Annotated in this window: 49 protein-coding genes, 1 tRNA gene and 2 riboswitches (1 of these 52 running past the window's edge); of the genes, 28 read left to right on the top strand and 22 right to left on the bottom strand. The window is 39.3% G+C overall.

What is annotated here, in order from left to right:
* Together BTO28_RS07565 and BTO28_RS07560 are read left to right on the top strand one after the other, a co-directional pair.
* Positions 1 to 30, top strand: partial view of an ABC transporter permease gene (locus tag BTO28_RS07565; protein WP_076764935.1) — the final stretch only. The gene continues 951 nt to the left of window position 1, outside the view; the window shows 30 of its 981 coding nt (coding positions 952-981); the start codon falls outside the window, past its left edge; the stop codon is at positions 28 to 30.
* A gap of 410 nt (positions 31 to 440) precedes the next feature.
* The gene (locus BTO28_RS07560; protein ID WP_076764934.1) at positions 441 to 1,085 is read left to right on the top strand and encodes a methanogen output domain 1-containing protein; all 645 of its coding nucleotides are present in this window, start codon (positions 441 to 443) and stop codon (positions 1,083 to 1,085) included.
* Positions 1,086 to 1,218: 133 nt separating this feature from the next.
* Here the strand turns inward: BTO28_RS07560 and qoxD are convergent, their stop codons facing one another.
* The 6 genes from qoxD to BTO28_RS07530 form a co-directional block, all read right to left on the bottom strand.
* Complete coding sequence (gene qoxD / locus BTO28_RS07555; RefSeq protein ID WP_076764933.1) at positions 1,219 to 1,500, bottom strand: cytochrome aa3 quinol oxidase subunit IV; 282 nt, start codon at positions 1,498 to 1,500, stop codon at positions 1,219 to 1,221.
* A gap of 1 nt (position 1,501) precedes the next feature.
* Positions 1,502 to 2,098 (bottom strand): cytochrome aa3 quinol oxidase subunit III, encoded by a 597-nt coding sequence (qoxC, locus tag BTO28_RS07550; RefSeq protein ID WP_076764932.1) that lies wholly within the window; start codon positions 2,096 to 2,098, stop codon positions 1,502 to 1,504.
* Positions 2,095 to 4,041: a cytochrome aa3 quinol oxidase subunit I gene (qoxB, locus tag BTO28_RS07545; protein ID WP_076764931.1), complete on the bottom strand. Its 1,947-nt coding sequence runs from the start codon at positions 4,039 to 4,041 to the stop codon at positions 2,095 to 2,097. The genes qoxC and qoxB overlap by 4 nt, the downstream gene beginning before the upstream one ends.
* A 68-nt stretch (positions 4,042 to 4,109) precedes the next feature.
* Entirely contained in the window at positions 4,110 to 5,021 is a 912-nt protein-coding gene (gene qoxA, locus BTO28_RS07540; protein WP_076764930.1) for a cytochrome aa3 quinol oxidase subunit II, read from the bottom strand.
* Positions 5,022 to 5,580: 559 nt separating this feature from the next.
* Positions 5,581 to 7,146, bottom strand: a complete 1,566-nt coding sequence (locus BTO28_RS07535; RefSeq protein ID WP_076764929.1) for an alkaline phosphatase family protein — start codon at positions 7,144 to 7,146, stop codon at positions 5,581 to 5,583.
* 163 nt (positions 7,147 to 7,309) lie between these two features.
* Positions 7,310 to 7,588: a hypothetical protein gene (locus BTO28_RS07530; RefSeq protein ID WP_083711380.1), complete on the bottom strand. Its 279-nt coding sequence runs from the start codon at positions 7,586 to 7,588 to the stop codon at positions 7,310 to 7,312.
* A gap of 695 nt (positions 7,589 to 8,283) precedes the next feature.
* Here BTO28_RS07530 and BTO28_RS07520 point away from each other — a divergent pair.
* The 3 genes from BTO28_RS07520 (at position 8,284) to BTO28_RS07510 (ending at position 10,238) form a co-directional block, all read left to right on the top strand.
* A complete protein-coding gene (locus tag BTO28_RS07520) occupies positions 8,284 to 8,490 on the top strand; it encodes a DUF1657 domain-containing protein (RefSeq protein WP_076764927.1) in 207 nt (68 codons plus the stop codon).
* 81 nt (positions 8,491 to 8,571) lie between these two features.
* Positions 8,572 to 9,150, top strand: a complete 579-nt coding sequence (locus tag BTO28_RS07515) for a class I SAM-dependent methyltransferase (protein WP_076764926.1) — start codon at positions 8,572 to 8,574, stop codon at positions 9,148 to 9,150.
* Between the two features lie 230 nt (positions 9,151 to 9,380).
* Positions 9,381 to 10,238, top strand: a complete 858-nt coding sequence (locus BTO28_RS07510; protein WP_076764925.1) for a metallophosphoesterase — start codon at positions 9,381 to 9,383, stop codon at positions 10,236 to 10,238.
* Positions 10,239 to 10,568: 330 nt separating this feature from the next.
* Here the strand turns inward: BTO28_RS07510 and BTO28_RS07505 are convergent, their stop codons facing one another.
* On the bottom strand, positions 10,569 to 11,099 hold the full coding sequence (locus BTO28_RS07505; RefSeq protein ID WP_076764924.1) for a chromate transporter: 531 nt from the start codon (positions 11,097 to 11,099) through the stop codon (positions 10,569 to 10,571).
* A complete protein-coding gene (locus BTO28_RS07500; RefSeq protein ID WP_076764923.1) occupies positions 11,096 to 11,668 on the bottom strand; it encodes a chromate transporter in 573 nt (190 codons plus the stop codon). The genes BTO28_RS07505 and BTO28_RS07500 overlap by 4 nt, the downstream gene beginning before the upstream one ends.
* A 235-nt stretch (positions 11,669 to 11,903) precedes the next feature.
* Here BTO28_RS07500 and BTO28_RS07495 point away from each other — a divergent pair, with 235 nt between their 5' ends.
* Complete coding sequence (locus BTO28_RS07495; protein WP_076764922.1) at positions 11,904 to 13,142, top strand: MFS transporter; 1,239 nt, start codon at positions 11,904 to 11,906, stop codon at positions 13,140 to 13,142.
* A complete protein-coding gene (ggt, locus tag BTO28_RS07490; protein ID WP_076764921.1) occupies positions 13,139 to 14,719 on the top strand; it encodes a gamma-glutamyltransferase in 1,581 nt (526 codons plus the stop codon). Before BTO28_RS07495 ends, ggt begins: the two co-directional genes overlap by 4 nt.
* Before the next feature lie 46 nt (positions 14,720 to 14,765).
* Here ggt and BTO28_RS07485 read toward each other — a convergent pair whose 3' ends face one another.
* Both BTO28_RS07485 and BTO28_RS07480 read right to left on the bottom strand, forming a co-directional pair.
* A complete protein-coding gene (locus tag BTO28_RS07485) occupies positions 14,766 to 15,242 on the bottom strand; it encodes an Lrp/AsnC family transcriptional regulator (RefSeq protein WP_076764920.1) in 477 nt (158 codons plus the stop codon).
* 648 nt (positions 15,243 to 15,890) lie between these two features.
* Positions 15,891 to 16,553: a YitT family protein gene (locus BTO28_RS07480; protein WP_269843863.1), complete on the bottom strand. Its 663-nt coding sequence runs from the start codon at positions 16,551 to 16,553 to the stop codon at positions 15,891 to 15,893.
* A gap of 379 nt (positions 16,554 to 16,932) precedes the next feature.
* Between BTO28_RS07480 and BTO28_RS07475 the strand changes: the two genes are divergently transcribed.
* From BTO28_RS07475 to BTO28_RS07460, 4 genes are all read left to right on the top strand, one after another.
* Positions 16,933 to 18,150, top strand: a complete 1,218-nt coding sequence (locus BTO28_RS07475; protein ID WP_076764919.1) for an MFS transporter — start codon at positions 16,933 to 16,935, stop codon at positions 18,148 to 18,150.
* Positions 18,151 to 18,419: 269 nt separating this feature from the next.
* Positions 18,420 to 19,106, top strand: a complete 687-nt coding sequence (locus BTO28_RS07470) for a 2-phosphosulfolactate phosphatase (protein WP_076764918.1) — start codon at positions 18,420 to 18,422, stop codon at positions 19,104 to 19,106.
* The gene (locus BTO28_RS07465; protein WP_076764917.1) at positions 19,103 to 19,909 is read left to right on the top strand and encodes a phosphosulfolactate synthase; all 807 of its coding nucleotides are present in this window, start codon (positions 19,103 to 19,105) and stop codon (positions 19,907 to 19,909) included. Before BTO28_RS07470 ends, BTO28_RS07465 begins: the two co-directional genes overlap by 4 nt.
* Positions 19,910 to 20,207: 298 nt before the next feature.
* Positions 20,208 to 21,335 carry an NAD(P)/FAD-dependent oxidoreductase gene (locus BTO28_RS07460; protein WP_076764916.1) on the top strand — a complete coding sequence of 376 codons (1,128 nt, stop codon included), beginning with the start codon at positions 20,208 to 20,210 and terminating at the stop codon, positions 21,333 to 21,335.
* A 103-nt stretch (positions 21,336 to 21,438) separates the two neighbouring features.
* Here BTO28_RS07460 and BTO28_RS17660 read toward each other — a convergent pair whose 3' ends face one another.
* Both BTO28_RS17660 and BTO28_RS17655 read right to left on the bottom strand, forming a co-directional pair.
* Positions 21,439 to 21,969: an NAD-dependent epimerase/dehydratase family protein gene (locus tag BTO28_RS17660; protein WP_269843862.1), complete on the bottom strand. Its 531-nt coding sequence runs from the start codon at positions 21,967 to 21,969 to the stop codon at positions 21,439 to 21,441.
* Entirely contained in the window at positions 21,945 to 22,346 is a 402-nt protein-coding gene (locus BTO28_RS17655) for an NAD-dependent epimerase/dehydratase family protein (protein ID WP_269843861.1), read from the bottom strand. Before BTO28_RS17655 ends, BTO28_RS17660 begins: the two co-directional genes overlap by 25 nt.
* Positions 22,347 to 22,586: 240 nt before the next feature.
* Here BTO28_RS17655 and BTO28_RS07450 point away from each other — a divergent pair, with 240 nt between their 5' ends.
* The 3 genes from BTO28_RS07450 (at position 22,587) to BTO28_RS07440 (ending at position 24,601) form a co-directional block, all read left to right on the top strand.
* Positions 22,587 to 22,850: a DUF1292 domain-containing protein gene (locus BTO28_RS07450; protein ID WP_076764915.1), complete on the top strand. Its 264-nt coding sequence runs from the start codon at positions 22,587 to 22,589 to the stop codon at positions 22,848 to 22,850.
* A 153-nt stretch (positions 22,851 to 23,003) separates the two neighbouring features.
* Positions 23,004 to 23,633: an MBL fold metallo-hydrolase gene (locus tag BTO28_RS16960; protein ID WP_144289467.1), complete on the top strand. Its 630-nt coding sequence runs from the start codon at positions 23,004 to 23,006 to the stop codon at positions 23,631 to 23,633.
* A gap of 149 nt (positions 23,634 to 23,782) precedes the next feature.
* Positions 23,783 to 24,601 (top strand): STAS domain-containing protein, encoded by an 819-nt coding sequence (locus tag BTO28_RS07440; RefSeq protein ID WP_076764913.1) that lies wholly within the window; start codon positions 23,783 to 23,785, stop codon positions 24,599 to 24,601.
* Between the two features lie 164 nt (positions 24,602 to 24,765).
* On the opposite strand, the gene BTO28_RS07435 is transcribed toward BTO28_RS07440, so the two are convergent.
* Both BTO28_RS07435 and BTO28_RS07430 read right to left on the bottom strand, forming a co-directional pair.
* Positions 24,766 to 26,499, bottom strand: a complete 1,734-nt coding sequence (locus BTO28_RS07435; protein WP_076764912.1) for a glycoside hydrolase family 13 protein — start codon at positions 26,497 to 26,499, stop codon at positions 24,766 to 24,768.
* Positions 26,500 to 26,581: 82 nt separating this feature from the next.
* Positions 26,582 to 27,385, bottom strand: coding sequence for an alpha/beta fold hydrolase (locus tag BTO28_RS07430; RefSeq protein WP_076764911.1), 804 nt, complete (start codon positions 27,383 to 27,385; stop codon positions 26,582 to 26,584).
* A 403-nt stretch (positions 27,386 to 27,788) separates the two neighbouring features.
* On the opposite strand from BTO28_RS07430, the gene BTO28_RS07425 reads away from it, so the two are divergent.
* Positions 27,789 to 28,478 carry a TrkA C-terminal domain-containing protein gene (locus tag BTO28_RS07425; protein WP_233129841.1) on the top strand — a complete coding sequence of 230 codons (690 nt, stop codon included), beginning with the start codon at positions 27,789 to 27,791 and terminating at the stop codon, positions 28,476 to 28,478.
* 232 nt (positions 28,479 to 28,710) lie between these two features.
* Here the strand turns inward: BTO28_RS07425 and BTO28_RS07420 are convergent, their stop codons facing one another.
* Positions 28,711 to 30,396 carry a methyl-accepting chemotaxis protein gene (locus BTO28_RS07420; protein WP_076764909.1) on the bottom strand — a complete coding sequence of 562 codons (1,686 nt, stop codon included), beginning with the start codon at positions 30,394 to 30,396 and terminating at the stop codon, positions 28,711 to 28,713.
* Between the two features lie 1,139 nt (positions 30,397 to 31,535).
* Here BTO28_RS07420 and BTO28_RS07415 point away from each other — a divergent pair.
* Positions 31,536 to 32,390 carry a DMT family transporter gene (locus BTO28_RS07415; protein ID WP_076764908.1) on the top strand — a complete coding sequence of 285 codons (855 nt, stop codon included), beginning with the start codon at positions 31,536 to 31,538 and terminating at the stop codon, positions 32,388 to 32,390.
* Positions 32,391 to 32,772: 382 nt separating this feature from the next.
* A riboswitch (cyclic di-GMP riboswitch) is annotated at positions 32,773 to 32,859 on the top strand.
* Between the two features lie 796 nt (positions 32,860 to 33,655).
* Positions 33,656 to 33,735, top strand: a riboswitch (glycine riboswitch).
* A 127-nt stretch (positions 33,736 to 33,862) separates the two neighbouring features.
* A complete protein-coding gene (locus tag BTO28_RS07410) occupies positions 33,863 to 35,209 on the top strand; it encodes an amino acid permease (RefSeq protein ID WP_076764907.1) in 1,347 nt (448 codons plus the stop codon).
* 596 nt (positions 35,210 to 35,805) lie between these two features.
* Here BTO28_RS07410 and hmpA read toward each other — a convergent pair.
* Positions 35,806 to 37,023, bottom strand: coding sequence for an NO-inducible flavohemoprotein (gene hmpA / locus BTO28_RS07405; protein ID WP_076764906.1), 1,218 nt, complete (start codon positions 37,021 to 37,023; stop codon positions 35,806 to 35,808).
* A 173-nt stretch (positions 37,024 to 37,196) separates the two neighbouring features.
* Here hmpA and BTO28_RS07400 point away from each other — a divergent pair, with 173 nt between their 5' ends.
* A complete protein-coding gene (locus BTO28_RS07400; RefSeq protein ID WP_076764905.1) occupies positions 37,197 to 37,634 on the top strand; it encodes an RrF2 family transcriptional regulator in 438 nt (145 codons plus the stop codon).
* Positions 37,635 to 38,487: 853 nt separating this feature from the next.
* Here BTO28_RS07400 and BTO28_RS07395 read toward each other — a convergent pair.
* Positions 38,488 to 38,892: a YndM family protein gene (locus BTO28_RS07395; protein WP_076764904.1), complete on the bottom strand. Its 405-nt coding sequence runs from the start codon at positions 38,890 to 38,892 to the stop codon at positions 38,488 to 38,490.
* A 338-nt stretch (positions 38,893 to 39,230) separates the two neighbouring features.
* Between BTO28_RS07395 and BTO28_RS07390 the strand changes: the two genes are divergently transcribed.
* Positions 39,231 to 39,452, top strand: a complete 222-nt coding sequence (locus BTO28_RS07390) for a KGG domain-containing protein (RefSeq protein ID WP_076764903.1) — start codon at positions 39,231 to 39,233, stop codon at positions 39,450 to 39,452.
* Positions 39,453 to 39,592: 140 nt separating this feature from the next.
* Positions 39,593 to 40,432, top strand: coding sequence for a manganese catalase family protein (locus tag BTO28_RS07385; RefSeq protein ID WP_076764902.1), 840 nt, complete (start codon positions 39,593 to 39,595; stop codon positions 40,430 to 40,432).
* Positions 40,433 to 41,023: 591 nt separating this feature from the next.
* Here BTO28_RS07385 and BTO28_RS07380 read toward each other — a convergent pair.
* Together BTO28_RS07380 and BTO28_RS07375 are read right to left on the bottom strand one after the other, a co-directional pair.
* Positions 41,024 to 42,409, bottom strand: coding sequence for an amino acid permease (locus BTO28_RS07380; RefSeq protein ID WP_076764901.1), 1,386 nt, complete (start codon positions 42,407 to 42,409; stop codon positions 41,024 to 41,026).
* A gap of 441 nt (positions 42,410 to 42,850) precedes the next feature.
* Positions 42,851 to 43,108 (bottom strand): DUF2533 family protein, encoded by a 258-nt coding sequence (locus BTO28_RS07375; protein ID WP_076764900.1) that lies wholly within the window; start codon positions 43,106 to 43,108, stop codon positions 42,851 to 42,853.
* 521 nt (positions 43,109 to 43,629) lie between these two features.
* On the opposite strand from BTO28_RS07375, the gene BTO28_RS07370 reads away from it, so the two are divergent.
* Positions 43,630 to 45,843: an alkaline phosphatase D family protein gene (locus BTO28_RS07370; RefSeq protein ID WP_233129840.1), complete on the top strand. Its 2,214-nt coding sequence runs from the start codon at positions 43,630 to 43,632 to the stop codon at positions 45,841 to 45,843.
* Between the two features lie 204 nt (positions 45,844 to 46,047).
* Here BTO28_RS07370 and BTO28_RS07365 read toward each other — a convergent pair whose 3' ends face one another.
* Positions 46,048 to 47,067, bottom strand: coding sequence for an LLM class flavin-dependent oxidoreductase (locus BTO28_RS07365; protein WP_076764899.1), 1,020 nt, complete (start codon positions 47,065 to 47,067; stop codon positions 46,048 to 46,050).
* A gap of 249 nt (positions 47,068 to 47,316) precedes the next feature.
* Positions 47,317 to 47,562 carry a hypothetical protein gene (locus tag BTO28_RS07360; protein ID WP_076764898.1) on the bottom strand — a complete coding sequence of 82 codons (246 nt, stop codon included), beginning with the start codon at positions 47,560 to 47,562 and terminating at the stop codon, positions 47,317 to 47,319.
* A gap of 284 nt (positions 47,563 to 47,846) precedes the next feature.
* Between BTO28_RS07360 and BTO28_RS07355 the strand changes: the two genes are divergently transcribed.
* From BTO28_RS07355 to BTO28_RS07345, 3 genes are all read left to right on the top strand, one after another.
* A complete protein-coding gene (locus tag BTO28_RS07355) occupies positions 47,847 to 48,935 on the top strand; it encodes a Fe(3+) ABC transporter substrate-binding protein (protein ID WP_095532661.1) in 1,089 nt (362 codons plus the stop codon).
* Positions 48,936 to 49,044: 109 nt separating this feature from the next.
* Positions 49,045 to 50,697 (top strand): ABC transporter permease, encoded by a 1,653-nt coding sequence (locus BTO28_RS07350; protein WP_233129839.1) that lies wholly within the window; start codon positions 49,045 to 49,047, stop codon positions 50,695 to 50,697.
* On the top strand, positions 50,697 to 51,419 hold the full coding sequence (locus tag BTO28_RS07345) for an ABC transporter ATP-binding protein (protein WP_076764897.1): 723 nt from the start codon (positions 50,697 to 50,699) through the stop codon (positions 51,417 to 51,419). The genes BTO28_RS07350 and BTO28_RS07345 overlap by 1 nt, the downstream gene beginning before the upstream one ends.
* A 256-nt stretch (positions 51,420 to 51,675) precedes the next feature.
* On the opposite strand, the gene BTO28_RS07340 is transcribed toward BTO28_RS07345, so the two are convergent.
* Entirely contained in the window at positions 51,676 to 51,876 is a 201-nt protein-coding gene (locus BTO28_RS07340) for a hypothetical protein (RefSeq protein ID WP_076764896.1), read from the bottom strand.
* A 202-nt stretch (positions 51,877 to 52,078) separates the two neighbouring features.
* Here BTO28_RS07340 and BTO28_RS07335 point away from each other — a divergent pair, with 202 nt between their 5' ends.
* From BTO28_RS07335 to BTO28_RS07320, 4 genes are all read left to right on the top strand, one after another.
* Positions 52,079 to 53,512: a glycoside hydrolase family 1 protein gene (locus BTO28_RS07335; RefSeq protein ID WP_076764895.1), complete on the top strand. Its 1,434-nt coding sequence runs from the start codon at positions 52,079 to 52,081 to the stop codon at positions 53,510 to 53,512.
* A 1,177-nt stretch (positions 53,513 to 54,689) separates the two neighbouring features.
* Positions 54,690 to 55,649, top strand: coding sequence for an aldolase catalytic domain-containing protein (locus tag BTO28_RS07330; RefSeq protein WP_076764894.1), 960 nt, complete (start codon positions 54,690 to 54,692; stop codon positions 55,647 to 55,649).
* A gap of 265 nt (positions 55,650 to 55,914) precedes the next feature.
* Positions 55,915 to 57,348, top strand: a complete 1,434-nt coding sequence (treP, locus tag BTO28_RS07325) for a PTS system trehalose-specific EIIBC component (protein WP_076764893.1) — start codon at positions 55,915 to 55,917, stop codon at positions 57,346 to 57,348.
* A 180-nt stretch (positions 57,349 to 57,528) separates the two neighbouring features.
* Positions 57,529 to 57,603: transfer RNA gene (locus tag BTO28_RS07320), tRNA-Asn, on the top strand.
* Positions 57,604 to 57,671 lie beyond the last annotated feature (68 nt).

Genomic DNA, 57,671 nt, shown 5'->3' with positions numbered 1-57,671 from the left:
GTGTCATTTACAAAGAAGGATGTTTATTAGATCATTCGAAGCCGTTGGGAAACCAGCGGCTTTTTTAATTAGTTCTGCTAGGCACTCGTTTTTGATTTCGGTACAGTTACATGAAAACAAAGAATCGGCAATACTGGTAAAAGGTAATCAGATAACAGTTTCAATGAAAAAGGGTATTTATTATTATTTTTTATAGAGTATGGTGGAAGGGTGAAAAAGAATCGAATGTATCTTAAGGTGATTCGTCCTATGCATTTGTTTTAGAAGTAAATTAGATTCTGTAAATGTTCAGTTTACAGGCTAACAAAAGAGAACTAAAGTTATTGTACATATATTTGTACGAATTTGCGTACTTGAGACCTACCTAATTGTTGTAACATTTAGTATATAAAAAGAGTTCAAAAGAAAAAACGGGTTATTTGTTACTTCAGGAGGATGAAATGGAAAATAATTCATTGACGGGTACGATCTTTTTATCAAAGCTCATTACACAGTATGCCTATATTCATGAAAAAACGGTGGGTAAAACAGCCGATGAATATGTTCGCCAAATCGGTCTTAGAACGGGAGAATGGATTGAAAGCTTATATAAAGGTGAAGATGATAATTGGACGGTTGAAAAATATGCGGACATCATTGTTGATTTGAAAAATTCAATTGGAGGACATTTTTATATATCATCCGTGCAGACGGATCACGTTGTCGTAAAAGCTGCAGCTTGCCCTTTTGGAGAAGTGGTTAAAGATGCACCGCATTTGTGCAATATGACATCGAGTGTATTTGGGGGGATCGCTTCCCGTAAATTTGGCTATGGGAAAGTGTCTTTAAGAAAAAGAAATGCTGCAGGGGATTCAGGTTGTGAAGTCGCTATCTACTTTAATCCAACCGAGGATGAAGAGGGAGATGTGTATAAAGATCTCACTAAAACTCCAGACAATGGGGATCCGTTTAAATGGGAGGAAGAAACAATCCTTCTTTTAAATGAACAGTTAAGACAAAGTGACGAAATGGTCATAAGGCTTTTAGATGAGCTGGAAGACTTGCGGCGTCAAGTTCAGCAAGAAAAAGAAAGGAATGTGTTATAAATACTTGGTTTGTAAGATTATAAAAGTACAAAAACTCCTGCCTGTTCAACAATCAAGCGGGAGTTTTTTGTTATGAATTCAATTCGAACAAAAGGGGAAAGAGTATGAACTCTTTCCCCTTTGTGTATCACATTTAAATATCCCAAACTAATAACAATAATGAACCTAAAATGGTAAACACACCTACAAACAAAGCGTAAGCAATATTCGTGTAAAGTGTTACTTTATCTTTTGATTCACCCATATGCATAAACATCAGTAATTGTACACTTGCCTGGGCGAAAGCCGTAATTAACAGGATTGTCATGCCCATTGCATAACTCATATCATAAAATACTACCGTCAGAGCGACTAGTGAAAGGACCAGTGAGAAAACAAATCCCATCACATGAGAAACTGGGAACAATTGTTTCATACTACATCAATCCTTTCAAATAAACGAAACTAAAGATAAAGATCCAAACCACATCAAGGAAGTGCCAGTAAAGAGAAAAGATAAATGATTTGTTAGTTGTTTCAGGAGTGAATCCTTGTTTTTTCACTTGCATTAGGATCGCAGTACCCCAGAAAAGACCGAATGTTACGTGGAGTCCATGTGTACCGAGCAATGTAAACAAACTTGATAGGAATCCGCTTGTCTGGATCGTTGCTCCTTCATGCACATACGTAATAAATTCTTCAATCTCGAATACTAAAAACCCTAAACCTAACACAAGTGTGATGATAAAGAATGTCATCATCGCTTTCTTTAAACCAAGGCGCATGGCATGAATTCCAAGACCAATGGTAAAACTACTTGTTAATAGTAGAAAAGTTTGAATCAGGACCATTTTTAGTTCGTAAATATCCTTAGGAGAAGGACCGTTTCCAACCCCATTTACTAATACAAAATATACAGTAAATAGAGTAGAGAAGAGGGCGATTTCCGCCCCTAAAAATATCCAGAAACCCAATATCTTCAGTCTGTTCTCTTCCGTGCTATATTCAAGAGGCAGCGAGTTATCTATTTTCATTGTTTGTCACCTCTCAATGCATTTTCGGTTCTTTCTATCTCTTCTACGGAGATATAATATCCGTGATCACGTTCAAATGTACGATAAATCATTGTTGCAAATATTCCAAGCGCTGAAATGATTGCGGGAATCCACCAGCTGAAGACCATAAAGAATCCCCAGAAGCAGAATGCCACACCCATTAAAAATGGCTGGCCACTGTTGCTTGGCATATGAATTGGTTCATATTTTCCTTCAAAAAATGGCGCTTTGTTTTTCTTAGCGTACCAGAACGCATCAAGAGAGTTGATCGTCGGCACAATGGCAAAATTATAAACAGGAACCGGGCTGTGTGTGCTCCACTCCGGTGATCTTGCATCGTAAGGGTCGCCGCTTGTATCTCTTGGGCTGTAGCGTGCGCTCCAGTAAATGTTGTACACAAGGACAATGAATCCAAGCGCAAGGCCAAGCGCACCGACAAACGAAAGCATATTTAACGGTCCGAAACCAGTTTCTTCCGAGTACGTGTACATCCGGCGGGTCATTCCATTAAGGCCCAGGATGAATAGTGGCATGAATGCTACGTTAAAACTAATCGTGATAAGCCAGAAACCAAGTTTACCAAGACGTTCGTTCAATTGGTAACCAAACACTTTCGGGTACCAGTAATGGAACCCGGCAATTACCGCAAATACTGTTCCTGGAATTAATACATAATGGAAATGAGCTACAAGGAACATAGTATTATGATACTGATAATCGGCACTTGCCATACCAAGCATAACCCCGGTAACACCACCGATTGTGAAAATCGGGATAAATGCCAGCGAGTAAAGCATCGGAGTTGTAAAAGTAATTTTCCCTTTATGCAAAGTAAAGAGCCAGTTAAACATTTTAACCCCGGTTGGAACGGCAATCGCCATTGTTGCGATCGAGAAAATACTGTTAGCCATTACACCTTGACCCATTGTATAGAAGTGGTGAGCCCATACAAGGAACGAAAGCAATGAAATGGCAACCATACTTACAACCATTGATTTATAGCCATATAGGTTTTTACGAGCGAAAGTCGAAATGATTTCACTGTAAATACCGAATGCAGGGAGAATAACAATATAAACTTCAGGATGCGCCCAGACCCAGAATAGGTTGGCCCAAAGCATATCCATACCGCCGTTGCTCATTGTAAAGAACTGTGTTCCAAACTGGCGGTCCAACATCATTAATGCAAGTGCAACTGTCAATACAGGGAAAGCAAAAACAATAATGACGTTTGTAATAAGAACAGACCAGGTGAACATAGGCATTTTCATTAATGTCATGCCCGGTGCACGCATTTTAAGTATTGTGACGATGAAATTGATACCGGTCATCAACGTACCAATACCAGAAATCTGAAGTGCAAGAGAATAATAGTTATTTCCTACTGTCGGGCTGTATTCAAGACTTGCAAGCGGGAAATATGCAGTCCAGCCTGCATCAGGAGAACCCCCGATGACGAAGGAAATATTTAATAGCGCTGCCCCCGCAGCAAACAGCCAGAAACTGACCGCATTTAAACGAGGGAATGCAACGTCACGTGCCCCGATTTGAAGAGGGATAATGACGTTCATTAAACCGATAATAAACGGCATGGCCATAAATAAGATCATAAGAAGACCATGTGTTGTAAAGATTTCATTATAGTGCTGGGCATTCAATAAGCCATTTTCAGGCACCGCACTTTGTGCCCTCATCAGCAATGCGTCTACTCCTCCGCGGAAAAGCATAACTAAGGCTACAAGGATGTACATGACGCCAATACGTTTATGGTCGACAGTAGTTAACCATTCTGTCCAGAGATAGCCCCATTTTTTAAAATAGGTCAATCCGACAAAAATAGCGAGACCGCCGAGAACAATGCTGATCATAGCAGCAAATAACATCGGATCATGGGTGAAAACGAAAAATTCGTCCCATTTCATAGGTTTGTAACTCCTTTCGTTTTATCTAAAGATGTCTAGATTTGAGTCGTACATGTTGCTAATACGTTTTAGTGTTGATTGTGCTCCTCATGAGAGTTTGATTCATCTTCGGAAGCATCTTTGCCATCTTTTTCATCAGGGTTGTGTCCGTGGTTGCCTACAGGTGGCGGACTAAATGTAAGATGATTGGATGAATATGTTTTACGTCCTACAAAGTCGATTTCCAAAAGACTGTTAAATTCTTTTTCTGATAATTTTGGTGCGGTTTCCTTAACATCTTCTACCCATTGTACATATTCTGAAGCAGTCATTGCCTGTGCTTCAAAGTCCATGTGTGCAAAACCTTTACCATTGAAGTTCGAGTTTTTACCTATGTATGATCCAGGTGCATCAGCAACCAAGTTCAACTCGTTAATCATGGCATTCATGGCATATTTTTGTCCGGCCAGCTGCGGTATCCAGAAACTGGATATCGGGCCATGTGAGTAAAGACGGAACTCCACAGGACGATCAGTTGGGATATTGACGTAGTTTACCGTTTCAATTCCCTCTTCTGGATAGCTGAAATGCCATTTCCAGTTAGATGATGAAGCATAAATGACTAAAGGCTTATCTTCTTCATAACCTTTAGGAACGGCTTCAACATCACTTGTCGAACGAACTGTTACAACAGAAAGAACAACAACGATGATTACTGGGATAAGAGTCCAGATAATCTCAAGTGTATGGCTGCCTTCTTCATGTGGAGGCTCGTAATCCTCTCCCATTTTTGATGCTCGGTATTTTGTAAGCATGTAGGCGTATAGAATATACACAACTAGTAAAATACCTGCCATAATCACCATTGAAAATATAATGGTGTCTGATAAGGTTTTGGCTTGCGGACCTTTTGGATCTAAAACCAGCAATGGTTGGTCGCAACCGGTGAGCACTGTGGTAATAGTGAAAATTAAAGACAATAAAGCCCATTTGATTTTCATAATGTACCCCTTTCATAAAGTGTTGGAAAATAATTCAAAACTTCAATTGTGAACATTTTGTTAATTATTTCACAAGAGTAATTTGGATGGCAGGGAGTAATTATTAGACTCCCGAAGTGTCCGATATTAATCTTAGACCTGTGCATTTAGAAAAACAATTAAAATATGAATTCTGTCACAAAAAATTCATTAACAAAGGGGGTAATTAGGGGTATTGGTGAATAAATAGAATCTAGTAAAATTAAGGAATCTATTAATTGACAAAATAGTGAATAATGAAAGCGGATACAAAATACGAATTCTAAAGCTGTTACGAGGATTTATATTAAAAAAGTTTTTTTCGTTAACGACTTACTGATGATTTGTTCGCAACTGTGATGTGTTAATTGTTAATCATAATGAAATGTTTCATCTTGCATAAGGGGGATAGTTGTCAAAAAGTTTTTGTAAGGATTGTATTTAAAAGCGCCCGGCAGCAGGCGACTAAAAGCACGATGATCCTGTAATGTCCTGGATCATCGTGCCTTATGGCGGGCTTTTTTTTGGAGGTTCATCATGGTTATTTTGTCAGTTCTACTATCCAATCTTTAAAATCGACCAATCGGTAATTTTTAGGTTTTTGATCTGTTCCGGCAATCATTACAGGAACCTCAGAATCTAATTTATGCAAAGAACCGTGAGCTGCTCCTCCTGCATGGTCAGGGCTTTGTTTTCCAACAAATTCATAACCAGGTTTTGCATCAACGATTATATACCGTCCCTTGTGAGAGTGAAGTGCTCCATGCAGTCTCGCTAAGGCATCCGGGTAGTCACTATAATTGATTTCATTTTGGTTATTTATAGACAAATCCAAGATGGAATGATCTCCGTTCAGCTTCCAGGATTGTCCGTACTGATCGGTGTACGGGCCATTAGGAGAAAAAGTGAGTGGTTTATCGAATCCTTTCGCCATTACAAAATTGGTATTGTTCTTTTTCCAAGCAATGAAACCAATTCTGGAATCGGATTTTAATTCTAATAAAATGTCTGCTGTCGCAATTGTTTCATCACTTACATAAATGTACGCCATACGCTCATTGACAGCTAGCGCAACCTGATTGTTAGATGGTTCGTCTGGTTTCCAAAAGGTATATCCACTCAATAACTTGTTTAAATCAATCAGTGCCTTACTTTTTTCATGTACAATGGCAGATTGCGAACTGTCACCATGGACAATCCATACGGCCTTTTTTAACGCTTCCTCCCATGAAGGATAGGCATTCAGTATCACCTGTAGCTGCTTATCCGCTTCTTCGATTCCTTTACGATCCTTTGGTCCGCTTTTATGAATCTGATGGTCCATATCGGGAAAGTAGGCGAGCGTAAATGGAGGCATTTTTTCCTCTTGAATAAAGTACTTCAGTTCATTTGCAGTAAATTGATTGTTTAACCCCATTGCTTTCCACAAAAGATTAAGCCGGTTCGTTTCCGGATTAAACTGTGATAAGCTGCCCATCGATAGAAGGGATGGTCCGTTTATTTTCACATCATGCGGCAACAGGTTCATTGTTGATGCGACTTTTGGGATGTGCAGTTGATGGACTTGATCTCCTCTGTAGATCAGGCCGTTAAGAGAAGCAGATTGGATCTCGCTTTTTGCCAGCTCTTCATAAATAGTGGGGATGTTTGGGTTTAAATGCGCCTTATTTAAAAGAATCAGACTGTCCAATAGCACTTGTTTGGCACCGAGGTTCAGCAGTTCGATTTTTCCAGGCCCATAATTAACCACTCGATTTTCATCCTGCTTAAACCAGACAAGACCCGGGATTTTGTGCTGATCAGCGTATGTACCCGTTAATATTGTACTGTCAATGGTCACAGACATCGTTGGATAAGAGCTGATCACGTTAGCATGATAGTGGCCATGTTTCATTAAAAATTCAAAAGCCGGTGCTTTTCCTTCATCAATTGCTTTTTGTAACGGCTGGTCCATTAGGGAATCGATTACTAATACAATAACCGGCTTTTCAGTTGTCTTAATTGAAACGTTTTTTAGATCTTTTGTAGGCGTAATGAAAAAATACCAGCATAGTCCAGTGACGATGAATAAGAAAAGAATCACTGATATGACGATTTTGCGTACCATTTAATTTCACCCTTCACTTTACATTGTTATTAGTATGGATTAAAAGAGGAAGGTGAATACTTCATTGGAAAAATAAAAAAAGCTTATAAACACGGCTTGATGCAGGCAGTGCCTATAAGCTAAGCTGTTTAATTTTCATTATCTTCGTTTGGTTTTAATTAAGTCACATTTTTGGTTTTTGATTTGGAGACTGCTGTTGAGAAGTTTGGTTATTCATCATACCTTGGAGCGGCTGTGTCATTTTTTGCGCTGGCTGCCCATTCATCATTCCCTGCACAGCCTGTGGAACTTGTTGGGCTGCTGGGCTATTCATGGCACTCCAAATGTTTTGCAGGAACGGCTGGAAAGTTCCGTTGCGTACGCCTCTTGCTATTCCAAAAAAAGCCGCACTTATAGCACCTAGTGACAACATAGAGGTAAGCATGCCATTTCGATTATTCACTATACATCATCCTCCTTCTTATTTTGAAAATAGCTTTTTTATTATGTGAAAGCAGGTCGTAATTATTCTGGTTTATCTTCTTCGTTTGTAGAAAGATACTTATTACGTGGGTAACATCATTGGAATAATGGGACTTTACTTTAAATAAAATGAATGTTGGCTGCTTAGCAAAGGAATCCTACTTAAAGGTAGGTTCATTTATGAAAAAATGATTTTGGGATTTATCTTACTTTCTAACCAGCAGCGCCTGCAGCCCAGTCTTCCTGGCAAAGTGAGACCATAAAAAAATTGTCATGCAGAATGGTGACTGGAAAATAGAAGGTTTTTTTTCAAAGCTCCAGGTTTACATTCTAAATAACTAAACCTGTCATATACTAGGGAGGTAAATTATACAAATCTTTATTTTACTCTAAACAGTTCCCTCCACTTATTTCTGCCGCCGCTATAGATTAGTGGAGGTTTTTTCTTTTTGGAAAGATGTCAAACCTTTAGTTACAAATACCTTCTGTTCTTCCCCAACACTCATAAAATCCTCAAATATCGTTATATTGCTTCACTGCTGTTACAAGCAAACAAAATCCGTTTTCTGGATGTTCCGGACATATTTTTCACGAGCTGGATACATTTAAAAAACATAAAAAATGGCTTTTTTCCTCATTCTAAAACTGTTCTTAAACACAAGGAGGGATCAAGCAATGACCGTAATTAGTGATGTAAAACAAACGATGGCTGGACTTAAAACGGTCCAAGCAAGCTTTGAAACATTTTCGCTCAGCACTGACAACCAACAAGCGAAAAAACTATACGAGGATGCAGCTCAGCAAACACAAACCATTATTGACAGTTTTGCTCCACGCATTGACCAAATTTTACAAGAAGAGCCTCAATATAAACAACAATGAGAAAGTGGGAGGTAAATTTTCCTCTCACTGTGTATGGAAATAGTTCAAAGCAGTGAATTTTAAAAGTGAAGGTGTTTGTCAGTGCAATTACCACCAAAAATATATCATTCATTTGTCCGGCCAAAATGGCTGACAAAAATATATATTCAAAATAATATTCAACGTCATTTTGATTTGTCAGATAAGAAAGTACTTGATTTTGGAGCGGGAACCGGAGCGAATTGTACCTTATGTTCACCTAATCATTACTTTGGAATAGACCCTGATGCGTACAGGATTGACTTTGCGAAACGCTTATATTCCCCATATCGATTTGAAGCCTTTATTGGTAATGAACTTCCTGCAGACGACAACTGCTTTGATGTGGTTTTAATCATTGCGGTTTTGCATCATATTCCCCCAGAAATGATCCAAAGTTATGTGAAGGAATTCAAAAGAGTGCTAAAACCAGGAGGGAAAGTGGTCGTGATAGAGCCATGTCTATTTGAAAAATCTCCAATCAGCAACTGGTTCATGAAATCAAACGATAAAGGGGATTATATTCAAAGGGAAGAGGAATATTTGCACTATTTTACGGAGGAAAATTTTAAATGTAATGTGCTAAGCAGGTTTAGAAAAATGTTTTTTTATAATGAATTATATTTTACAGCTCTTCTTTAAATTAATTCACCTTGCAGCCGTTCTAGCATAGCTCATCTCTTTTTACAATATCCAGAATTAAGGGCAAGGGCTGGTCTGCCAGATCAGCTTTTCTTTGATAAATAGAAAAAAATCAGTTGAACGAAAGAAATACATACCCAAAGCATTTATATATTCCCCGAAACGCCACTAATTACCGCTAAAAATTCTTCCTCAATCCCTTTATAATGATGATGAGAGGAGGAGAAACGATGAAATTAATTCTCTTGATTATGCTATGCAGCGTTTTGATGCTCCTTTTTTATCGAGCATATAAAAACACTCAAAAAGTGGCTTTAAATAAAATTCGTTTATCTGCTATAGATTCAGAACATACAACCAGCCCCCTGAACATCCTGCAAATTTCTGATATGCATCTCGAAAAAATATCCATTTCTCCAGAGCAGCTTTATGAGAAGCTTGCGGGTGAGAAAATTGATTTAATTGCCCTAACAGGTGATTTTCTTGATAAAAAAAGAAGCATTCCTCGATTAATTCCATATTTAAACGTGTTAAACCGCCTAAATGCGAAATATGGAATTTATGCTGTATTTGGAAATCATGATTACCATTTAAGACAAACAGATTTTGAATTGTTGAGAAAAGTAATGGAAGAGCATGGCTGTAAAACGCTTCAAAATGAGCTTGAAACCATTATGGTCGAAGGAAAGCTTGTTAATATTATTGGGATTGATGATTATCATACAAAGAGAAGCGACCTAAAGGCATCTTTTACAGGTATAAAGGAAGGATACAACCTTGTGTTAACACATGATCCGAATATTGTTCTCAACATGAAGGATTATTCATTCGATTATCTTTTGTCGGGTCACTTTCACGGCGGTCAAATTTATTGGCCTAAGCCATACCATCTCGCTAAACTCGGACGTGCGATGATGCGAAAGGATATGATTAAGGGCCTTCATTATTATGATGAAAAACCATTTTATATAAGTGAAGGATTAGGACAAACTTCTATTAATATACGAGTTGGCAGTCGTCCTGAAATCACTCTTCACGAGTTATCTCTAAATTCCATTGAAAAAGAAGAGACTCTGACAGCAGTATGATGTCAGAGTCTTTTTGTGTTGTATCCGTTTAATAAAGTATTTTCCCGGCAAGTCATCAAGGGGGCTTATTGTATAAAAATTTTGAACGAAGGGTAGCATACGCACGAAACCGTCTAGTAAAAGAAGTAATTAAGATTTAATCGAGAGCAAATTGCAACTTAGAAGGCGATATAAGAAAGACTCACCAGTTAGTCGATTAAAAGAGGAATATCTTTATTTAAAGACACAGGCAGGCTCAATCCTGTCTGTGTCATAGCTTATGAATCAGAGGTATTATATGTTATGCATTTGATTTTTAAAAAGACCCTCAACCAACTGAGCAGCGGTGATTTATGATAAAAGTACAGCACCATAAATAAGCGAAGATAAAACGACTAATCCAGGATGTAATTTTACTTTTTCCATCAACCAATAACTGCCGGCCGCCAGCACCAAAATATGAACCATGCTCATTTGAAAATAGGAATCGGAAAAAGCCTGAAATGCCATGACACCCAGCAGAACAGCGATGGTCGGCTTTACATAAGCGGTCATCCGTTTAACACGCGGTGAGGTTCGATTCTTGTATAAAATCCCCATCAGGGTAATCATTAAAATAAGTGACGGGGCGACAGTGGCGAAGACCGCAAGTATGGCTCCAAGATATCCACCTTCCTGAAAGCCAATATATCCGCCCATTTTTGTAGCAATCGGACCGGGCAGTGCATTTCCCATTGCAAACGCTTCGTTAAACTCTTGCACGGTCATCCATCCGTAACCATCGACCACTTCTTTTTGGATAAGCGGAATGGTGGCAGGACCACCACCGTAGCCTAACAGGTTTGTCATAAAAAACACCCAAAAAATGTGTAAGTAAATCACGCGGACCGCCCCTTCTTTTGTTTATCTTTTTCTCCTTTTTTCACCGGTTTCAAAAGCGCAAATAATAAAAGTGACGCAATAAGAATGGCTGGATGAATATGAAGGAATTCAATCAGCACAAGCGCGATAATAACATGCAGCAGCACAGCTCCCCATTTCAATCCCTTAATAGAGGTTTTTAAAAAATCTTTCGTCAAAACAGCCAGCATGACTCCGACAACGGGCAGCACACCTTTCGCCATTCCATGTACCCAAGCTACATCTTTAAACGTGGTAAATGTTGTTAATAAAATAATCATTAAGAAAATGGTCGGTAGTATAGTTGCCAGAATGGCATTGATTGTCCCTGGAATACCACCGATCCGATAGCCGATGTAGCCGGCCATTTTTGTGTTGATCGGGCCAGGTAATGTATTGCCAATCGCTAAAATATCTCCAAATTCTTCATTGTCCATCCACTTAAACCGCTCGACTACCTCCTTTTGAACAAGAGGAATCGTAGTGGGGCCTCCTCCGTATCCGAGCATGCTGCTTCGGAAAAAGGCAATAAAAATATCCAATTGCTTCATTATAAAATCATCCTTTTCCTATGCCTTTGACAATTTAAGGCTTATTTGTTGTTCATCCATCTCGTTCCAACTATTCGTAATAATTAATTAATTTTAGCATTCGAAATGAAAATAAAAAAGGTTTAAATATTACGAATAGAAAAAAATATCTGTCAGATAATCTTCCGAAAATCATTTATTTGTTCTCAGCTTCTTTTATGATGTTCCTAACATTTCACACAAAGGAGCTTACCTCATGAAAAAAACACATCCTGCTTTTGTTATTTTTCTGTTTTTCCTTGGCTGGGTCTTTATGTATGCGGACCGGAACATTCTTTCACCAGTAATGGGAAGTATCGGAGAGGAGTGGGGGCTTGATAAATCGCAGCTTGGCTTAATGTCGACCGTCTTTTTCGCTGCATATGCGGCGATGCAAATTCCAACTGGGTTTTTAGCTGACAAATTTGGACGGGTAAAAGTACTGGTCATCGGTTATTTGCTATTTGGGGTTGCAACGTATTTAAGCGGCATGGCGACCACATTTCTTATGTTTTTAATGATGCGTGCCCTAACAGGTCTTGGTGAAGGAACCTATTATGGATCGCAGTATGGGATATCCTCTACGATTACCCCAAGAAAATACCGCGGTCTTGTATCCGCTCTTATTAACAGCGGAATGGCATTTGGCATCTCGCTTGGCTTTGTGGCATCGAGTTACTTTACGTATACATTAAATAAAGGCTGGCAGTATCCATTTTATGTTTTTGCGATTCCAACCGTTATTGTGGCTATTTTAATAGCGATTTTTGTACGCGACAACACACATAAAGAAAAAACGGCAGTAGCTTTGGACAAGCAGGAGAAGTTTGACATGAAGTTGCTTTTTACCAAAAACCACATTCTGGTGTATGTGCTGATTTTCTGCTCGCTGTACGGATTTTTTGGCATGCTGACGTGGCTTCCATACTATCTTCAGACGGTGAGAGGCGTTGAAGCATCACAAACAGGCATCATAGCATCACTTGTTCCTTGGGCATCCATTCCAGGCGCCATATTATTCGGCTTTCTATCAGATAAAATCAAAAACAGAAAGCCGCTGATTATTTCGCTGGCGCTTGCCGGCGCGGTTTGCCAATTTGTCATACCGTACACTGAGAATTATTCGTTGCTGCTTGTCGGACTTGCTTTATATGGATTACTCGGAAAGCTGGCGCTTGATCCCGTGTTAATTTCATACCTGGCAGATATTACGCCTCCTGCAATGTATTCGAGGGTATACGGATTTTTTAATTTCAGCGGCATGCTGTCGTCGATTTTTGCCCCATATATTACAGGCTATTTTGCGGATATAACAGGGGAGCTGGAATTTGGTTTTTATATATCTGGCGCCCTATTGATCTTTGGTGCAATTGTGTTTATGTTTACTAATAATAAAGGGTATGTCTTGGAATCAAAAATGGAAGAATACAAGCCGGAAGGGGAAAAAGCTGTATGAATAGTGCAAAAGTTGGTACAAAAACAATGGTTGTCAGTCCTCATTATTTGGCTTCACAAGCCGGGAATTCAATTTTAGAAAAGGGTGGAAACGCTTTTGATGCCGCTGTCGCGGTCAGTGCGTGTCTAGCAGTCGTGTATCCACATATGACCGGGCTGGGAGGAGATTCGTTCTGGCTCGCTTACAGTGCAGATACAAAAAAAGTAAGAGCCTATAATGGGAGCGGCAGGTCAGGCGCTAACGTCACAAGAGAAACCTACAAAGGCGATTCTTCCATTCCGTTCCGTGGGATTAAAAGTGTGATTACCGTACCTGGAATGGTCGACAGCTGGGATGCAATCCTGAAAGAATATGGGCGTCTTTCTTTAGCGGACGTACTAAAACCAGCGATTGATTATGCCGCCAATGGATTTCCTTTTTCAAAAGACCAACACGAAAACACCGTGAAAAACTTGGATGTACTACGGGCAGAGCCTGTCACAGCAGCTATTTTTCTACCAGAAAGCCGCGTACCAGAGATCAATGAAAAAATTGTGCAAAAAGATTTGGCCAACACGTTAACAGAGCTTTCAGAAAAAGGAAGAGATCATTTTTATAAAGGAGAACTCGCTGAAAAAATCGTATCCTTTCTTCAAGAAAAAGGAGGCTTCTTAACGGTTGAAGATTTCGCGGCCCATAAAGGAGACTGGACAGAGCCAGTGTATACAACGTACAGGGGCTATACGATGTATCAAGTGCCGCCGAATTCTCAAGGGTTTACCGGGCTCATGGCGCTTAATATTTTGGAAAATTTTGATCTTTCATCCATTCCGCATGGGTCGTGTGGATATTATCATTTGCTTGTCGAAGCGTTAAAAAGAAGCTTTCAAGACCGGAATGCATATTTAACCGATCCAGCTTTTCATGATATCCCTCTTCACAAGCTCTTAAGTAAATCGTATGGAAAAGAGATGGCTGATTCGATCTCCCTGGATAGCACAAAAGACGTTATCACACAGCCAATTGGAAGTGACACAGCTCATGCAGCGGTTGTTGATGCAGAAGGAAATGCGGTGTCCTTCATTCAAAGCCTTTATTTTGAATATGGATCAGGCATTGTTGCAGGAGATACAGGGATCATTATGCAAAACCGCGGTTCTTTCTTTTCTCTAGACCCAGACCATGTGAACAGTCTTGAACCTCGGAAACGAACATTTCATACGTTAATGCCGGCGATGGCACTGAAACATGGAGAACCTGCGATTTTGTATGGTACACAAGGCGGTGAAGGGCAGCCGCAAACGCAAACAGCAATTATTACACGAATGATTGACTATGGAATGAATCCGCAACAGGCAATCAGCGAACCACGCTTTGTATGGGGAAGAACATGGGGAGAGGAAACACAGGAGTTGAAATTAGAAAGCAGGGTTTCTGATCAAATTACAAAAGAGTTAGAAGACGCCGGCCACGTTGTCAAAAGGGTCGGGGACGTAGATCCAATAATGGGACATGCCAATGCCATTTTAATCGATGAGCAAGGATTTTTGCATGGCGGTGTCGACCCGCGCGGCGACGGAGCCGCAGTTGGAAGTTAATATTTCTTCAAAAAAACAGGCAGCTTCTGTACCGCTGCCTGTTTCTTTACAATTTCATTCCCATCCTGCTCTTGTAGCGCTTAATCAACATTTGACAATCTACGCTTGCAACGCCTTTTAAAGGGTATAATTTTTCTGTTAGAAAACGCTCCATCTCCTGGTTATTTGTGAAGATGCCATGCATATGCAGTTTGCTTGGTCCGGTCATATGGTACAAGCTAGTCACAGCTGGTTCATTTTCTAAATGTAAAGCGACCTCTTCCAAATACTGTGGTTCAACTTCAACATTAAAAAAAGCAGATACATGAATGCCGACTTTTGCCGGATTTATAACAGTAGTGAACTTTTCAATAACGCCCTGCTCCATTAAGTTATTAATTCGTGTTTGAACAGCTACACGTGAAAGTTCAACCTGTTTTCCGATGTCGGTATAAGACGTACGGCTGTTTTCATGCAACAGTGAAAGAATCTGTTTATCGATCTCGTCGATAGCTAAATCTGGGATCCTGTAATTCGATGACATCGTTATGTTCAACTCCATCTGAGTAATGTTAAGCACGGCTATTTAGTTTTAGTGTACCATTATCAAGCATTGAATGAAAAAGGCAGGAAGTAAAGCTTAAGACCTTCTTTGAAGCTCTTCTCTAAAAAATATAACTCAGAAACTATAATTTTGAAAACGAAATAGAAGGTGAATTTGTTTGATAAAGACAGCCCTGTAAAATGAATTGAATAATAATTAAAAGCCAAAATGTTCAAAGTTTCAATAATTAGGCATCATTAGGTTGCATTTGATTAAATAGGCCAAGTGAGACCAAAGAGTTTATATACTTTGATTTTAGTAGTAAATTGGGTTGGGGTATTTATGATAAAGTTTTATTATCTATTTATAGTATCGATTTCTGGCGGTATGGATTAAAAGAGACTTTTGTTTATTCAATGGTATTTGGCGTTGGATTAAGAGTGATCCTTCTCTTTTGTTCTGACTTTTTCGCAGAAATTCAAGAATGAATTCAAAGACACAGTAATATCAATACTGTGTCTTTCGCTTTGTTATATAGTTTTTTTGAGCAGCCATAGACATAGCTGCTTGATAAAGGGTTATAGATCCTGAAGAATTCTGAACATATAAATCTATGCAGTGTTTGAGATTCCATTCAGCAGGAAATTATTAATTGCGCCAAACGAAATCAAAAGTCAGTATATTTCGTATATTTTTAGGGATAGATACGTTATATAACCAACTGATGATTTTGGTAGACATCCATTGACAAGTAATGGCTTGAAAGACTATTTCCCAATCGATTACATAAGACGTTATAAGAAAAATAATGCCGTTAATCCAAAATAACGGCTTTCCAGGACTGATATTCTTATATTTGGCAATAATTAAAGCGATTACACCCATTCCTCCATTAGAAATGCCCTGTCTAAGGAGAATCGAAACACCGGTGCCAAAAAAAATAGAACCGAATACTAGATCTATCCATACATGGGAAAATGGCGACTCCAAATATACATTGAATATATTGACAGAAATAGAGGTGATCGTGATGCCGAGGAGAGTACCGAGAGCACTGAAGCCCCCCAAATAGTGGACTGCAAATAAAAGCATGGAAGAGTTTACAAGCCACAACGCAATGCTCAGCGGTATATGAAACCAGTAATTCAGCAGCACTGTTAAGCCCGCTCCTCCGCCAGAAGGAATGAAATTAGGGAACAAAAACACACCCATTGCGAATCCCTGCATGACTGCTCCCACAGCAACAAGAAAGCACTTTCTAAATATTCCGCGAAATAGTGGTTTGGCATATTGGTTATCGTTGCTTTTCACAAAAAATCATCCCCAATAATTAAATGGCATGCAGTCCTGCTCTTATAATGTATGTCTCTTAAGAAGAGTGAATGACTAGGTGTACCCTTCATATATTCCTCATTCTATTGGCTGTACATTTCAACTCCAATATTAATAGTATAACATCAGTTTACGGGTGATATATGAATGAATGGTTCATTCTTACAGTTATAAGGTAAAAAAATAATATGGTAAATCTTTTTAAACTACTCGTCTGGAATTTTTGTAATGGAAATAACGGAACAACATAATAATCGAACTGGTCCATACCTGTACACCAATTGCATAAAAAAAATACGCAAGGAAACCATACATGTAGTATAAAACATCGCAAGCATTGAATAATCGAGGTGCATGTATGAATAAAAATGTAGACAAAGTAAGCGTGTGGTGTATTGTAAGTATGGCCTCCATTCCCCTCGTGATGACACTCGGAAATTCCATGCTTATACCGGTCCTGCCGATATTGGAAAGCAAGGTAGGGATTTCTTCCTTTCAGTCGAGTATGATCATTACAAGCTATTCCATTGCGGCTATTTTTCTTATGCCTGTTGTTGGGTATTTATCAGACCGGCTTGGACGAAAAAAAGTCATTTTGCCGAGTCTGGTCCTCGCATTAATTGGCGGACTGATTGCCGGGTTTGCTTCGTGGAAAATGGAAGATCCGTTTACATGGATCATTATCGGCAGGGTTTTGCAAGGGATTGGGGCATCAGGGGCAATGCCGATCGTATTGCCATTAGTTGGCGATCTATATAAAGATGATGATGAAAAAACAAGCTCCTGTTTAGGAATTATCGAAACATCGAACACGTTTGGAAAAGTGTTGAGTCCTATCCTGGGTTCCGTATTTGCTGCTTTTTTATGGTTTTTGCCTTTTTTCGCCATATCCGTTTTTAGCCTCATTTCGATCGTGCTGATTTTTTTCTTTATTAAAGCACCTAAAGAAAAGGATGAGCCGAAAAAGTTTAAAGAATTTTTGCAGAACACGAAAAAAACATTTAAAAAGGAAGGGAAATGGCTGCTTTCCGTATTCCTTCTTGGTTTTTTTGCCATGCTTGTGTTATTCGCCGTTTTATTTTTTTTATCTGAAAATCTTGAGAGTGTCCACGATATAAAGGGAATAACGAAAGGGTTTGTTATAGCGATTCCGCTTTTTTTACTGTGTATTGTTTCTTTTATTACCGGCCGTAAAATTAAAGGGAATTTACCGACGATGAGAAAAGTAATCATCGTTTGTTTGATTGCTTTGTCCGCCAGTATTATTTTTGTAGGCTTTACAAGCAAGAAACTAACCCTTCTTTTAATTGTTACCAGTATTGCTGGGATGGCAATCGGCGCGCTAATGCCTATACTTGATGCCATTATTACGCAAAATATTAAAAAGGAAGAGCGGGGCACGATCACTTCTTTTTACAGTTCGTCACGATTTGCCGGGGTCGCTGCAGGTCCGCCGATTATGTCACTAATGATGAAGGATTTTCTAAATATTGGTTATATTTCAGCTGGTGTACTAGGAGTTGTCCTTTTATTCATTGTAATGAAATGTATTAAAGTTGATGAAATTGAAAACTAAAGGAATAAGGATCGTACATCAGATTTGGGTGCATCGGTCCTTTTTCTATTAAACTGGAAAGAATGATCCTCTAGTATTAATATCCTCCGCTTATTTTATGACTGTGTAAACAGATCATTTCCCTCATGAAAAATAGTTCCGAAAGAAAGCCAATAAATAAAAGTCAAGTACCATCTGAAAAATGGGTGCATAAATTAGGTATAGGCTAATATGGCGACCGTTCTAAACCCGTCAGATGAGAGAGTGTTGAAAATGGAGAGGAGCGAACGATGGCAGTTACGATTTATCAGGGACACTCCTGCCACTTGGCCCGTGCCGACGTGAATGTTGTCATTGATGTCATTCGTGCTTTTACATTTGCACACTACGCTTTTATAAAAGGTGCAAAAGAGATTTTGCTTGCAGATACAATCCATTCAGCATTTCAAGTGAAGGAAAGACAGCCTGAATATTTGCTGGCAGGCGAAAAGAATGGATTGTATATTGCCGGGTTTGACCTTGATAATTCCCCAAAGAGCCTTATTGAAACGGAGCTTGAAGGGAAGACACTTGTCCAGAAGACAACCAATGGAGTGAAAGCTGCTTTGAATGCGCTCGATGCAAAACATCTTTTCGTCACGGGTTTTTCTAATGCCAGAACGACAGCAGAATACATTGAAGAAACGTTTGGAGCGGATAAAAAAATCCAAATTATCGCTTCCCATCCTACCGGGGATGATGATCTTGCCTGTGCTGAATATATGAAAGATATCATCGACAACCGAGACTGCCGGCGGGCGGCCGAGGCATCTTCCAGAATAAAAGGATCAGAGTCTGCTCAAAAGTTTTTTGACGATAACCGGCCGGAGTTTAACAGCGGTGATATAGAGATGTGTTTGAAAGAACTGAATTCTCACTTTGTAATGAAAGTGAATCAGAAAAATAATTTACCAAGAATTGTGAGGGTGGATTCATGATCTATACCGGGCTCAACCTGCCGAAAAGAAGCTGTAAACCAAGAATGGATGGAATCACCGTTCTGATTGATAACGGAGTCCCACTACAGTTTTTTCAGGATACGATTAATAGCTCAGATCAATATATAGATTTTGTAAAATTCGGGTGGGGGACATCTGTAGTAACAAAACATTTGGAAAAGAAGATCGCCTGCCTGCAAGAAAACGGGGTGGACTTCTTTTTCGGTGGAACGTTATTTGAGAAGTTTGTAAGCCAGAATAAAGTGAGCGACTTTGAAAGATTTATCCGTAAATTTAACTGCAGGTATATCGAAATTTCGAACGGAACGCTTGAGATGCCCAACAGAGAGAAAGCCATGTATATTAAAGATTTTTCAAAGGATTTTATTGTTTTTAGTGAAGTCGGGGCTAAGGACAGCAAGAAATCCATGTCTCAGGGTGCTTCTGAATGGGTTGAGTGGATTTTGGAGGATATGGAGTCCGGATCCGAAAAGGTCATTACAGAAGCCAGGGAAAGCGGAACTAGTGGGATATGCCTTGATAATGGAGAGATGAGGCTTGAAATTGTTGACAAAATTATAGAAGCTAGAGCTGATTTACAAAAGATTATTTTTGAAGCTCCAACTAAAAAAATGCAAACGGTTTTTATTAACCTGATTGGATCGAACGTCAACCTGGCCAATATTTCATTCGCGGATCCTATTCCGCTTGAAACATTAAGGCTTGGACTAAGGTCGGACACCTTCTACCTAAAACAGCAGTATGAGATCAATGAGGAATATAGAATGAAACAAGAGATATAAGCAGAAAATCATTGGCCGTTACTACTGAAATGATATTCTGCAATCTACCATGTCAACGTTTTGCTCTTACATTATTTTGGAGGAGTGGGAATTGCACTATTAATGGAGAAAAGCGTAAAAGCAACTCCATAATATGTATTCAATATAATATTAAGATGAACTTTCACGTCATCTCCTCCCTGCTTTTTTAAAAGAACATTTCACCTAATAATCCGATTCGTTTTAATTTCTTGCACTATTCGTCATAATATATGGTATGAATTTATAAGATCATGCGAGTTAGGAAAGGGCAGTGATTATGAAAAAGGTAATCGTAATTGGGGCTGGAATTCTCGGAGCATCAACAGCCTACCAGCTGGCAAAAATGGGTGCTGAGGTATTAATTATCGATCGTAAAGATAAAGGACAGGCTACCGATGCCGCTGCAGGGATTATTTGTCCTTGGTTATCACAGCGGCGCAATCAGGCTTGGTACCAGCTGGCAAAAGCGGGGGCACGCTTTTACCCTGATTTGATAGAAGAACTTAAACGTGATGGCGAGACAGAAACGGGTTATGCTCGAGTAGGTGTTCTCAGTATACATAAAGATATCGAAAAAATACGAAATATGGAAGAGCGTGCACAAACACGAAAAGCAGACGCACCAGAAATCGGAGAGATCGCCCAGCTTTCTGAAAAAGAAACAAGCGATCTATTTCCTCTGCTGGCTGAACAGTACCATTCTGTACATATTAGCGGAGGAGCCCGTGTTGATGGCCGGACCTTGCGTGATGCTTTACTGCGATCTGCACAAAGAAAAGGCGCAGTGCTTCTAACCGGGGATGCGGTGCTTCAATATCATTCAAACCGAGTAACAGGAGTAGCTGTCGGTGATGTAAGCTATTCGTCTGACAAGGTAATTGTTTGTGCTGGTGCCTGGGCAAATCAATTAATAAAGCCGTTAGGAATTCATTTTAAAGTTAGCTTTCAAAAAGCACAAATTTTGCATGTACAGGTACCTGATGATCATGAAACAGGCACGTGGCCAGTCATTATGCCGCCTTCTAGCGAGTATCTTCTAGCTTTTGATAACCAGAGGATTGTCATAGGGGCGACTCACGAAGATGATACAGACGGCTATGATTCACGGATAACAGCTGGTGGTATACAGGAACTTCTGAATAAAGGCCTAGAAATGGCTCCTACTATATTGAATAGCACTTTTCTGGAAGCAAGAGTTGGTTTTCGCCCCTTCACACCTGGTTTCCTGCCGGTAATAGGCGTTCTTCCAGGCTGGGATGGAATGATCGTGGCAAATGGGCTAGGGTCGTCCGGTTTGACAATGGGTCCATATATTGGGGAACAACTAGCGAAGATGGCGCTCGAAATGGATTTGGATATCGATGTAAATGATTATGATATTCAAAAAGCAATCGGGGACAGTTAATCCCCCGTTGCTTTTTGTTTTTAAAAAAGGATTGCCACTTGCCCAATAATGTTGGAATCTTTAATTTTATATAGAGAAGACCAACAGACTGAGGTGATTTGTTTTATATATCTGTTGTTTTTGATAAAGCAAGCTGGTCCTCAGGCAGCGCCTTGGCGGTGCCATCATTATTTAGAACAGTACGCCAAGTATACCGTGGTTCATAACCGAGGATCTTTCGGGCTTTATCTATTGCCATTAGCGTCTCATGACCTTGCACGTTTCTCTTTAAAGCTACATTAGGGAAAAACCTCTTTACTAAATCATGGCTAAGGTCGAGCATAATGGTATCCGGGGCCGTGATATGGAATATGTCATTTCCTAAATTCTTCTTTTCTATTGCAAGAAGACAGGCCTTTGCAGCGTCCCTGACATCGCAATAAGCCCAAGCGTTTTTCTTTTGAACATCCCTTTCCTTATCATTCCAATGCATGATAGGAATTTTTTCATATTCATCAGGCTCATATATATTGGCAAATCGAAGAGCCACGATCTGTGTGTTAGAAAGTTTATGGAACATTTCTGAAATGATTTCAGTCAGCCGTTTTGCCATTGCGTATGAGGACTTGACTATTGATGGGTGTTCTTCATCCACTGGAAGGTAACTAGCTCTTCCGGAACAAAAGGGTATCCCAAAACAGTTTCACTTGATGCCCACACAACTTTAGGAATTTTAAGATCTTTACAAGCTTCAAGGATATTAAAATTAACGAGCATATTATTTTCAAATATAGCCTGGGAAGTGTTGCGTACATCGGTAGGTATATTTCCAAGATGGACAACTGCATCACATCCTGTGAAAAGCTGACAGACCTGGCCGTAATCTCGCAATTCAGCTTGAATGAAATTTTTCGATGCAGACTCCTCTCTTAATTTTCTATCTGTAGCGATCACCTCATGCCCCGCTTCTAAAATTGTTCTCACAGTCCATCGCCCGATTTTACCTGCTGCTCCTGTTACGACTACTTTCATATTTACTGCTCCTTTTTTTATCATTCGATTATTCAGACAATGAAATTCAAATAAGCTCATCCTTCTCAGAAGTTTATACCTAATATCTTGGATAGAATTCCCCTTTGTAATTGTTTTATGAGTAGCAGCACGTTCAATTAAAAATGGTTTGGACTGAGAATTTTATTATTTGTTTTTTTAACGATTGGGGATAATACTTTGACACAATTATTTTACAAGGGCATAGGAGGCAAATGCAGTATGGAAAAAATTGAAAGAGGCGACATTTTAACGTTGATGGATGAGAATAATCAGGAGCAAGAATTTGAAGTGCTTGGCACATTAAGCATCGACGGAACTGAATACGCCGCTGTCGGATCTGTAGAAGAAACGCAAAAAGAGCCTGGTGAAGAAATCGAGATCTTCTTTTTCAAAATTGATGACGAAGAACAATTAACGATTATTGAGAGCGGCGAGGAATTTGATAAAGTATTTGTTGCGTTTGATGAATCCATTGAACAGTAATTAGACCATGAGAAGAGAGGAGAATAATTCATTTCCCTCTCTTCTTCCTCTATGTAGTCGGAATTTTCATTTGATTAAAGTTTTTATGATATTAAGACGAGATAGATAGGATTATGTTCCTTGATTTGAAGGAATTGAAAGCGCTGAAAGTGGATTCAGCAAAATAAGCAAATCCCTCTTTACATACATCCGGATTCTTTGACTGAATGCTCGAATGTTAAGGAATATCACCCTTTTCGGCAAGGTTTTTGGGGGATAAGAGAAGGATTCACGGCAGCCCCTCTCGGAGAATCGATTAGTTCACGAAATAAAAATTGGAGCGTTGTCCATACGCCGGGCCATTCAAACGATCATGTAGTGTTGTTCAATAAGGAGACGGGTATTTTATTTTCCGGAGATCTACTGACGAGTGTCAAACCAAAAGGGATGCTTCCCGGCGAATCTGTATCTGTTGCAATTGAATCACTTTCAAGGGTATTAATGTTTGATTTTCAAGAAATGTTTTGCTCCCATTTAGGGTACGTGGAGGATGGCAAAACGCTTTTACGAAAGAAAAAAGAGTGGCTGCAAGATTTGCAGAATGAGATAATCATCCTTTATAAACAAGGATGTTCGAAAAATGAGATCAGCCAAAAGTTATTTCCAAAAGCTCAGCCGTTGATTTCAGTATCCGATCATCAATGGAACCCAATTCATATCATCAACGATGTATTACATGAAGTATTCCCAGACTCGCTGCAAAATAGTGTCCAAAGATCTGTGGAAAAAGGGAGTATGAAATAAAAACATATATCTCTATTAAACATCTTTCAAGAGCGGCTGCATGCTGCTCTTTTTGATTTTCTTCTTCAATTCACTGAGCAGGTTGATTGAAAAAGAAGCTTTTTAGGTTATAATAACGTAATTAAAATAGAAAAAAAGGGTGAATATCAATGAGCTTGTTCTTTGATTTTTCTAAGTATATAAACGAAAATGGGGAGTCCTTAGCTATTGAAGTGGTAGAAGGGGTTATCCACCGAATGAAATTGGACATTCCTGATTGGGAAAAAGAACAAGCAATTGCCATATATGTCGAGCTTCTAAGGTTTTTCGGGGAATCACTTATTCAAGAAAGTGAAGATATAGTTCCCGATACCTTTATCGATTGGAGTAAAAGAAATGCAGCAATGCAAGTATCCTCCGGAAGGAAAATCTCCGAAATCGCGGTTCGTTATCCACCGACTAGAGACGTCTATACGGAAATTTTAACGAGAATTAGTATAGAGCTTGGGTTGTCTGTAAAGGAAAATGCTCTAATTATTAAACGGATTAACACAATGCTAGACATCAGCTTAAATGAAACAGTAATAGCTTTTGAACGTCTTATAGATGAAGCGAAGGAAGAAACACAAAAAGAACTGGCGGCATTATCTGCCCCTGTTATTCCTGTTAAAAATGGCATTGTGATTCTTCCCTTGATTGGCGAAATGGATCACTACAGGGCTAATTATATTATGGAGCATGTTATCCCCAAAATAGCTGACATGGAAATTAATCACGTCATTGCAGACTTTTCAGGCATTTTCACTATTAATGTAGACGTTGCAGAATATCTCCATCAAATAGGAAACATGCTTCAGTTAATGGGAATTCATGTTATCACTACAGGTTTACGTCCTGAACTGGCACAAATAGTGGTCAACAGCCGAATTAGCATCTCTGCAATTGAGACGTATCCCACTGTTAAGAAAGCTTTAGAAAGTATTAAGTAATGTTTTTGCTACTAACTCTGTTGAAAAAGAGTTGTTATCAGTAACATTTGGCAATAAACACCTTCTAAATTAAAAGAGCTCTCTTAAGGAAATACAATCTTAAAGTCAAAAAAAGCCTGATCGCTGCCTTTTGACGATCAGGCTTTCTCATTCTAAGTGATGAACTATTTTTTATGCAAAATCAAAAAGTGTTTTTGGCGGATTTCGGATGTACGCTCTGTGAACGGAGAATTCGTCCAGAGATTCACCGCTCCTATAAATTCATCCGGTATATCTACTTGGATCAACTTATTTTCAGGATTGAGAATTAACAACATCTTTTCATTCCTGCTAGATTTCACATAGCTGATTAATGCAGGATGGAGATACTTGAACGTAAAGTCTCCTCCATTTCCAAAAACCGGGATGCTTCTCCGGAATGAAATCAATTTTTGGATGAATTGGAATAAGTCGCGGTCTTGCTTTTCCTCATCCCAGATCATGCATTTTCGACAGCCAGGATCTTGTTCTCCCGTCATGCCAATTTCGTCGCCATAGTAGATACAAGGCGACCCTTGAAAAGACAGTGTGAACAAAAAGGCGAGCATGAGATTTTCTTTATTTTCTTTAGCTACTGTCAAAATTCTTGGCGTATCGTGACTTCCAAGTAAATTGAAGGCAGCTTCATTGACAGAGACGGGATACGACTGCAGTATGTGAATCATCTCATGTTTGAATTCCTCCGCCGTAATGGCACCCTTCGCAAAGAAATCAACAACCGCATGAGAGAAACGGTAATTCATTACAGCATCAAACTGGTCTCCATTCAACCATGGCATAGAGTCATGCCATATTTCACCTAGAATATAAACATCAGGTTTCACTGCTCTCACTGTCCGTCGAAAATCGCGCCAAAACTGGTGGTCTACTTCATTTGCAACATCAAGCCGCCAGCCGTCAATATCAAATTCCTCAATCCAATAGGCTGCGACTTTCAATAAATAATCTCTGACCTCAGGATTTTCTGTATTAAATTTCGGCATGATTTTTTCAAAGCCGAATGCATCGTAGTTTATGGTTTCGCCTTCTTGCAGCGGAAACTTCCGAATATGAAACCAGTCCTTATAAATAGACTGCTCTCCATTTTTAACAACATCTTGAAATGGGCCAAAGTAATAGCCGCTATGATTAAAAACAGCATCCAGCATGACTTTGATTCCTCTTTTATGGCATTCGCGCACCAGCTGTTTTAGAATCTTTTTATCTCCAAACTGCGGATCAATTTCCATATAGTCTATAGTGTCATACTTATGATTTGTTTTGGCTTTAAAAATAGGTGTAAAGTAAATTCCGTTTACTCCAAGCTCCTGCAAATAATCAAGGCGATTTATGATTCCTTGAAAGTCTCCCCCGAAATAATTATCCCTCTCTGGAACACCTCCCCAAGGTAATGTTCCAGGCGGGTTTAATGTCGAATCTCCATTATCAAATCGCTCAGGGAAAATTTGGTACCATATGGTTTCTTTCACCCAATGGGGCGCACAGAAAACATCAGCCGGATTTAAAAATGGAAAACTAAAATAAGCACCGCTGTCTCCTGGAGCTTCATCAAAGAAACCTCTTTCAGTGTAATAAGCAGTTGTTTCGTTGCTTACGCATTGAAACCCGTAACGAAGACGACGGAATGGGGGCTTTACTTCCGCAAACCAATAATCAAAAAGCTCATCTGATCCAGCATACTTCATTTCTTTTTTTGTATGCTGCCAAATCCCGTCTTCGCACATGTACGGGTCACCGTGCAAAAGAATCACGTTTGTAAGATCCGTTTTCATAGACCTCATTCGTATATGCACGGTTTCATCATCGTAGGAATAGGCAAAATTATTTTTTGGGCGATGATAGATTGCTTGTTTAAACATGTAAACCCTCCTTATTAATCGGAAAAGGGCTCATCTCTGGGATATTCAAGAGGTGAGGTTAAGACCAAGGGTGTTTTTTCAATCAGGTTAAAATCAGTTCTTCCGTTTGACTTAAGGTACCTTTTTGATTCAAAAATCGGTGGATTGCTTCATTAAACTCACTGAAATGCCGCGGTGGAACTTCATGAAAGGCACCCTTAATATAATTAACTTTTACTTGGGCGGCTGCCGCTTGAAAAGGTTTGCGGTAATGATGCATCGTTTTTTCATTAGAACCATAGACGAGGAGGACAGGCATTGTTAATTTGTGGAGCCGTTCCGTTGCCGAATAGGAAAGACCTGCCTCGCAAAATTCATAGACACGTTGAGGATTGGCTTTAGAAGCGTAGAGATAAAAATCTTCTTCATCCTCTTTTGTGACTTTGTGCGTTTTTGCCTGCACCTTTGCGATAAGTGGAACTTGGTTTCGTTTAGAAAACATCATGCCGAGTTTAATGGTGCTTTTCAGGAAGAAACTATTCACTTCAGAGTACCCGCCAGATAGGATTAGTGCTTCTGTCCGCTCCGGGTATTGTAAAGCGAACTCTTGTGCAATCGTGCCGCCATTTGAGAAAGCGCAAATAACCGCTTTCTCAATCCCGATTTCATCGAGCAGCTTTTTTAAATCTTTCGATAAAAGGGGAATGGATAAAGGTATATCTCCGGCGGTGCTCTGTCCATGGCCTCGAAGATCATAAAAAATAGTTTGATAGCGGTCTGCCAGCTGTTCCTGATGTTTAAAAACCTTATGTCCGATAACCGGCGGATGGATAAAGACAATGGGTCTTCCTTTCCCTTTGACCTTGTAATAAAGCGAGACAGAATCATCTGTTTTCACATATGGCATACTAGCATCTCCATTCATTTCTATGTAAGTGTTACATTCCCATAAAGATTCTTTATTTAGATACCCCCGTTTTATTTTTTAAAATCATTCTTCATTGCAAAAATTATCTATAAGTTGAACTATTTATAAGGGATAATTTTGCAAGAATTGGACATACCTAAAGGGCACCGTGATTTCGAAGATTATTCGGTATCAGAGCATATAAGAAAAAGAGTTCTCCGTATGGTGTAATGGTTCTGGAGTATCAAACGATTAAGAGGATAACAAAAAGCTATACGGGTTGTTAAAATATATCTTCTTTAGGCTGGTGATTCATCTTATTTCATGCTTTGTTTTTATTAAAAGATCAAAGGGTATTCTTTATAAGAATAGATTGAAGAAAGAAGGGGAGAACACAGTGGAAATGCTTTTTATCTTCCTTTATCTGCTAATTATTATGCTTGTCATTGAGGTTTCGGTTATTCTTTTTTATATCACTGGTCTGAAAAAACCGGTTTCCCGATATCAGGTCATTTCCATGCTGACAGGCACTGGATTCACAACGGATGAATCCCAGTTAATAATTGACCATCCAATTCGAAGACGGATTAGTGCATTTTTAATATTGTTTGGTGCTTTTTCCCTTGCAGTTGTCATTTCCGCCATGACGAATATGTTGTCGGATGATTTGCGTTTAAAAGAGTTGCTCGTGATCAATACTGTCCTAGCCATTGTGCTGCTTATCGGAAAAATCCCTATTCTACAAAACAAGCTTCGAGATAAGTTTGATTATGAATTGCATAAAAATCTCGACATTTCTGAACTTCCGATTAAAGACGCCTTATACTTGGACGAAAATGATGTCGTAACAGAAGTCGCGATAGAGGAAAATTCTAAACTCGTTGGAAAAAAGGTAGTCGACTTGTTTAAAAATGAAGAAGATATTACGCTGCTCTTTATCAAACGCGGTGAAATAAACATTCGAAACACGATGCACAATGAAAGCATTCAAGCCGGTGATGATCTTTTTCTGTACGGAAATAAAGAAGAGATTGAAAAGAAGTTTTTAACGAAAGACGGAAAAGAGGAACCACAAGAAATTGAGCGTGCTTAAGCCAAAAACATTTTTTGGCTCAAAGCTTCAGTGCTGGTTGATTATAAGATAAATTATTAAGTCGCTGTGCTATGGTGCTAATTATGAATGACCGCAACGTGCTCTTACTCGAGGAAAGAGGGCCAAAATCCTTTAGTACCTTAAAAGAAGTGATTTTTAATTAATCCAGTCTCTTCTAAAAAGATAAAAGGGGAAACAGACATAATGTTTGTTTCCCTTTTGGTTATCCTAATTATATTTTAAATTTAGATACTTCTTTTTGTAATTCTTGAGCAAGCTTACTTAAAGAGTCTGCAGAAGCTGCAATTTCTTGTGTGGATGCAAGCTGTTCTTCGGATGATGCTGCAACCCCTTGCGTACTTGTTGCAATTTTCGCGGAAGCTTTTGTAAGCTGATCCATAGAACCTGTTAATTGCTCCGTACTTGCTGATATTTCTTCCGTTGCAGCGGATACTTCTTGGACCTGAGTCGTTACTTCCTGAATGGAGTTAAGGATTCGACGGAAAGCTTGTCCCGCTTGATTTACAATCTCTGTTCCTGACTTGACATCCTCTGTCCCTTTTTCCATTACGTTTACAGCGTGGCCTGTATTTTCTTGTATTGTGTTAATAATTGATTCAATCTGTTTGGAGGATTGCTGTGACTGTTCAGCAAGCTTTCTTACTTCATCTGCAACAACTGCAAATCCTTTACCATGTTCGCCGGCACGTGCTGCTTCAATTGCCGCATTTAGTGCAAGGAGGTTTGTTTGGTCAGCAATTTGTTTAATTACTGCAGTAATATTGCCAATTTCTTTTGAGTTTTCACCTAGATCTTTTATGACTGCCGATACATCTTGGACAGAAACAGTTATACCTTCCATTTGATGTATTGTTTTTTCAATAATCTCGTTTCCTTGTTCAGCTTCACCTAGAACCTCAGTTGATGACTCAGATACTGTTGAAGCTGATTCGGCAATTCGCTGCAGACCAGCTGAACTTTCTTCCATTCCCTTTTTATTATCTTCCATGCTATTGATTTGATCTTCAGCTGCAGTTGAAATATCTTGGACAGTCTCTGTCACTTGACTGGCGGCCTGCATAGATTGCTCAGAACTTGCAGATAATTGTTGAGAAGATGCCGCAATCTGATCAGCACTTTCTCCTAGTTTGCGTATTAATTCCTGTAAATCCTTTTTCATTCGGTTAAAAGCTTTAGCCATCTCTCCAATTTCATCCTTGTTTTTCACCTCAATATCTGAAATCGAGAGGTTTCCATCTGCAATTTGTTTCGCCGCTTGAGCTACTTTTGTTACAGGTTTAGAGATTATGCGTCCAATATAGAAGGCAATTAAAAATCCGGCTAATACAGCAATTGCTGCGACTACTAATAATACATTTTTCACTTGGGTTGCAAGCTGCAGCGTTGTTTCATTTTCTTGATCCAATACATCTTGGCAAAGCTTCTCCAGTTCAATTGCCTTTTTAGATATTTCATCTGTCAAGGGAGCTAATTCTCCCGTAAGCAGCTTAGTATAGCCGGCAGTGTTATTTTGTTGCTTGTAAGCAATTACTTGGTCAGCGGTTTGAATGTAGTCGACTTGTAATTGATCTAATTCTTCCAGCATCTTTTTTCCCGAATCAGTTTCTAAAAGAGTCCCTAATTTTTTATGTGCCGAGCTGAAATCTTTTTGTGCATTCTCAAAATCTTGAAGTAATTTGTCGTTTCCAGTTATTACATATCCCCGGATGCTCTTCGCTTGTTCTGCAGCGACATATTTAATTTCTTTTGCATTAATCACTTTGGCTGTTTGTAGATTTATCAAATCGGAGTACGTACTGGTTATAGAGGTCAGCTGATACACACTGATTCCTGTGATAAGACATAACAGGATAATTACCCCCAAAAAACCACTAAACAATTTTTTACCTATACTCATCTTTTAATTACCTCCATTAACTATTACTAGTAAAATTTAAGAAAAAATCTATTTTGTTGCCTCATTCTGCACTTGGCTTATTTGTCTCCGAATCGACTCTATATCTTGTAAAGAAGCAAATAAACTGTTTATGTTAATAATTGAAATATCCAGCGATGATTCTGTTAATTGAGCTGTAATGAATAGGAAATCGACTCTACATACTCCTTGGTTTTAATTACCCATGACCTTTGAATTATTTTCAATGAATTTTAATTATAACAACCTACAATAAACTAACAACCACTTTATCGACATTTTTCGACAAAAACAAAGAATTATGTCGAAATAGTGAAATACATATTACGGTATTTGACTGCAGCTTTCAGATGCATTGATACCGCATTCATGCTACGGTTATTCAAAAGATAGAAACTTTCCTACATACAGAACCTATAGCTCTAGTAATAAAGTAATTGGCAGCGTAAAAGAGGGGCATTACTGAAAAATCATCAGGATAAGCTGGCTTCAAAAGACTACTCGAAAGCAAAATGGGTCAAACAACCGATTTTCCATTTTTAAAGGAAGATGGGCATAATAAACCAACACCGTAATGGCTTTTGTAAATTTTATTTTATTAGTGCATCATAGAAGGGGACATTACCAAATCCATCTTTCCTAACAGTTGGCAGTGTGTAATGAATGACGGAGCCGGAAAAAGCTTTGTTTTTTAGTATGGGGCGGTTGCATATCCCTTTTGCCCGGGATCAGTTGGATGTATAAACGGACTGCCTGTAGTCTTCCATGGGGTGGGGTTCTAAATGCAGGTTTGACCGAAAATCAGCATGCACTTACAGTAAAAACGTCTGTAATTCAAGAAACCTTTCTCCTGGATTAGTGGTGAAAGTTCGAAAAAACAAAAAAGAATCATATGGCTTTAAATTTAAGCAAATTCGATCATTTAAACCGAGATGTTAGTTACGCAGCGCATCTTCATGGAAGATTGAAGAACAGTAGGACCCAATGAAAAGCAATTTCTTAAAGTTAAGAAGGGACTGATTGTGAAAAGCAGGCCGTGCTTCTTATTACTATTCAATTGTTATTAATAAACGTTTTCTCTTTATCTTATCGCTTGGGGAAGCAAGAAAGGAATTAGCATCATGAAAAAAGGCATTTTACTATTGGTCACAGCCACTCTCCTGTGGGCAGGCAACTACATATGCGGACGTTACTTAGGCTCTGCTTTACCTGCCACGTTATTGAACACGGTACGCTGGGCTGTTTCAACCCTTATCCTTTGGGGATTACTGGTTCTAAGCAAGAAGCAGCTTCCTATTATCAAATGGTGGAAAGAATTTTTAGTGCTAGGGTTTCTCGGTATCTTCGCCTTTTCTACTCTAAATTATATAGGATTAAAATCTATCAGTGCCTCTCAGGCAGGCATGATCTCAGCAGGCATTCCCATTACCATCTTAATCTTTACTCCAATGTTCCTTAAAGAGAAGGTTAAACCAAAAGCGTGGATTGGCGCAGTTATATCAATATTTGGTGTTATCCTGCTCGTCCAAGGTAAACAGGGTGTTTCTTCTGAAGGGTCTATGATAGGAGAAGCTGCCATTCTTTTATCTTGTGTGGCTTGGGGCATGTATACGGTTCTTGGGAAAAAATACGGCAAACAGATAGATCCGCTGACCATGACAGCCGGAGCCGCTTTTTACGGCACACTTCTTAGTTTAGTTAGCTGTATTGGAACGGTTGACCTAGGCTCTATTAATATGACGCCAAATGCATGGATTTGTATCGTCTATGTTAGTACATTTGCGTCCGTAGTGGCGTATTTTGCATGGAATGCCGGTGTGAAAATCGTCGGAGCGGGACGTGCAGCCCCTTATATTAACCTCCTTCCCGTTTGGACCGTTTTATTAGGGGTTCTAATATTGCAAGAACAAATATCGGGGCTGACCTTGGTTGGTGGATTGGTCACCATTTTGGGGGCGGTGTTAGCCAGCTTGTGAAGGCATATTGCAAAAAAGTATTTTACATACATTCATTCTAGGTCAGTTTAAAAAAATTGGTTGGTATGCAATAGTTTATGATTGTTCAACTGTAAGGTGCTTGAGAGAAGAACGATTTTAAATATGATCAAACTTTTATGAGGAATCTGTGTAAATATTGAAAAAAGGACTTCCATAAGTTCGTTATTTGTTAGTTTGTTTATTTGGCTTATTGAAGCACACTATTTAGTAGAGGAAGGCTATGTAAAAATTTTAATCTAAGTGGGTTTATATAATAACATGATGATTATATGGAGGAGGGGCAGGCAATCCATAGCGACATCACGTGAAAAAATTTGAATTGTTAGTGTTTTTTCTTAACATTCATAGTAAAATTAACTCAAATAATTAAGGGCAAACTAATCGAAAGATTAGGACGCAAAGCCACGGGTCTATGGCTTCTAGAGGCTAAGATAGCCGGGTTGCAGAAGTGGAAAGGAACACACCGCCTTGAGTGACAATAAAGACCGTTTTATCTTTATGAGAGAGCTCACTCGTTTACATGGCGAGTATGAGCGTTGCCATGATGTACGGACTAAAGAAGAGATAACCAAAGATCTTGCTCTTTTAAAAAAAGCTATTGAGTTAATGAGTCAATAGCAATACAACATAATGAAATTATGTTGTATTTAAAAGGCCTGCCAAAACAGGCGCCATCCCTTGGAACACAAGGAATGGCGTCTGTTTTGCTGTTCAGCCTTTCTTCTCTGATTGCTCAAATTACTATCTTTCCTTCTTGTGTTTCATTATTTCAATACCGGCAGCCCACACAGCAAGGCTGCGCCAGTTTCCGTGACAAGCTCCTCCTTTAAAGATGTTTCGTTCCCAAAAAATTAATACTACAATTGGCGTGAGTTGATAAAATGAAAAATCGAGCAAGAGACGGATTAAATCAAACGTAATTGGCTAAAAGAGCAAAAATTTAGCGTCAGACAGTTAGTGGGTTGGATGTGAAAGTATTTCCTAGTGGTAAACTCAACAACATTAAAAACCCATGTTTTACGTTTCCTATTGAAATAACCGGGGCGATGTTTGGTCACTTTCCGAAATTATTATTCTCACAAAACCAACGAATGAAAGTGGAAAATAATTTTTAAAATATTACATCTAATTTTAATTGTGGTATAATGATAAAATGTGAAAAAAAGAGATGCTGGCTGTTTACTTAATCATGCTTACAATCAAATAACAAATACGCTATGATTGTTAAGGGTTAAACTTTAGCAGGAGCAGTTTCTGGAGAGATCGCAAATCTTTGCGGCGCCGAAGGGTTCACAATCTCAGGCAAAAGGACAGGAGTATAAATTAAAGCACGTGTTTACGTATTCTGACAAGGATAATATAGCGCTATTTTTTATTCTGACGTCTATGAGATTGGAGTACTCCAATCTTTTTTTGTGTCTAAAAGGAATATCTAGCATGGGGGAATTAACGTGGAACAGCAAGAGTTAAAAAGAGATTTAAAAAATAGACACGTACAGTTAATCGCGATTGGCGGGACGATTGGTACTGGCTTATTTTTAGGTTCAGGTAAAGCGATAGAATTAGCAGGACCCTCTATCCTGCTGGCTTATTTAATCATAGGGATTGCGGTCTTTTTTGTCATGAGGGCGTTAGGAGAACTGCTTCTCTCAAATGCAGGTTATCAATCATTTACGGACTTTGCGGCTGAGTATATTGGGCCGTGGGCAGGTTTTGTGACTGGATGGACGTACTGGTTTTGCTGGATCATGGTAGCAATGGCTGATATTATAGCTGTCGGTTTATATGTGCAATACTGGTTCGATATCCCGCAATGGATACCGGCTTTAATCTGTTTAATCATTTTACTGGGTTTAAATTTACTGACTGTTAAGCTTTTTGGAGAGTTGGAGTTTTGGTTTGCATTAATTAAAGTAATTACGATTCTTGCTTTAATTATTGGGGGAACCATTTTGCTTGTCATTGGATTCCAAACAGATGCGGGAACTGTTTCGGTGAAAAATTTATGGGAACATGGCGGTTTATTTCCGAACGGGATAACGGGCTTCTTACTTTCATTTCAAATGGTTGTATTTGCCTATGTCGGTGTTGAATTAGTAGGGGTATCTGCAGCTGAAACAGCTAATCCCCAAAAAAACATCCCATCTGCAATAAATAAAATTCCTATGAGAATTCTATTTTTCTATGTGGGTGCTCTTTTCATCATCTTATGCATTAGTCCATGGACTCAATTACAAGCATCCAGCAGTCCGTTTGTTCAGGTATTTAGTTTAGTGGGTATCCCAATTGCGGCAGGAATCATCAATTTTGTTGTCCTAACATCCGCAGCTTCAGCCTGTAATAGCGGCCTGTTTTCAACGAGCAGAATTTTATATAATTTAAGCAGTCATAAACAGGGGCCAGCTAGACTTGCTAAATTAAATAAAAATCATGTACCTAGTGACGCCTTGCTTACATCAGGGGTTGTCGTTTCTATCGGGGCTCTTTTGAGTAAGCTTATACCGGAGCAAGCTTTTAGCATTGTGACGACCATTAGTGCGATTTGTTTTATTTGGGTTTGGGGTATTATCTTAATTTCTCATATACGATATTCCAAATTGCGCCCAGATTTACGAGAAAAGTCAACTTTTAAAGCGCCATTCACGCCATTTATTAATTATGCAGTACTAGCGCTATTTGTTTTTATTTTAATTATTATGTTATTCGCTGAAGCAACTCGTTTAGCGGTATTAATGACACCTTTATGGTTTGTGCTTCTAATCCTGTTCTATTTATTTAAAAGGAAAAATAGCAAATAATAATTTGTATATAGTCTCTATCTATTGCTTACTTTAAAAAGAAAATTTAAAACAGCTTCCTTAAATAAAGGTTAGCTTCAACGAGTGCAACATAAAGGAATGATATGCTCCCTTTTAAGTAGACAGTTGGAAGAAAGCAACGCTACTATCTACTGGGAATGGCCCCATATAGTGAGACAAATAAAAAACACCTTTAAGTTGAAAAAGGGTATGGAATACCTAAATACAACTTGGAGGTGTTTTTTCTATGGGGACATGAGTGATGTAGCCAGCAGAAGTGAAAATGAAGACAGTTGAAATGAGATTACCTGAGGGAAGTCAAAGAAAAAGGCATGATCACGAGCATGTCCCGTAAAGGAACGCCCGCTGTAATGCCCCATCGAATCGATTCATGCCTCGCTAAAGTCTAAAACGTTCTCCCTCGGCAATTTGAGAATCACTACGACAGCCATCGTAGTGCAAATTGTCGAGGCGTATTCAAACGTAATAAACAGCCTGTCGCCGGTACAATATTGGCAACAGGCTGTTTGAAAAGTGTTTTGATCCCTGTCTTAAAAGTGGGGTTCAGCCCAGTTTAACCAGTTTCTTTACCGATTTTACACTTCCAAATTTATTGAGGGGCCGAAGAATTCATAGTGGATATGGCTGTCTTGTACACCGAGCTCCTTCAATCCCTTCAGAATTGCCTTCAAAAATGGAACCGGACCACACACGTAGTAATCTGCATCTTGGGCGATGGCATTTTCTTTTAAGAAGTCTGCATCAATAAAGCCCTGTTTTTTAAAGTGGTTGTCCTGTTTATCCTGATCCAAAGGATTTTCATAGACAAATGAAAGGCTGTAATTCGTTAAACGTTCTTTTAAGGCTGTTAATTCCTGATTAAAGGCTTGCAGGCTTCCACTTCTTGATGCGTGTATAAAGTTCACCTGGCGGCTTGGTTCATTTTCTGCAATGCTGCCTACCATGCTCATAAATGGCGTGATGCCGACACCGCCGCTGATGAATACTGCGGGAGTAGCAACATCTCTTTTTAAGGTGAATTCCCCTGCTGGGGGGGTGATTTCAACAAAATCTCCCTTAGTGATATGGTCGTGAAGATAATTAGAAACCTTGCCAGCTGGCTTAGCTGATTCCGCTTCTCGTTTCACCGAAATACGGAAGTATTCCTTGTTCGGTACAGCAGACAAGCTATACTGACGATTCAATAAGTAAGTTTCTCCTGGGATCTGAAGGCGGACAGTAATATATTGCCCCGGTTCAAACGCAGGCACCAACGATTGGTCAGCAGGAGCCAAATAAAAGGAGGTGATCACATCGCTTTCCTTTACTGTATCGATTACTTTGAACTTCTTGAAATCGCTCCAGCCGCCGGCCTGTGAGGCTGCTTCTTCACATAGTTCTTTTTCAATATCAATGAATACTTGAGCGATGACTCCATATGCATCCGTCCATGCACCGATGATCTCTTCTGTTGCTGCATCGCCGAGAACCTCTTTTATTGCTCTAAGAAGATGCTCCCCGACAATCGGATAATGTTCTGGTTTTACACCAAGACTTCGGTGTTTTTGGGCAATTTGTTTTACGACAGGGATAATTGTTTCTAATTTATCAATATACATAGCTGCTGCCAAGACTGCATTGGCAAGAGCAGTTTGCTGGCGTCCCTGCTGCTGGTTTGCATGATTAAAAATATTCAGCAATTCGGGATAATCGTTAAATAAGTTTTTATAGAATACAGTGGTGATTTGAGTACCATGTACTTCTAATACAGGTACGGTGGCTTTAATGACATCGATTGTTTTTTGAGATAACATTGTTAAATACCTTCTTTTTTAATTAAAGTAGTATGTATAATACATCTTTATAATAAAATTTATCTTAAACAAAAGCAATATTATAAATACATCTTTAAATTCACTTAATAGAAGTTTTTGAAATCTGTCACATTTTACATGGCGGATAAAAATGGATTAACAAGGAGAAGAATATGCGTTTAACCAATTATTCAGATTACTCATTAAGAGTGCTGATATACCTTGCGGCCGAGGATCAAGATGAGCTGGTAAATATTAAGGATATTGCAGAAGCTTATGGTATTTCGAAAAATCATCTAATGAAAATTATTCATAATTTGGGCAAAATGGGGTATATAGAGACAATCCGAGGCAGAAAAGGCGGTATACGGCTGGCCAAACCACCATATGAGATCAACATAGGAGAAGTTATTCGGAAGACGGAAGAAGACTTTTATATTGTAGAATGTTTTAAACACGAAGATAATAAATGCCTGATTACGCCAGTGTGTTCATTGAAACACATCTTCAATAATGCTTTGGAACAATTTTTGCGAGTACTTGATCAATATACTCTTGACGATATAGTGAAGAATAATATTTTATTAAAGGATTATTTTTCATCGAAATGAAAGTATACAGGCAAATGCAACGAATTGAATATTTATGTTATATTTACTGTAACATAATGAAATGAAATGGAATGTTTTTCATTACTGCCAGAAAAAGAAAAAAAGCGTGGATCCGATCCGAGCAATGAAAGAAATGGGCCTAGAGGATCGTTAACGGGGCTGAACGAGCATGTGGTGGTACTGGGGAGATATTGGGACATACCCGATGCATAAAACGTTTGGGTACCGCTTTACCAGCAGACAATGGATGTGGCGATGTTGGAGTAGATATACGGCCATTCGGCTCCGTCGTCTGGTACTCTTCGGTATATTGGCAGCAATGATCAGATGGTAGATGAGGTATTGGAGCACTTTTCTCTGTGAAGCAAAAAAACAGCCAGTTCACCTTCGCCGGCTGTTTTTTTGCGATATTTATGTGCTGTATACTTAGATAAAAGTAAGTCTCAGGTTGCAGATCTTCACCATATGAATCGTCAATAACATCATAGGCAGCATCATTTAAATACCATTCTCGATGATCAGGATTGTCGTTCATGCCAAGTTATTGATTCCCTTTAGCTGCGCCTCATACTGTTTCTTTTTTTACTTATCGAGGAGTACATCCCATTATTAATAGATGTCATAATTCAGGGCAATCAAGAAAATAAACTGCGGTTATTGGAAAAGACATTAAAACTCCTCTTCTGGGGATTTCATGTTTTAAATCCGCCATTATATTCAAGCAAGAGTAATTATCTTTTTGGTATTTACGATGCATAAATTTCTACTTGCTAGAAAAAACAATCGCCATACCCTGAAAGGAAGGGATGGCGATTGTTTTTTTAGCTATTGATTGAGTATAAACTATAGCCAATTATGTGGCATGGTGATGCTTTTCATCAAATACGTGGTTATCAAGGTATTTATGGAAAAACCATTCACCGGCTGCAAGAATAAGAGCTGATAGAAAAGATGCCGTTAGCACATCTCCATCATTGATAAATAGTGCCTTTCCCATAAGCCATATAATCAAAAAGGCTAAAACAGCATCTGATACGGTGGCAATTGTGTTTCTCTTAACATGGTCTGCGCTTCGATCCTCATCATCGCCGGCACTCCGAAAAACAAGCAAATCGCCGAAAATGTAAGCGACAATCGTGAGAACGACACTGATCAGGAGCGTGTCTTGGAATTCCCCATCATAAATTCCAGTGAGGACAATCCCCAGTACGACTGCAATCATCACAAACTTAATGAAAAGTGCTTTTACATGATCCAAGGTGAGTTCCTCCTTTTGTTAGTTTCTATGATGTATACCCTCAAGAAAAAAATTAAACACTTACGGATAATAAGTTTTAAATAGTTTGCTAGATAAACTGTGAAACAACTTTATCAATAATCCGGAACCAGCCTTTTTTAAAAAATCTATTTGAACTTTCAATAGTTTGTTCGAAACCGTCCCACCCGCAGTCATCACGTAAAATTATTCCCAATCCGACAAAGAAGCTCACTTAATAGTTCTTTCGTCTGAATTCTATTACATCTTGTTTTATAGCAGATTAGCCGGGTAACAAAATACCGTAAGTGAAATCCAAATTTACTGAGGAGGAACTTTTAATGGCTACTAACAACAATGATAAAATGAGCCGTGAAGAAGCAGGCCGTAAAGGCGGAGAGGCTACAGCTAAAAATCATGATAAGGAATTTTTCCAAGAAATTGGACAAAAAGGCGGAGAAGCTCGGGCCAATCAGCGAGATGGCGGCGACTCCGATGATAATAACGGAAAAATGAGCCGTGAAGAAGCCGGTCGCAAGGGCGGAGAAAAAAGCCGGCGTTAAATAATCAAAGGTCTGAAAAAGGAATGCATCAAGCATTCCTTTTTCAGACCTTTATAAATGAAGGCAAACACTGTTAGAAAAGTAGAAAATAGTTTAACTAAATAAGAACGAACTGGAAAAACCAAAAAGGAGGATTTTTTATGTTTCGTCATCAAAAAGAATTGCAATTTGAAGTGAAAGTAGATCGTCCAGATCCTATGCTTGCCCGCCAAGTACAGGAAGTATTGGGTGGCCAGTTTGGAGAAATGACGGTAATGATGCAATATCTTTTCCAGGGTTTTAACTGTCGTGGAGAAGAAAAGTACAAAGATATGCTGATGGACATTGGAACCGAGGAAATCGGACATGTTGAAATGCTCTGTTCACTGATCAGCCAATTGCTGGATGGGGCTTCGCCAGAAGATCAGGCAGAAGCGGCAAAAGATCCAGCGACAGCAGCCATTATGGGTGGAATTAATCCACAGCACTTGCTAGTGAGCGGGCTTGGTGGACTTCCTACTAACTCAAATGGTGTACCTTGGAACGGCTCCTACATCGTAGCGAGCGGAAACTTATTAGCGGACATGCGATCAAACCTGCATGCTGAAAGCCAGGGACGCCTTCAAGTAGCCAGATTGTATCATATGACAAAAGATGAAGGAGTTCGGGCTGCATTCCGTAAAATGCTGGCACGCGATCGTTACCATCAGTATCAATGGATGGCAGCCATCGCAGAACTGGAAGAGAAAAATGGTGTTGTCGTTCCAGCTTCATTCCCACCAGAAGCAGAAATGGAATCTCAGCCGGAAGCATATGAATTCTGGAACTTATCAGAAGGAGAAGAATCCGGAGAAGGACTTTGGGCAACAGGAAGCGCACCGGATGGAACAGGTGATTTCGTATACGTCGCAAAACCGGTACCAAAAGGGCAGATCCCAAATCCGAAAATACCAGCGGCAGAATTACACCACGATTTGGATGGGAAAGCAACTGATAAATAAAAAAGAAAACCAACATGCATCAGGTACTGCACCAGCCAGCTGTTGTATTGGCGGCTGGTTGTTTGTTTCGCTAAATACAAATATGGTTATAGTAATGGAATGAATGTAGTTTTCGACAGTTTGCTCTATGATAGCCGTCGTTAACTCGTCTAGAGAATTTAGCAGCATGAAACGATTAGATGGAGGCATTATCAGCGGACGTTCCTTTACGGGACATGCTCATGATAATGCCTTTTTCTTTTGCTTCTGCTGACATACGATGTATAAATGGATTCATGGTCAATATGAAGGGAGAGGGGTATGCTTCAAACTACGGTTTATAGGCTCGATGATAAAGCGGTTATGGCGTTTCTCAAATCGTTGGCAAGTACTTTTTATAAACGAATCGTTTAACAAAAAGAGCCTGTTTTGATTAATTTTTTCAAAACAGGCTCTTTTTTTATTCGTTTTCAAGGATAATGGTATTACGATTATGCTTTAATTCTTGTTCTGGTTACTCAGACCAAGTATATTTTTTCCCCAGCTTTCTTTTGCTTACGATTCATTAAATCTCTTACAGCAAAATGAGCTAGAGAGGGCTCATAAAAAACACTATTTGTTTAAATGGCTGTGTTTTCTCGAATAGGATAGATACACGATTGCCCCTAATACAATCCAAATTACAAAAGAAATCCATGTAATCCCCGGCAAGCTTGTTGCTAGATATATGCATAAAAGTGCACTAACAGCCGGCAGTACAGGAACAAAAGGTACCCGGAAGGAAGCTTTTAAATCTGGTTGTTTTTTTCGCAAAACAATAACAGCAATCGAAATTAACGTGAAGGCAGCTAATGTTCCCATGTTAACAAGATGTGCAAGTGTTGTTAAATCAACAAATCCCGCAATTGCAGCTGCAATAAATCCTGTAATCCATGTGTTTTTAAACGGTGTCTTGAATTTCGGGTGCACATTTGCGAAAACTTTCGGCAATAAACCATCCCGGCTCATTGCGTATGTCAATCGAATTTGGGCATACAATAAAGCGAGCAACACAGTAGTGATCCCAACAATAGCACCCACCGAGATAATGCCTGCCAGACTGTCTTGTCCTACAAACTTAAGCGCAAACGAAACAGGATCTGCAACATTCAGCTGTGTGTATGGAACCATCCCTGTAAGTACAAGTGAAACGGCCACATATAAAACGGTGCAGATTGCCAAAGAAGCAACAATTCCAATTGGCATATTCCGTTGAGGACGCTTCACTTCCTCCGATGCATTCGCAATTACATCGAATCCAATGTAAGCAAAGAAAACAGTTGCGGCGCTAGTGATAACTCCTTCTATACCGAATGGCAAAAACGGTGTCCAGTTTTCAGGTTTTACATAGTTCATCCCTGCAAAAATAAATAATAAAACAATTCCGATTTTTAGGAAGACAATTATATTATTAAAACGTGTACTCTCTTTTACTCCTTTACTTACAAGAGCCGTGATTAATAAAATAATGATCATGGCAGGTAAGTTAACGATTCCATTTTGTCCACTTCCTGGAGCAGAAGAAAGTGCGGCAGGAATATGAAGCCCGAATCCAGATATTAACGATTGAAAATAACCTGACCAGCCTGCTGCAACAGCCGCAAGCGCAATAACATATTCAAGCATCAAGTCCCAGCCAATTAAAAAGGCTATAAATTCACCAAGGGTAGCATACGTATACGTGTATACGCTCCCTGATATCGGTATAGACGATGAAAATTCTGCATAACAAAAGGCTGCTAACGCACAAGCAATTCCTGCCACTATAAATGAAAGGCTAATCCCTGGACCTGCACTTTCAGCAGCGATCACTCCTGTAATAACAAAAATCCCTGTTCCAATTACACAGCCAACCCCAAGAAGTATTAAATCCATGAGATTTAAGGTGCGGTTAAGTTCTTTATTCTGGCCATGGGCTAGCAGGTCTGCCATAGATTTCTTTCTAAAAAATGCATACATCTTGTTTCCTCCAAATTTTTTAACTAGCTACAAGTACGTTATTATATTGTCGATTTTTGTCGAAGTCAATATGTTATTAGATTGTTCATTAATTTAGCCAGTGGTGTTTAAAACCTATAGAGACAATAGTTTCCTCTAAGTGAACAAATGATAAATAAAAAAGAAAACCAACATGCACGAATGAGTGTGTTGGTTTTCTTTTTCCCTATATTAATAATTAACTGTACTATTACGAATTCAAGGTTCACAATTATTCATTTAAAACGTATTAAATTCAATCGGAAAGCCAAAATTGCCAATAACCATTATCCATTGCAGCATCTATTCAGGCCTAGCTTCGTTCTTTTAGATAACCGTATACAATTTCACGCTGTTGAGCGTTTCTCGACACCCAAGCACCGAATTTGGAACTATTTCTTCGCCTAAGATTGGTAGATTATTTTACTTTAAAGACTCCACATATGAACGAACCATTTCTGGGGTAACTAATTTACGAGTTGGAATAAACCTTTGGTTAGCAAGAACATTGATTTGCATAGTGATTTGATTAATTTGGTCTGTTGTAAAATCCTTTCCAGATTTGCACAATTCTATAGCTTCTTGAATATAATCTTCCCGTTGCTGGTCTAAAAGGGAAAACTCATTAAAAAGTTCATTTTGTTTTTTTGCATGTAGTATAAGGGCTTTATGTACACTCATGTTCTTTCACTCCTATAATTTTTCTAATAGCTGCTTTTATAGCACTTCTATACATTTTAAACTATCAGTTTCACAGTTGATATATAAAAGTTTAACTTAATTTCCCGATGGAAGTTTTGCTTTCTCTTCTTCGTGCTTCTTGCCATTCTCAACATATTTAACCTTTTCATTTAGAATGTGCGTAATGAAAGCAATGGATACTGGAGCATATTATTTCAGCCGACTGCAGCCAGTTATCAAATACAGTTATACGTATGTACTTTTTCAACATCAGCTTTTAATTGATGATGAATAGGATCTTCGAATGGCTCATTAAGCATTTCTTCTTTAATAATCCCGTTGTTTTAATTTGTTTTACAGAAAATGATTCGTTTGACGGAGTTTATTGAAACAAACTAAACAATCACTTAATAACGCATTCCCCTATTTTACAATCTTTTAGTTTTGATTAATAATTCTAACAATTTTGATCGGTACAATGAAATTGTTCGACAAAACAGCTAATGAGGAGAGTGCGAGTCATGGTGAAAAAGAAACACATACTGCCTTTATCTTTGGCATTATGCATTGGAGGATCTACCTTTCCTTCTCCAATATCAAATGTTCAGGCGTCAGAACGATCAAATTCTCAATCTATGTTGGAGCCAATCGTGGATCATGTGAATGTGGTCGCCCACAGAGGCGCTTCAGCTTATGCGCCCGAGCATACAAAGGAAGCCTACGAAATGGCAATCCGAATGCAGGCAGATTTTGTTGAAATTGATTTACACATGACGAAGGATGGCCAATTAGTTGCAATTCATGATTCGTCCTTAAAACGTACAACAAACGTGGAAGAGGTTTTTCCCGATCGTGCTCCTTGGCTGGTTAAAGATTTTACACTGGCCGAAATAAAACGTCTGGATGCAGGGTCATGGTTCAGCGAAGCTAAAGGGAAACATTCAAAAAAGAAATACAGAGGCCAGAAAATTTTAACGCTGGACGAAGCAATACGGATCATTCAAAAGAAAAATAAGAAAACGGCCCTTTTTATTGAAACCAAATCTCCGAAAACGTATCCAGGAATGGAAGAAAAACTTGTTAAAATTTTAGAACGCACAGGCTATCTAAAAAAAGACAGGCTCATTCTGCAATCATTTAGTGAAGAGAGTTTGAGAAAGCTGCAGCCGATGATTCCAGAAGATGTTCCGCTTATTCAGCTTTATACCCCGAGTATGTTGAAGGGAAAAAACCTGGATGAAGCTTTAGCCGAAGCAGCGGAATATGCAGAGGGCATCGGTCCCGATAAGTCACTTGTTACCCCAATACTCATGCAGGAAGCGCATGAACGAATGCTAACTGTTCAGCCGTACACGGTAAATACAAAGGATGAAATGGTGGAACAGCTTTCCCTTGGCGTGGATGGCATTATCACAAATAATCCGGATCATGCGGTAGAACTTGAGAACCGGCCATACATATCCCATGGTGCTGCAAGCGGTGAAGTGACCGACACTTCAGCTGTTTTGTGGGCAAGATCAAACGAGCCATCCTTGTTGAAATTTGAAATATCACAGGATCCTCGGTTTAAGAAAAAACCGATCGTAAAAAAACTAAAAGCCGAAAAGGAAAATGACTCGACAGCCCAAGTAAAAGTGGATGGATTGACCCCTAATACGGTATATCATTACCGTGTAAAGGCACACAAAGGTTCTAATGAAGTGGCAGGTACCTTTAAGACAGCTCCAGATGGAAAGGCAGAAGAACCATTGACACTGGTTTGGGGAGGGGATACTGGTGGCCAGGGGAACATACCGCCATTTAAATCATTCTCCGCAATGGCCGATCTAAATCCTGATTTCTTCCTTTTCAGCGGTGATACGATTTATGCGGATAATCCAACACCTGCAGTGCCGGACGGTTCTTCTAAAACGATAGAAGATTTCCGGGCAAAATATAAAGAAAACCGTACGGACCCTCATTTAAGGAAACTATTACAGTCGACAAGCACGTATGCCATCTGGGATGATCATGAAGTCATCAACGATTTTTCTGGACCTTCTGAGCCGTTGACGTCAACTGGCCTTAAGGCTTTTACTGAATACTGGCCGCTGTTAAAAGAAAATAGCGATCCTTCTAAATTATTTCATAAATATTCATGGGGAAACACGCTTGATTTAATCGTATTAAATAATAGAGGATACCGGGATCCTAATACACAAGTGGATGGACCTGACAAAACGATGCTTGGAAAAGAGCAGCTTAACTGGCTGAAGCAAGAACTAATCCAATCCGATGCGAAAGTGAAACTGGTTGCTTCATCTGTTCCGATCTCAATTCCTACAGGCAAGGTCAACCACCGTGATGGCTGGGCTAACGCAGACCATATTGATCCAAATGATCCAACTGGATATGAAACGGAATTCAAGCAGATATCAGATTTTATCCTGCAAAATGAGATTAAAAATGTAAACTTTGTTACAACAGATGTTCATTATGCCGATATGATCCAGTATGATCCAGACCGTAACGGCTCAGTTGATTACAGAGAATTGGTAAGCGGACCGCTTGGTGCTGTTATGATTAACCCTCCCGAGCTAGATCCAACTTTCGGTCCGGAACGTTTATATGCAGAAGGGGGATTTTTCAACTTTGGTGTTCTGAAGGTGGATCCAAAGGAAGAACAGATGACAGTGGAAATTCGTGATGAGAATGGAAATGTGCATTATAAGGGGAACTTTCCGATTGAGAAATAAAGCTTTTAATAAGAATAGAACATCGTTAAGAAATAGATAAGCATGAGAAACAACACTTTGATTTTTGAAGGGGTTTCTCTTAACTGAATAAATAATAGGCTGGCTTTAGTCAGCCTATTATTTATTTCTGCAGCATTACGATTTGTTGTCATGGTGAAAAAGCCAAGCTGAAATCTCTGGAGAAAGTCAGGGAACGAAAATGTGTTATTTTGTGTGCTTAAACATTTCCCCGTCAACCACTTCTTTTAAAATTTCATAAGAACGTTTTTGCTTATCATGATCAAAAATATAGGATACGGCCATGATTTCGTCTACGTTATACTTTTCTTGAAAACTCGTCAGCTGTTCTTGTATTGAATTTTTACTTCCCAACATCGTTACACTGGTCATTGATGCAGCCATTTCTTTCTCCGGCGGACTCCACATATGATCCATATTTTCAACGGGAGGACTTAACGGCGTTTGAGTGCCGCGTATCACATTCAAGAAAAATTGCTGCATTGTGGTCGATTCAAATTTGGCCTCTTCATCACTTTCCGCTGCGATCACATTCAGGCAGACGATCATATATGGAGAGTCTAGGTACTGAGATGGCTTGAATCGATTTCGGTAAATAGAAATTGCCTCTTCCATGTATCTTGGTGCAAAGTGAGCGGCAAATACATAAGGCAAACCTAATTCAGCTGCTAAAAAAGCTGAATCCGTCGAAGAACCGAGGATATAAATCGGAATATTTGTGCCGACACCTGGGTAGGCTTTGACGGAACTTTGCAGCTCTTCGGGTCCAAAATACGTAAGCAGTGAATGAACATCGTCAGGGAATGTATAAACCGAATCATGCTGTGATCTTCTTAGTGCACTTGCGGTCTTCATATCTGTCCCCGGCGCTCGTCCTAGTCCCAAATCCAGGCGGCCTGGATAAATCGTGGCCATCGTTCCGAATTGTTCAGCTACGACCAAAGGAGAATGGTTTGGCAGCATGATTCCGCCAGATCCGACACGTATGTGTTCGGTGTGTTCCAAGGTATGTTTAATTAAAATGGATGTAGCTGAACTCACAAGTGTTGACGTATTGTGGTGCTCGGCAATCCAATATCGCGTATAGCCCATTTTCTCCGTCGCTTGCGCCAAATCGACCATATCATCAATGGCTTCTTTCGCTTCCTGACCTTTGCGAATAGGTGCTAAGTTTAAGACTGATACGGGTATTTGAATACTGGTCATTTAGATTTGTCCTTTCTTGACGAAGTGTCAAAAATTATCTTAACAGCGGGAACACTGAAAACATACTTAAATGCTTAGGTGGAACGGAAGACACAGTAATGCTAATATCGTAAGATTGACAGGAAGGCCGGCGACTAAAAATCTTAAGATTCGGCTTAATTAATGAAGCGAATACTTCATAAATGTTAAATGTTGCATCTGAAATAAATAAAAAGCGTCTATATCACAAGATAGGCGCTTTTGTTACATTTATTTTTCTTGTTCGAACTTCACTACATCATATCCGCACTTATTACAGACCATTAAATGAGGACAAATTTGATTTTTAGCTGTATCGGGATAGCCATCACCCATTTTTACAGTCTCTTCATCATTATAATGTCCGTAAGGGTCTAAAAAATCTGATACCTTACCTGAATCATCTAATCGAGAATTACATTCTGGACAATACATTTCTAATACGTTTAATGAGTTGCATAAAGGACACACTGCCATACGTATCACTCCTTTTAGCTTTCAAATTTAGTATCCATTTTTTTATCGATACTATGTAATATAAGTTAAAGAAACTGGATTAGGCTGATAACTAATGAAGGTGTCTGTGAATTATGGCGATTATTCCTGCTTAGGGTCAAATATTGTCAAGAATCCAAGCTAAATTCAAAAAGGCATAATATCTTTTCAGTATTTTCGAAAAAATTCGATTGACTTGAGAATGAATATCATTATAATTTAGATTAAAAGATACACAAATTTTAAGAACAGAGAGGTTATACACTATGATACATAGCAAGAAAAGCATTTTGTCTATCTTCATGGCAATGGCACTTATGTTTCTAGCTGCATGCGGCGGCGGAAACAATGCGTCAACTGGTACGGAAAGCAAAACAAACACGGAAGAAGAAACAAAAGAGGCAGGAGTTGTTAATTTATACACAAGCCGTCATTACGAAACTGATGATGCTTTATTTGCGAAGTTTACAGAGGAAACAGGCATTGAGGTAAACGTTGTCAAGGGCGAGGAAGATGAGTTAATGGAGCGCCTGACACGCGAGGGCGAAGCAACAGAAGCTGACCTGTTTTACACAGCAGATGCAGGGCGCCTTCATTGGGCAAAAGAAAAGCAGCTGCTTCAAAGTGTAGAAAGTGAGACTTTATCAAAAAATATTCCTGAAAACTATCGTGATGTCGATAATGAATGGTTTGGCATTACAAAACGCGCACGCGTCATCGTTTATGCAAAAGACCGTGTTAAGCCAGAAGATCTTTCAACGTATGAAGCATTGACAGAGCCACAATGGAAGGATAAAGTATTAATCCGTTCTTCTGATAATATCTACAATCAATCTCTTCTTGCTTCGTTTATTTCTCTTCATGGAGAAGACGAAGCAAAGAACTGGGCGCAGGGCATCGTGAATAACATGGCTCGCGATCCAGAAGGCGGTGACCGGGACCAGGCAAAAGCAGTCGTGGCTGGTGAAGGTGATGTGGCTGTTATGAACACATACTACTATGGCCAGCTGCTTAACTCTGAAGATCCAGAAGAAGTAAAAGTGGCAGAGCAGCTAGGTGTGTTCTTCCCCAACCAGGAAACAGACGGTACTCATGTTAATGTAAGTGGTGTGGGAGTAACTAAACATGCGAAGAACAAAGAAAATGCCATCAAGTTTATTGAATTCCTATCAAGTGAAGAAGCACAAGGCGAATTTTCGGAAGCCAACTATGAGTTCCCGGTTAACCCAGCTGTTGAGCCTTCTGAGCTTCTTGCTTCATGGGGCGAATTTAAAGCGCAGGATATTAACATGTCAGAGCTTGGCAAGTACAATGCTGACGCGCTAAAAATGATGAACGAAGTCGGCTGGAAATAATTTCACTAGCATTTTGGGAGGACAGGCTTTTCCAGCCTGTTCTCTTTTCTGCATAAACACCTTGCTGTGCTTTGTATAAAAGGGTGCGTATTCTGCTCGGAGGGATATCATGAAAGCAATTCACAAGGGGATTCGACTAGCTAAAATGAACTTGAATATCTGGGCGGTTATGAGTGTTATTTTCACGCTGCTGATTCTTCTCCCTGCTCTGTCGATCCTCATTCAAATTTTCTCAGAACCAAATGAAAACTGGCAGCATATAAAAGAGTTTCTTCTCAACCGCTACATTCAAAACACACTGGTCATCGTGGCTTTTACAGGCATTTTCTCCGTTTTGATCGGTCTCAGCCTTGCCTGGCTGGTAACGGCTTATCATTTTCCATTTCGCAGTTTCTTTAAATGGGGCCTGATTCTTCCACTGGCTATCCCGCCGTATATTGGGGCTTATACCTATCACGGGATTTTAAACTATACAGGAGTGATTCAGGCAACCCTCCGCAACGAGTTTAATGTAAAAGCAGATCCTGCGTATTTCGATATCATGAATATCCCGGGCGCAATCTTTATCTTTACGATTTTCTTATATCCGTATGTCTATATCGTGGCAAGAGCATTTCTTGAGAACCAGTCATCCTCGATCATCGAAAATGCTCGATTGCTTGGGAGCAGCTCTTTGGAACTGTTTTTCCGTGTGGTGCTTCCGATTTCCCGTACCGCCATTGTTGGGGGAGGAAGCTTGGTTATTCTAGAAGTGCTGAATGATTATGGTGTTGTATCTTATTTCGGTATTCAAGTTTTCACCACAGCCATTTTCCAGGCTTGGTTCGGGATGAGTGATGTTGCTTCTGCTGTGAAATTGGCGGGGATTCTCATGACGATTGTATTTGGGATTCTTCTCATGGAAAAGGTGCTCCGTGGGAGGAAAAAGTACAGCTACTCCAATGCAAAAGTACGCCCGCTTGAGCCAGCCCGTCTTTCCTCTCAAAAATCATGGAGCTTGTTTGCCTATGTGTTTCTTGTTTTTTGTGCCGGGTTTCTTATTCCGTTCATCCAGCTGTTTGACTGGATGCTATTAACATTCGAAAAAGTAGTGAGCGCAGACTTTTTAATGCTCATTTTTAATTCGGTATATGTATCTTTTATTGCGGCCTTCTTCATTATCGTCCTTTCACTGATCATTGGGAATTTCACCAGGCTGTCGGATGGGGCAGTTCCAAAAGCGATCTCCAGAATTACAGTGCTTGGGTATTCTATTCCGGGGGCGGTTATCGCCATTGGTGTCTTGACGATGTTTTTGGCAATTGACCGCCTGATGCAGTCTTTTTATGAGGACATCGGCCTTCCTGTGCCGATTATCCTTAGCCTAAGCATCGTTATGCTGATCTTTGCTTATATTACCCGTTTTCTGGCTGTCGGCTACAACACGATTGATTCCGGCTTTGATAAAATTGGCCGCAGTTTTACCGAAGCCTCCCGAATGCTGGGCAAGCCATTGACCAGGACTTTTTTCAGCGTGGATTTGCCGATGATTAAAGGAGCTGTATTTGGCGGGTTTACGCTCGTCTTTATCGAAGTAATGAAAGAACTGCCGCTGACGTTGATTCTCCAGCCTTTTAACTTTTATACGCTCGCTACAAAGGCATTTCAATATGCCAATGATGAAGCAGTTCATGAAGCGGCCCTCGCTTCGATCCTCATTATTTTAATCAGCGGAGCATCGATCTATATATTTCACAGAGTGCTTGAAAAGGAGACGAGATAATGTACGTAGAAATAAAGGATCTATCATTTTCTTATAAGAAGGCGAAAGAGAAAACGATTGCGAACGTGTCGATCCAAATTGAAAAAGGCGAAATCATCAGCATATTAGGGAAAAGCGGCAGCGGAAAAAGCACCCTTCTCCGTTTAATTGCGGGACTTGAAGTGTCCGAGAGTGGAAGTATTGTCATCAACGGGCAAACGATGTCGGATGAGCGGAAGTTTGTCCAGCCAGAAAAGCGGGGCATTGGGATGGTATTTCAAGACTATGCGCTTTTTCCTCATATGACTGTTGAGGCGAATATCAGGTTTGGATTGAGAAAGATGAAACGAATGAAAAAAGAAGAAAGGGTCCAAGAGGTGATGGCGCTTGTTGGACTTCAGGGGTTTGAAAAGCGGTATCCTTATGAATTAAGTGGCGGCCAGCAGCAGCGTGTTGCTCTCGCACGTGCCATGGCACCCAACCCATCCCTTATTATGTTTGATGAACCTTTCAGCAACCTGGATGCCGATTTGCAGGTAAAGATCCGTGATGAGCTGCGCAGTATATTAAAAAAAGAGGAGATAACATCTATTTTCGTTACACATGACCAGGCAGATGCCCGGGTGCTCGCCGACCGGGTGATTATAATGGAAGGAGGCCGGGTTTTGGAAACAGGAACGCCGGAACTTCTCTCATTCCCTGTTAACGAAAAAACTTCTTTAATTGACCTGCAACCTACTTAAAAAGGAAAGCAGCATAATTAGGAGAGGAGCTAAGCGGCTGCAATTGCAGCTGCTCCTGCTTGCTTGGTATTCGAAGGATTATATGTTAGTAATGGAGTATGATTCAGATTGTAAATCTTCTATCAGCTACTGATAAACAACGAAAAGAAGAGGAAACTCAAAACGAGAGTTATCTCTTCTTTTATGCGTATAAAAGGAAGTTTTGTATATTCCCGTGGTTTCATGTTGATTAGAAGACAAAAAAAAGCCTAAAGGCTTACGCGACTTCTTCTTTCTTGTTAGAATCTTCAATTACGGCCTTTGCTTGTTCTAGAGATAGCCCTTGTTCCTTTTGCAGCCAGCCTTGGAGGTCAAGATGAAGTACTTCAAACTGATCCATTTTGCCTGGTCTGTTTTGTACGCTTATGCTGAGTAGGTATTCTTTATGCAACTCCAAACAGCTCTTTGTTGAGTTCATGTAAAAACCTCCCTTCCCAATTTACTACCCGATTTGATAGCGATTAAACAAAAAAAGAGGAATGATCTTCTTCATTCATTTACTTTCCTTCTAAACACAGTTATGATTTCCTTGAAATTCTGTCTTTTTTATAAAGGAGAAAGCTATAAATTTTTACCAAAAACAAATAATAATTATTGAATGAGTAAATGGAGGTATCAAAATGAAGAAATATCAATTCCCTACCGATTTTTTATGGGGAGGAGCAACAGCTGCTAATCAAATCGAAGGTGGATTTTATGAAGGGAATAAAGGGTTAAATATTGCTGATGTTCTTCCAGGTGGAAAAGAACGATATGATATATTATTGAACCCAGGTTTTGATTTTGAAATCCATCAAGATCAATATTATCCAAACCATGAAGCGATTGACTTTTATCATCGATATAAAGAAGATATCGCCCTGTTTGCGGAAATGGGCTTTAAGGCCTTCCGTATGTCGATTGCGTGGACACGAATTTTTCCAAATGGCGATGAGTTAGAGGCAAACGAGGAAGGGCTAGCCTTCTATGATCGTGTATTTGATGAATTGCATAAACACGGAATTGAACCAGTCGTCACGATTTCCCACTATGAAATGCCTCTCCATTTAGTAAAAGAATATGGCGGGTGGAGGAACCGTCAAGTGGTGACGTTCTTTGAACGGTATGTAAGAGAAATATTCAACCGTTATAAAGATAAAGTAAAGTACTGGATGACATTTAACGAAATTAATAGCAGCTTGCTCATGCCGATTCAAGGTCTTGGTTTTTCTATTCAAAAAGAAGAGGATAAATACCAGCCAACCTTCCAGGCATACCATCATCAATTTGTGGCCAGCGCCATTGCGGTAAAAGCATGCCATGAGATCATTCCTGATTCCAAAATTGGCTGTATGATTCTCTTTGCACCTGTTTATTCCTTTGACAGCAATCCGGAAAATGTTAATTATGCTCTTCAGGAAGAGCGCCTTTTCAATTACTTTTGTGGAGATGTGCAAGTAAGGGGTGAGTATCCAGCCTTCATTAAGCGGTACTTTAAAGAACATAATATCCAATTAGATATTCAAGATGGCGATTTAGAAGTACTGAAAGAAGGCACTGTGGATTATATCGGCTTTAGTTATTACATGTCCCGCACCGATAAGTTAGGGAAGGCGGAGGGAGAATCTTCTCAAGGCAATATTATTGGCGGCATAAAAAATCCATTTTTAAAAGCAAGTGATTGGGGATGGGAAATTGATCCGATAGGGCTGCGTATTAGCTTAAACAAATTATATGACCGCTACGAGAAGCCGCTTTTTGTGGTCGAAAATGGGTTGGGAGCCTATGACAAAGTAGAAGAGGACGGTTCCATCAATGATGACTATCGAATTGACTATCTTCGCGAACACATTAAAGCTATGGGTGAAGCCATAGAAGATGGAGTGGAACTAATAGGCTATACAAGCTGGGGCTGTATTGATATGGTTAGTATGTCGACAGGCGAGTTTTCTAAACGTTATGGTTACATTTATGTTGATAAACACGACGACGGCAGTGGAACATTAGCTCGGAAAAAGAAAAAATCCTTTTTCTGGTATAAAGACGTCATTGCAGCAAATGGGGGAAAGTTATAAAGTCGATGCGATTATTGAGGGATGCGAGGGCAGCCCTTTTTCGTTTAGAAGCAATGCTTTGGATATTCATTCTCACTTATGCAACCTCTCTTAAAACAAGAGAGGTTTTTGCTCTTTCTGCTTCAATCACTAGCAGAGCTAAATTGTCAGCAAATATAATTTTCTTACACAGAAATTGAGTAGTCTTAAGGGTTCTTAAAGAAAGCAAAAGCATCTGATTTTTAATAATACACTATGTGCAAAATTCACCAACTAAAACTTCATAATAAGCAGCTAAGCACGAAGAACAAAAAACATACGAGTAATATAATAAGACATTCTGAAAAAAAGTGATAAAGGAGAATTTAGTTTGAATGGAATTGGACGTACCACCAGTATTATTCGTTACTCCGTTAAGTCTTTTTAGGGTGAAAGTATTATAAAAACAAGAGTTAAGGTCTATTGGCTGTATGGTGATAGAAGGTCAAGCGTTTATAGATGAGTAAGCGTTATTACATATAAAATTATAGGTTTGTTAATGACAGCAAACCAAGGGCAGAAAAGTATTGATTTGGTCGAGCGGCACTACCTTAACAACGTTGAGAATACAACTAATAAAAAAAGTGCAAGCTACGTTCAATCATGGACTCGTCCTTTAAAAAGATTTAAAAGGGATAGCGCGCAAAAAGCTGCCAGTCAATTTAAATGTAGAGATCGTCTAGGCGATAGTGGAATAATGGATGTAATTTGTTAAAATGGGTTTATTGACCATAAAACAATGGAGGTTTTTATGAAGAATACCGATAAAAAACATACTAATCGAGAGATGACAGTTATTTTTGCATTTTGTGGTGCTGGTATGGGTGCTTTTTTAGGATTGATGACATATGTGAAAGATTGGTTATAGGATTAAAAAGCTGCAGAATGCGTTCTGTGGCTTTTTTGGGGGTTTTAGATTCTTGGCCTGTAAAACAGGAGGATGTTGTAAGGTGATGCTAATTGTTGTAAAATCATCTTAAAATTATGTGAATTTTATCATTTTTTGAAATAAATATTGACTGCTTTAGATGAAACATGATATAAAAATAACAAGACATTTTAGTGCATAAAAGCATAAAAGCATAAAAGCGTAAAAGGAAAATAATTGGTTAAAAATAACATTGCTAAAAAGCAGGATAAACAGGGGGAAGTTACGACTATGGAACAACACAGCAAAATATTAGACTGTACCATCCGTGATGGAGGTTTGGTTAACAATTGGGATTTCAGCATCGAATTTGTTCAAGACTTGTATAATGGTCTAAGTGAAGCTGGGGTTGAATACATGGAGATTGGCTACAAGAATTCAGCAAGGCTTCTTAATGCAACTGAGCCGAATCCATGGAGATTTCTCGACGATAACTTCCTGAAAGAAATTATCCCTGAGAAAAAGTTCACGAAGCTTTCTGCTCTTGTAGATATTGGCCGTGTAGATCCGAATGACATTTTGCCTCGTGAGGAAAGCCTGTTAGATATGATTCGGGTGGCGTGCTATATCCGCGAGGTGGATAAAGGCTTAGAGCTTGTACAAATGTTTCATGATTTGGGTTATGAGACATCACTTAACATTATGGCTTTATCTAGTGTGCCTGAACATCAGCTGATTGAAGCGTTTGAAATGGTAAAGAAAAGCCCAGTAGATGTTGTATATATCGTCGACTCCTTTGGAAGTTTAGATCCTAATGATATTGAGCATCAAGTGAAAAAATTCAAATCGATGATCCCTAACAAGCAGCTAGGCATCCATACGCATAATAACATGCAGTTAGCATTCGCCAATACTTTAACTGCGATGAAAAATGGCGTTGCGTTCCTTGATTCGTCTGTTTTTGGAATGGGCCGTGCGGCTGGCAACTGCAACACGGAGCTTCTCGTTAGCTACATACAAAAGCCGAGTTACGAGATTAAGCCGGTTCTTGGCGTAATCGAAAAGCACATGGTTGAAATGCGAGAAAAGTGGGAGTGGGGCTATATCATTCCTTACATGATCTCTGGTGCGCTTAATGAGCATCCACGTGTTGCGATGGCATACCGTAATAGCGATGATCGTGACAAATTCGTCAATTTTTATGATAAGGTAACATCACCTGAAGCCTCGGTGGCTCCGGCGTCGAAATAAGTTTAAATGATCAAGGTACCTCTATTTTTAGGGGTACCTTTTTTGTATTCACCCGCAGCTCACTGTCTAATTTTACTATAGAAATTTAGAATCTTGATGTTGACAATCCTGTATATACAGGATAAAATGAAAACGTAAACATCGCTTGTATATACATGATAGGTAAAGTTGTAAGCGCACACAGATCCTGCACATATAAAGCTATGATTATATTAGAAAAAAATGAGTGAATTGGATTCAGTCCAATTTAACAGGAGGTTTAAAAATGAGTAAATATACAGATCCAGCTAAGGATTTGCTGGAGCGCATTGGGGGAAAAGAAAACGTTGCCACGGTTACGCATTGTGCTACAAGAATGCGTTTTGTTCTTAACGATCCAAAAAAAGCAAATGTTGAAGAAATAGAAGCGATGAAGCTTGTGAAGGGAACATTTACACAAGTCGGCCAATTCCAGGTTATCATTGGAAATGAAGTTTCTTCATTCTATAACGAGTTTGTTAAATACGCAGATTTAGATAGCTCTTCAAAAGAAGAAGCAAATGTTGCAGCCAAGCAAAATATGAACTTTCTTCAGCGAATGATCGCTCATCTTGCGGATATCTTTACACCATTAATTCCAGCACTCGTTGTCGGAGGTCTTATTCTAGGTTTCCGAAATGTAATCGGTGACATTAAAATGCTGGAAGACGGAACAAAGTCACTTATTGAAGTTTCACAATTTTGGGCTGGTGTACATTCGTTCTTATGGTTGATTGGTGAAGCGGTATTCCACTTCCTGCCGGTTGGTATTACATGGGCCATTACAAAGAAAATGGGAACCTCACAAATTCTCGGTATCGTTCTTGGTATTACTCTTGTATCCCCTCAGCTTCTTAATGCCTATGGAGTAGCAGGAGCAGAAGAAATTCCTGTATGGGATTTTGGATTCGCGCAGATTGAAATGATTGGTTACCAGGCACAAGTTATCCCAGCTATTCTCGCTGGTCTTGTATTAGCTTTCTTGGAACGTAAATTACGTGATATCGTTCCAAATGCAATTTCTATGATTGTCGTACCGTTTTTCGCATTAATTCCGGCTGTTCTCATTGCACACACAGTTTTAGGTCCTATCGGCTGGAACATCGGCTCATTTGTTTCTAATGTTGTGTATTCAGGTTTAACTTCATCATTTGGCTGGTTATTTGCGGCAATTTTTGGTTTTGCCTATGCTCCACTCGTCATCACTGGACTGCATCATATGACGAATGCAATCGATCTTCAGCTTATGAGTGAACTTGGTGGAACAAACTTGTGGCCAATGATTGCTTTATCAAATATTGCTCAAGGTTCTGCTGTTTTAGCAATGATCTACATCAATAGAAAAAATGAAGAAGAAAAACAAGTATCTATTCCTGCGGCTGTCTCATGTTATTTAGGAGTGACAGAACCGGCCATTTTCGGTATTAACCTAAAATACGGGTTCCCGTTCCTAGCAGCCATGATTGGATCTATGACGGCTGCAGTAATATCTGTTGGAAGCAATGTAATGGCTAATTCAATTGGTGTTGGGGGACTGCCAGGTATTCTTTCTATCCAGCCTCAACATATGGGCATGTTTGCGGTAGCGATGGCTGCAGCAATTGTGGTGCCTTTTATCTTAACAATTGTATTTGCAAAAACAGGAGTATCAAAAGTTACTTTCAATAAAAAGGCAGCATAAGGACTAGCACAGAAAAGGAGGGGGTTTTTACCCTTCTTTTTTATTTTTTCATTACTTATCTAGTAGACAGGCGGGAAGGTGATATGGGGTTTAAATTTATTTTTATTTTTGATTTATAAAAATCTATTGACATTAAAATATAAAGAATGTTATTATTTCAAAGTCGCTGAATTGAATTATTCCGCAGTAGCTCAGTGGTAGAGCAATCGGCTGTTAACCGATCGGTCGCAAGTTCGAGTCTTGCCTGCGGAGCCATTATTTGAGTTTTGTATACATATCTAACATGGCCCCTTGGTCAAGCGGTTAAGACACCGCCCTTTCAC

This window comes from Domibacillus epiphyticus, from assembly GCF_001975785.1.
Taxonomy (GTDB): domain Bacteria; phylum Bacillota; class Bacilli; order Bacillales; family Domibacillaceae; genus Domibacillus; species Domibacillus epiphyticus.
This window is presented reverse-complemented; position numbering and strand designations above follow the sequence as displayed.

What these genes read in the sequence shown, in the direction of transcription:
- qoxD (WP_076764933.1), bottom strand. Translation starts at nt 1,500, where the DNA reads ATGAAACAATTGTTCCCAGTTTCTCATGTGATGGGATTTGTTTTCTCA.
- BTO28_RS07495 (WP_076764922.1), top strand. Translation starts at nt 11,904, where the DNA reads ATGAAAAAAACACATCCTGCTTTTGTTATTTTTCTGTTTTTCCTTGGC.
- BTO28_RS07370 (WP_233129840.1), top strand. Translation starts at nt 43,630, where the DNA reads ATGGTGAAAAAGAAACACATACTGCCTTTATCTTTGGCATTATGCATT.
- ggt (WP_076764921.1), top strand. Translation starts at nt 13,139, where the DNA reads ATGAATAGTGCAAAAGTTGGTACAAAAACAATGGTTGTCAGTCCTCAT.
- BTO28_RS07430 (WP_076764911.1), bottom strand. Translation starts at nt 27,385, where the DNA reads ATGCCATATGTGAAAACAGATGATTCTGTCTCGCTTTATTACAAGGTC.
- BTO28_RS07560 (WP_076764934.1), top strand. Translation starts at nt 441, where the DNA reads ATGGAAAATAATTCATTGACGGGTACGATCTTTTTATCAAAGCTCATT.
- BTO28_RS07365 (WP_076764899.1), bottom strand. Translation starts at nt 47,067, where the DNA reads ATGACCAGTATTCAAATACCCGTATCAGTCTTAAACTTAGCACCTATT.
- BTO28_RS07390 (WP_076764903.1), top strand. Translation starts at nt 39,231, where the DNA reads ATGGCTACTAACAACAATGATAAAATGAGCCGTGAAGAAGCAGGCCGT.
- qoxC (WP_076764932.1), bottom strand. Translation starts at nt 2,098, where the DNA reads ATGAAAATAGATAACTCGCTGCCTCTTGAATATAGCACGGAAGAGAAC.
- BTO28_RS07435 (WP_076764912.1), bottom strand. Translation starts at nt 26,499, where the DNA reads ATGTTTAAACAAGCAATCTATCATCGCCCAAAAAATAATTTTGCCTAT.
- BTO28_RS07415 (WP_076764908.1), top strand. Translation starts at nt 31,536, where the DNA reads ATGAAAAAAGGCATTTTACTATTGGTCACAGCCACTCTCCTGTGGGCA.
- BTO28_RS07450 (WP_076764915.1), top strand. Translation starts at nt 22,587, where the DNA reads ATGGAAAAAATTGAAAGAGGCGACATTTTAACGTTGATGGATGAGAAT.
- BTO28_RS07345 (WP_076764897.1), top strand. Translation starts at nt 50,697, where the DNA reads ATGTACGTAGAAATAAAGGATCTATCATTTTCTTATAAGAAGGCGAAA.
- BTO28_RS07355 (WP_095532661.1), top strand. Translation starts at nt 47,847, where the DNA reads ATGATACATAGCAAGAAAAGCATTTTGTCTATCTTCATGGCAATGGCA.
- BTO28_RS07360 (WP_076764898.1), bottom strand. Translation starts at nt 47,562, where the DNA reads ATGGCAGTGTGTCCTTTATGCAACTCATTAAACGTATTAGAAATGTAT.
- BTO28_RS07440 (WP_076764913.1), top strand. Translation starts at nt 23,783, where the DNA reads ATGAGCTTGTTCTTTGATTTTTCTAAGTATATAAACGAAAATGGGGAG.
- BTO28_RS07485 (WP_076764920.1), bottom strand. Translation starts at nt 15,242, where the DNA reads ATGTCATCGAATTACAGGATCCCAGATTTAGCTATCGACGAGATCGAT.
- BTO28_RS07380 (WP_076764901.1), bottom strand. Translation starts at nt 42,409, where the DNA reads ATGTATGCATTTTTTAGAAAGAAATCTATGGCAGACCTGCTAGCCCAT.
- BTO28_RS07400 (WP_076764905.1), top strand. Translation starts at nt 37,197, where the DNA reads ATGCGTTTAACCAATTATTCAGATTACTCATTAAGAGTGCTGATATAC.
- BTO28_RS07335 (WP_076764895.1), top strand. Translation starts at nt 52,079, where the DNA reads ATGAAGAAATATCAATTCCCTACCGATTTTTTATGGGGAGGAGCAACA.
- BTO28_RS07520 (WP_076764927.1), top strand. Translation starts at nt 8,284, where the DNA reads ATGACCGTAATTAGTGATGTAAAACAAACGATGGCTGGACTTAAAACG.
- BTO28_RS07460 (WP_076764916.1), top strand. Translation starts at nt 20,208, where the DNA reads ATGAAAAAGGTAATCGTAATTGGGGCTGGAATTCTCGGAGCATCAACA.
- BTO28_RS07425 (WP_233129841.1), top strand. Translation starts at nt 27,789, where the DNA reads ATGCTTTTTATCTTCCTTTATCTGCTAATTATTATGCTTGTCATTGAG.
- BTO28_RS07535 (WP_076764929.1), bottom strand. Translation starts at nt 7,146, where the DNA reads ATGGTACGCAAAATCGTCATATCAGTGATTCTTTTCTTATTCATCGTC.
- BTO28_RS07510 (WP_076764925.1), top strand. Translation starts at nt 9,381, where the DNA reads ATGAAATTAATTCTCTTGATTATGCTATGCAGCGTTTTGATGCTCCTT.
- BTO28_RS07470 (WP_076764918.1), top strand. Translation starts at nt 18,420, where the DNA reads ATGGCAGTTACGATTTATCAGGGACACTCCTGCCACTTGGCCCGTGCC.
- treP (WP_076764893.1), top strand. Translation starts at nt 55,915, where the DNA reads ATGAGTAAATATACAGATCCAGCTAAGGATTTGCTGGAGCGCATTGGG.
- BTO28_RS07375 (WP_076764900.1), bottom strand. Translation starts at nt 43,108, where the DNA reads ATGAGTGTACATAAAGCCCTTATACTACATGCAAAAAAACAAAATGAA.
- BTO28_RS07385 (WP_076764902.1), top strand. Translation starts at nt 39,593, where the DNA reads ATGTTTCGTCATCAAAAAGAATTGCAATTTGAAGTGAAAGTAGATCGT.
- qoxA (WP_076764930.1), bottom strand. Translation starts at nt 5,021, where the DNA reads ATGAAAATCAAATGGGCTTTATTGTCTTTAATTTTCACTATTACCACA.
- BTO28_RS07330 (WP_076764894.1), top strand. Translation starts at nt 54,690, where the DNA reads ATGGAACAACACAGCAAAATATTAGACTGTACCATCCGTGATGGAGGT.
- qoxB (WP_076764931.1), bottom strand. Translation starts at nt 4,041, where the DNA reads ATGAAATGGGACGAATTTTTCGTTTTCACCCATGATCCGATGTTATTT.
- BTO28_RS07350 (WP_233129839.1), top strand. Translation starts at nt 49,045, where the DNA reads ATGAAAGCAATTCACAAGGGGATTCGACTAGCTAAAATGAACTTGAAT.
- BTO28_RS17655 (WP_269843861.1), bottom strand. Translation starts at nt 22,346, where the DNA reads ATGAAAGTAGTCGTAACAGGAGCAGCAGGTAAAATCGGGCGATGGACT.
- BTO28_RS07340 (WP_076764896.1), bottom strand. Translation starts at nt 51,876, where the DNA reads ATGAACTCAACAAAGAGCTGTTTGGAGTTGCATAAAGAATACCTACTC.
- BTO28_RS07420 (WP_076764909.1), bottom strand. Translation starts at nt 30,396, where the DNA reads ATGAGTATAGGTAAAAAATTGTTTAGTGGTTTTTTGGGGGTAATTATC.
- BTO28_RS07500 (WP_076764923.1), bottom strand. Translation starts at nt 11,668, where the DNA reads ATGAAGCAATTGGATATTTTTATTGCCTTTTTCCGAAGCAGCATGCTC.
- BTO28_RS07465 (WP_076764917.1), top strand. Translation starts at nt 19,103, where the DNA reads ATGATCTATACCGGGCTCAACCTGCCGAAAAGAAGCTGTAAACCAAGA.
- hmpA (WP_076764906.1), bottom strand. Translation starts at nt 37,023, where the DNA reads ATGTTATCTCAAAAAACAATCGATGTCATTAAAGCCACCGTACCTGTA.
- BTO28_RS07475 (WP_076764919.1), top strand. Translation starts at nt 16,933, where the DNA reads ATGAATAAAAATGTAGACAAAGTAAGCGTGTGGTGTATTGTAAGTATG.